Source organism: Mesorhizobium sp. L48C026A00 (assembly GCF_000502375.1).
GTDB lineage: Bacteria > Pseudomonadota > Alphaproteobacteria > Rhizobiales > Rhizobiaceae > Mesorhizobium > Mesorhizobium muleiense.
Map to the genome: position 1 here is coordinate 57672 of NZ_AYWU01000021.1, position 56150 is coordinate 113821.

A 56150-nucleotide genomic window follows, 5' to 3' on the forward strand; every position below is an offset into this window, starting at 1 on the left:
CTCGGCGGATTCGCGCCGCTCCGCGCCTTTTTCATGCGCGAGGGGCTGCGGCCCGGCAGTGGTTTTGCGGCGCTCGCCGGCGGCTTAAGGAAACAGATCCGGCGCTAGTACCGGGCGGGCTGGCCCGTAGCTTGGCGGGGCGTCAAGCGTTCGGCATTGAATTCATGCGGCGTCTGCGCCAAATAGGTCAGGTATCAGCCATAAGTCGGGCTCGATCTTTTGAAGCGTAACGCGTAAATTCAAGGTCTTAGGGAGTCTTTGCGCATTCCAAGGGCGCGGCACTCTAGGACTTAGTGGTGAGTTCCATGATGAAAACAGCCAAATTCTCGATCGGACAGGTGGTCCGCCACCGGCTGTTTCCGTTCCGCGGCATCATTTTCGATGTCGACCCGCAATTCGCCAATACCGACGAATGGTACGAGGCGATCCCAGCGGATGTGCGGCCGCGCAAGGACCAGCCCTTCTACCACTTGCTCGCCGAGAATTCGGAAACGGAATACATCGCCTATGTGTCTGAGCAGAACCTGCTCGAGGACCGGTCTGGCGAACCGGTGCGGCATCCGGAGATCGGCGAGATGTTCGACAAGAGGCCGGACGGACGCTACGAGCCGAGACGCCAGTCAAGACATTGACCTGACGAAAATTACGGGGACCTGACGAAAATCGCGGAGACCTGACGCGATTGCGGGCCTCATGGGATCAAGAAAAGGCCGGACGGAACAAAAAAGCGGGGCATGACCCCGCTTTTTGTTGGCTTGAGAAATTGTCTTGTTTGCCCCAGGAATCAGTTGGCGGTCTTCGCCTTGTCCTGTTCTTCCTTGAGCTTCTTGGCGAAGTCCTGGTTGTTCTTGGCAACGAAATCCTGAAGCTTCTTCTGCCGATCCTCGATGTCCGACTGCTGCAGCGGCGGCCCGTCGAAGGCGCCGCTGAAGCCGGTCAGAGCGACCTTGATCGGGTTCGGCTGGTTCTGGAAATTGACTGAGGTCAGCGTCAGGTTCGAACCCTTCTTGAAGGAACTGATGAGCTGATCGGTCAGCGGCACTTCCGCCACGCAGCGGTCGGGGAAGCAGATCACATAGTCGAGCTTCTGCGCCTTCGCGGTGTCGATCTGGAGGCCAATGCCGGGAGGAATCAGGCGACCGCTCGGAACCGTCACCTGGAACACCTTGCGGTTTACCTTGCCCTTCAATTCGATCAGGCTGACGCCGGTGACGAGCTGGCCGTTGCCGGCGGTGGTGATGTTCTGGACATTGCAGATGTCGACGTCTTCCTGCTTGGTGCAGGCTTTGAACCAGCCCTGCGGAATCTGCTGTTGCTGCTGCGCAAGAGCAGCGGGAAGCTGTGCGCCCAAAAAGCCGACCACTCCAGCGGCCATGACCGACAGGCGGTACGCGTTGCTGTTCAGGCTCGTCATATCGTGCACTTCCTCTCAAATGATCCCGGGACCGGCTTCTTCGCGCCGTGTGGTCCAGCTAACTGTTGCCGAAATGAGGCAACAGAATGACTTCGAACGGCGTGTTACACTGCAAGCGGTGCCGAATCCAGCCCGATACCCGCAATTCTTGAGCTCGCGATTAGCCGGGAGGCGGTCGGCTCATGTTAGGGTGCGCTCCGAATCATCAAGCCGACCCGGTAAGGAGACGGTCATGGGCCGCGTTCTTGTTTGGCTGATCGCCGCGATTATCACCCTTTCGCCCCAGCCGGCCTTGTCGGAGCCGAAACACGCGATCGCCATGCAGGGCGAGCCGGCGCTGCCGGCCGACTATGCGCATTTCAACTACGTCAATCCCGATCCGCCGAAGGGCGGCAGCATCACCTATTGCGTCGTTGGCAGCTTCGACAATCTCAACCCGTTCATCCTGAAGAGCCTGCGCACGACGGCACGCGGCATGATCGACAGGATTTTCGGCAATCTCGTCTTCGAGCCGTTGATGCAGCGCAACGACGATGAGGCCTTCAGTCTTTACGGCCTGCTTGCCGACACTGCCGACATGGATCCGGAGCGCAAGAGCATCGAATTCCACCTCGATCCGAGGGCCAAATGGTCTGATGGTCAACCGGTGACTGCGGAAGACGTGCTGTTCACCTACGACGTCTTTACCGAGAAAGGCCGGCCACCCTACAGCGCCCGCATGAGCATGGTCGCCAAACTGGAAAAGACCGGCGACCGCAGCGTGCGCTTTACATTCAACGACAAGGCTAATCGCGAGACTCCGTTGGTTATCGCGATGACGCCGATCGTGCCGAAGCACGCTTTCGACAAGGCGACCTTCGACAGGACCACGCTGAAACCGGTGATCGGCAGCGGCCCCTACACCGTGGCGCATGTGGCGCCTGGCCAGCGCATCGTGTTCAAGCGCAACCCGAATTATTGGGGCAAGGACATCCCCGCCAAGCGCGGTTTCGACAATTACGACCAGATCACCATCGAATATTTCCTCAACGCCAACGCCAAGCTGGAAGCTTTCAAGAAAGGCATCTGCGCCATCGCTGACGACAGCGATCCGGTCAAGCGCGAGCGCGATCTCGACTTCCCGGCCTTCCACAAGGGCGACGTGATCGCCGAAACGTTCGACACCGGCATCCCGCCAGTGGTGACGGGGTTCCTGTTCAACACGCGGCTGCAGAAGTTTTCCAATCCGGTGGTTCGACGCGCGCTCGGCATGCTCTACGACTTCGAATGGGCCAACAAGAACTTGTTTGGCGGCAAGTACATGCGCACCATGAGCTATTGGCAGAATTCCGAGTTGTCGGCACTCGGCCATCCGGCCGACGACAGGGAAAAGGCGCTCCTGGCGCCCTACCCGGGTCGTGTGCCAGCCGATGTCATGGACGGCACCTGGCGGCCACCTGTCACCGACGGCTCGGGCCAGGACCGCAAGGTGCTGAAAGCCGCCTTCGACATATTCAAAGGCGCGGGCTATGCCTTGCAGGATGGAGTGATGCTCGATCCCGAGGAGAAACCCTTCGGCTTCGAGATCCTGACCGCCTCCCAGAACGAGGAGCGCCTTGCCGCCATCTACCAGCGCACGCTTGCGAAGATCGGCATCGATGTCACCATCCGCAGCCTTGACGGCGACCAGATCCAGTCACGTAAGCAACGTTTCAATTTCGAGGTGCTGATCGGCGCCAGCGGCTTCGAGAACTCGCTGTCGCCGGGCATCGAGCAGTTCGGGCGCTGGGGATCGGCTGCCGCCAATGCCGAAGGGTCGTTCAACCTTGCCGGCGTCGCCGATCCGGCGATTGATGCAGCACTTGAGGCGATTGTCGACGCCCGCAGCCGCGAAGATTATGTTGCCGCCGTCCGGGTCCTCGACAGGTTGTTGATCTCCGGCCACTACATGGTTCCGATGCAGCACAACACGCAGCAATGGCTCGCCTACTGGAGCTATCTGGAACATCCGCGAAAGACCCCCATATCCGGTTATCGACTGCCGACATGGTGGCGCAAGCCGAAGTGACCTCTTCGGAACAGGAGATCAAGATGAGCGACGCGAAGTCGATTACCGTCGATGTGGTCTCCGACGTCGTCTGCCCCTGGTGCTTCATCGGCCAGAAGCGGCTCGACAAGGCGATCGCCGCGGCAAACGAGGTCGAGGTGCATATTCGCTGGCGGCCGTTCCAGCTCGACCCAACCATCCCGCCCGAAGGCAAGGATCGCCGCGAATACATGATGGCCAAATTCGGCAGTGACGAACGCGTCAGCGAGATCCACGCCCGCATCGAGCCATTGGGCGAAGCCGAGGGCATCAATTTCGCCTTCGCCGCCATAAAGGTTGCGCCCAACACGCTGGACGCGCACCGCCTCATCCGTTGGGCTGGTGCCGCCGGCGAGGTCATGCAGAACCGGCTGGTACGACGTCTGTTCCAGTTGAATTTCGAGGAAGGCGCCAATCTCGGCGACCATGTCGTGCTGATCAACGCCGCCCGCGAGGCCGGCATGGATGCGTCCGTCGTCGAGACGCTTTTGCCGACGGACGCAGATGTCGAGGCGGTGCGCACCGAAATCGCCACCGCATCGAGCATGGGCATCACGGGCGTGCCGTGCTTTCTGCTTGAGGGCAAGTATGCGGTGATGGGCGCGCAAGACGTTGACACGCTCACCGACGCCATTCGCCAGGTTGCGGCGGCGAAGGCGCGGGGCGAGTTGAAGAAAGCGAACTGATAGACGTCCTTCCATAGGCGCGTTTGGCGACATCGCCACAGCAGCCAACGCCCTCCGGGCCAACGCCCTCCGGTCACTTTCCGGCTGCCGCCAGGTCGATATGGCAACAAAGATGACGGCGCGCTTTGCGTCGATTCGTCTTCCGCAGCATAAAAGTCGGCCGATCGATCACGCTCTTCCCATAACAAAACTGTGCAAAAGCTTTCCCTTGGGGAAGATGCTGACGCTTGCACACGTGAATCAGCAACTCATTGATATTAGGCGGATAATCTGCGTCGAGGGCGACCTCGCAAGGCGTTGCCGCTGTTGCTTAATGGCAACGGCCAGGGGTTCAATCCTCGACAGCCCGAGAAAAGATAATGGAAAATGATCAATTGGTGTTACTGTCTGTAACAAAACTAAAAGAGGGTTGGGCGGGATTGTGATTCGGGTCGGTAGACCAGGGCGACATTCAATATCGGAAAAATGGCTCCGCGGTGCCGCAAGGTCGCCGCTCCTGACACCGGTTTCCTCGATGCGCAGCTTCTGGGGACTGATGCGGGCCTACTGGTTCTCGGACCGCTGGGTGGAGGCCTGGACGCTGACGCTGGTCATCGCCCTGTTTACCGCGCTCTCCAGCAAGGCTGGCGTCTGGTTCGCCGAAGCATCCGGGGAACTGGTCAACTCGATCGCCTTCTACCACGACGCCGCGAACACCACGCCGCTCGCATCGCTGCTCACCAATGCCGGCGTGCTCATCCTTCTGGTCGTGCTCAAAGACGCGGGCTTTACCGGCATCCGCACTTTTGTTTCCGCGACGCTGCATCGCAAATGGCGCGCTTGGCTGGACAGCCGCTTCAACGCAGCGCTTCTCGACACCAATCACACGCATTTCCATGCTCAGCACGGTTCCTCCGGCGCTGCTGCCCCCGACAACATCGACCAGCGTGTCCAGGAATCGATCAAGGACATGACCGGCGGAGCCATCGGCCTCGCCATCGGGGTGATGGCTGTCGCCACATCGCTTTATTTCGTCGGCCGGAAACTGCTTGAAACCTCGGCAGAGGTGAAAGGGCTGGAGTTCCTCGGCAGCTATGGCAGCGCGGTCCTGGCTTTCCTGGCGGTCGCCATTTACGTGCCGCTGAACACCTGGATCGCGGTGAAGCTCGGCAGGTTGCTGGAACGGATCAACATCCGGATGCAGCAATCCGAAGGCAGTTATCGCGGCGAGCTGACCACGTTCCTGCGCCGCAGTTTCCATGTCGCCGCCTCCCAGGGCGAGAATGTGCAAAAGACGATGCACGAACGGCTTTATGTCGACATCGACCGCACCTGGGCAAGGCTGAACATCGTCAACACCAGCTATCGTTCTTTCGAGCTGGTCTACACTTTCATCGGCGCCCGCATTGTCGCCTACGCGCCGGGCCTGGTGCCCTATATCCACAACCGTTTCGACCTCAAGGGCTACATAACGGGCTCCGAGATGGTCAACTCACTCATCAATCAATGTTCGTGGTTCATCCATGTCATGCCTTCCATTGCGGCGCTGCGCGCCAACAGCCTACGCGTGACCGAACTCGCCAACGCGATCGAAAACGTCCAACACCCGCAGGAATTCTATAGTCTCACCGGCTGTTCCGATTTCCGCTACGACCGTCAGAACCCGGTTTTCGGCCTGACCATCCAGAAACTCGAGCTGACCCATCAGGGCGAGGACGCCACGCCCTTCCTGAGTGCCGCGAATTTGCGCTTCCGGCGTGGCGAGTGGACGTTCCTGAAGGGCGAATCCGGCTGCGGCAAGACATCGCTGATCAAGGCGATCAACGGCCTGTGGCCCTATGGCCGCGGCTCCATCGTCTTTCCGGAAGGGGTCGAAAGTTTCTATGCCGCCCAGGAGGTCAAGCTGCAGCAGGTCTCGCTGAAGCAACTGGTCTGCCTGCCCGGTTCAGAGCGCGATCACACCGACACGCAGGTTGCATCGGCCCTGCATAAAGCCGGCCTTGGCGATTTCATCGAACACATGGGCGATGAGAGCCGCGACGGAATGAGCTGGGACCAGGTGCTTTCGGGCGGCCAGAAACAGAAGCTGGTTGTCGCTCGTATCGTGCTGCAGCAGCCGGGGCTGCTGTTCCTCGATGAAGCGACCGGAGCGCTCGATCCGGAAGGGAAGATCGCTTTCCATCAAGCGATCAAGGACAATTGTCCAGATGCCACGGTGATCTCGATCATGCACGAGGCCGTGCCGCCAAGGTCGCTTTCAGGCGCCGAATTCTACCACAGCATCGTTGCCATCGCGGACGGCGTCGCGACCAAAAAGCCGCTGGCGCCGAGCCTGCCGGTCGAGCTCACCACCATCCTCGCGCACCCCAGGCCAGTCGAGGAAACAAGGCCGGTCGAGGAAAGATGGCTGCGCTTCCCTCGCCGCATCAGGCAGAAATAGCGGCGAACAGAATATCGTTGCACAGTGTCGCATCGGATTGGTGATCTGTGGTCGGGTGGTGCGGCGCCATTGCTTGCGAGCATCGAGTGCTCCGTTGGCGAGGGTGTGGGAAAAACGTCAGGCGCGCTCGCCGTCCCTCACCCGGTAGGTCGGCTTGTACATGGTGACGAGTTCTTCCGCCGCAGTCGGGTGCACGGCCATCGTGCGATCGAAGTCATCCTTGGTCAGCCCGGCCTTCAGCGGAATGCCGAGAAGCTGCGCCATCTCGCCGGCATCAGGCCCGAGAATATGGGCGCCGAGCACCTTTTTCGAGGCGCCGTCGACCACCAGCTTCATCAGCATCTTTTCGTCGCGGCCCGACAGCGTGTTGCGCATCGGCCGGAAGCTGGCGCGGTAGACCTCAACGTCGGAAAAACGCTTTATGGCCTCGTCTTCCGACAGGCCGACCGTGCCGATCTCGGGCTGCGAGAACACCGCTGTGGCGATCGTTTCATGGTCGGGCGAGGTCGGGTTGCCCTTGAAGGCGGTCTCGACGAAACACATCGCCTCATGGATCGCCACCGGCGTCAGTTGCACGCGGTTGGTGACGTCGCCGATCGCCCAGATGTTGTCGATGCTGGTGCGCGAATATTGGTCCACATGGATAGCGCCGGTCCTGGTCATCTCGATGCCGACGCCCTCAATCCCCATGTTTTCGGTATTGGGCAGACGGCCGATGGCGAGCATGACCTGATCGACCGTCAGCACCTTGCCACCGGTGACGACAGCGTCGAGGCGCCCGTCGGGACGCTTCCTGACCCATTCGGACACGGCATGGCAGAGGATTTTTATCCCCTTCTTTTCCATCGTCTCGTGCAGCATGCGCCTGAGATCCATGTCGAAGCGAGAGAGGATCTCCTTGCCGCGATAGACCAGCGTTGTGTCGACGCCGAGGCCGTGAAAGATGTTGGCGAATTCGACGGCAATATAGCCGCCGCCCTCGATCATGATCGCGTCAGGCAATTCCTTGAGATCGAAGGCCTCGTTGGAAAAGATACAATGCTCATGGCCGGGCAGAGCCGGGTGCGGTGCCGGGCGGCCGCCGGTGGCGATGAGAATCTGGTCGGCGGTGACGGTGCGGTCCTCGCCGAGAAGATGCACCGCATGCGGATCGACCAGCATGGCGCGTGACTGAAACGTCTCGCCGCCGGCGCCTTGGACATTTTTCCTGTAGATAGCTTCCAGCCGGCTGATCTCGCGATCCTTGTTGGCAACCAGTGTCTGCCAGTCGAAGCTCGCCTGCGGCACGGTCCAGCCGTAACCGGCGGCGTCGGCAAAGTGCTCGGAAAATTGCGAGGCATAGACATAGAGCTTTTTCGGCACGCAGCCGCGGATGACGCAGGTGCCGCCATAGCGGTATTCCTCGGCGATGCCGACGCGCTTGCCGAGTGCCGCCGCCACGCGCGCCGCCCTCACCCCGCCGGAGCCGCCGCCGATGACGAAAAGATCGTAGTCATAGACGGCCATGGCGCGGCTCCTTGCCCTTCAAAATGTCTGAGACAGGTAGGCTGCAAACCGCCAAAAGAAAAGCCCGGACGCCGCGCATCCTGTCGGACGCGCAACGGAGGCGGGCTTTCCGGTCCAGCAGCGATGACGCCGCCGGAAACAGGCTCAGTTCTTCGGTGCTTCCGGCTGCGTGCCATCAGCAGGAGCCGCGGCATTTGACGGTGCTGTGGCCTTTGCCGCCGCGGCCAGCGTTTCGCCGACCTGCTGGGCGAGGTCGCGAGCGAGGCCGTTCTGCCATATCTCGGCGGCCTTGAGCAGCTCACGCGTCACGGCCTGGCCGCTGTCGAGCAGTTTCTTGCCGGTATCGGAATTGTAGAAAGCGGCGATTTCGGTAAGCTCTTTTTCGGAAAATACCTTGGCATAGGCCAGGGCCGCTTCCTTCTCGAGATCGGCGCGGCGCGAGGCCAGCGCCAGAGCCTTTTCGCTAACCGTTCTGCCGATCAGCTCCTGCATGTCCGGGTTCTTTTGGATAAGCTGCTGCTGAAGCGCGGCGGCGGCCTGCGGCAGGATGTTGTCGAACGGGTCCGTCGCGTCGATCGCCGCGACTGCGGCGCGGGCTGCCTTAAGATGCCCTTCGCTGACGTCCTGCGAGAACGCCGGCGATGAAAACGCAAAGACGGCTGAAGCTGCCAGAATTGCAGAAAAACGGCGAACCCGGTTATGCAACATCATGATCGATAGAACTCCCTGGTTTTCGGGCGGCATGGACGGTTTGGACGCCGTCGCCGGCTATGATGGCCGCTGATGCCAGCCCGATGAAAAGACCATGCTCGACCACGCCCGGAATGGCATGGAGAGCATTCGAAAGCGCTCTTGTATCCGGAATGCGGCCAAAAGATGCATCGAGGATAAAATGGCCGCCGTCTGTAACAAAAGGCTGGCTTCCCGTCATCCTCAATGTGACGGGGCCGGAAAGGCCGAGCCTTCCGGCTGCCGCGGCGACGGCGATTTCCGTGGCACGCAGGCCGAACGGGTTGACCTCGATCGGCAGTGGAAAACGGCCGAGCGTCTCGACCATCTTCGAACGGTCGGCGATGACGATCATGCGGGCGGAAGCCGCCGCCACGATCTTTTCGCGAAGCAGCGCACCGCCGCCGCCCTTGATCAATGTCAGCTCCGGATCGATCTCGTCGGCGCCGTCGATGGTAAGGTCGAGCTCGGGCGTTTCTTCCAGCGTCGACAGTGGCACGCCAAGCTCGCCGCAGAGGATAGCGGTGCGCTCCGAGGTCGGCACGCCGATAATGGTAAGGCCGGTGGCGACCTTTTCGGCGAGCAGCCGCACGAACTCGTCGGCCGTCGAGCCGGTGCCGATGCCAAGCCGCATGCCATCGCTGACATGGGCAAGTGCCGCCCGCGCGGCCTCGACCTTCAGTTGCCTCGCATCCATGCTTTGCCCCGGATTTCGCTTGTTTCGGCGCTCCTAGCATCTTTGCCCGTCCGGTCAAAGACTTTGCCCTGTGGATTGACGCCCTGTGGATGAGTTGGCACGGCTTGCCTGGATGGGCTGCAGCGGCTATCGCCTGCCGGCAGCGCAATCGTCACAGGACATGCCATGACCCGACCGATCATCGTGTTCGACCTCGACGGGACGCTGGTCGACACAGCGCCGGACCTGCTCGACAGCCTCAACCACAGCCTTGCCGCCAGCGAACTCGCAGCCGTCGACGAGGCCGGCTTCAAGCGCTTCGTCGGCCATGGCGGCCGGGTGATGATCGAGCGCGCGCACGCCGCGCAGCAGAGATCGCTGGTGGTAGAGGAACACGACCGATTGCTAAAGCTGTTCCTCGATCACTACACCGACAACATCCCGGGCAAATCGCTCCCCTACCCCGGCGTCGTCGAGACGATCGCGCGATTCGAGGCGGCTGGCTATCTCCTGGCCGTCTGCACGAACAAATACGAAGCCAACTCGGTGGCGCTGATCGAGGCGCTCGGCCTGGCGAAGCATTTCGCGGCGATTTGCGGTCAGGACACGTTTGCGTTCCGCAAGCCCGACCCGCGCCATCTGACCGAAACCATCGTGCTCGCCGGCGGCGATCCGCACCGCGCGCTGATGGTCGGTGATTCGCAGACCGACATCGATACGGCGAAGGCGGCCGGCATTCCCGTGGTGGCGGTGGATTTCGGCTACACCGACCGCCATGTGCGCGAATTCGAACCGTCGGCGGTGATCTCGCATTTCGATGCGCTGACGCTTGGTCTGGCCGAACGCCTGATTGCCGCTGCCGGGCACTGAGCGCGACGGCGACCGGACCGTTCCCGGCGTGGTTGCATTCGGTCTTCGTCGGAACGCCAGCACATCGCCTTGACTTCCCCGGCCGGCCTCCCTTATATCGCGGCGCGCTTGGCCTTCGGGCAACGAGCGGGCGATTAGCTCAGCGGGAGAGCACACCCTTCACACGGGTGGGGTCGCAGGTTCAATCCCTGCATCGCCCACCAATACCCGCTTCCGGTACAAAGCTACCATCCGCTTCGGAGCCGCCTACGCTTCGAACTTCCGCCTCATCGCCAGGTTTGCCATGACTTGGTCATACGACTCGCCAGGCAGCCGGGGACACATCACAAGGCGCTCGTTACCCTTGGAATCGCACAAGCTGCACATTGAACGCGGCCGGGAGAAAGTTGACGGACGATAAAATCGTCCTAGGTGAACTGCTATCTCAGTGGCCCGGGAACTGACGAGGGGAAATCGCCGTCGACCTGCTGCTCCGACCAGGTGAAACTGCGCAATTGCAAATGCGTCCGGCTTCCGCGAACATTGCTGGACCCCATCAAGGGCCCGTAGCGGCCGACCCGAAACTGAGCGCTGGCTTCCCGGCCCGCTGTCCTGGCGGCCTCGCCTTGGATCCAGCCAGCGTCCTTAAAGTCAAAAGGGAGGAATATCAGATGAAACTGACAAAACACCTTGCCGGTGTGGTGATCGCGTCGACCTGTCTGTGTGCGCCCGCGCTGGCGCAGACCAAGTTGACCATGTGGTATCACGGCGCCGGCAATGAGGTGGAGTCGCGAATCCTCAACCAGATTATTTCCGACTTCAACACCAGCCAGTCCGACTGGACGGTGACCATCGAGAGCTTCCCCGAGAAGAGCTACAATGATTCCGTCGCGGCGGCGGCCCTGGCGGGCAACCTGCCCGACATTCTGGATGTGGACGGGCCCGTCATGCCCAATTGGGCCTGGGCCGGCTATCTGCAGCCGCTGCCGATCGACGAGAGCGAGTTCGCCGACTTCCTGCCCGGCGCCAAAGGCGTGTGGGATGGCAAGCTCTATTCGGTCGGTCTGTGGGAGGCGGCGGTGGCGCTTTTTGCACGCCAATCGACGCTGGATGAATTGGGCTTGCGCACCCCGACCCTCGACAAGCCTTGGTCGCGCGAGGAATTCATGGCCGCGCTCGACGCTGCCAAGGCCTCCGGCAAGTATGAATTCGCCCTTGATCTCGGCATGAACGACCAGGCCGAGTGGTATTCCTACGCCTTCTCGCCGTTCCTGCAGAGCTTCGGCGGCGACATTGTCGACCGTTCGACCTACAAGACCGCGGAAGGCGCGCTGAACGGCGAGGCTGCGCAGGCGTTCGGCAAGTGGTGGCAAGCGCTGTTTACCGGAGGCTATGCGCCTGGCACCAGCGAGGACCCGGCCGATCAGCAGACCGGTTTCATCGGCGGCAAGTTCGCCTTCCAGTGGAACGGCAACTGGCGCGCGGTGGCAACGATGGAAGCCGTGGATGACGTTGTCTTCCTTCCAGCCCCCGATTTCGGCGCCGGCAACAAGATCGGCGCGGGATCCTGGCAATTCGGCGTGTCGGCCAAGTCAAAACATCCGGAAGGCGCTGCCGAGTTCATCAAGTTCGCCGCGCAGGACAAGTACCTGGCCGCCTTCTCCGACGGCATCGGCCTGATCCCGCCGACGCCCTCGGCGGCGCAGATGACGGAGAACTACAAGGATGGCGGCCCGCTCGCGGTGTTCTTCGACCTCTCCAAAGCACAAGCCCTGGTGCGCCCGGTCACCCCGGGCTACGTGGTCCAGGCCAAGGTCTTCACCAAGGCACTGGCCGATATCGCCAATGGCGCCGACGTGGCCGACACGCTTGACGCGGCGGTCGACGAGATCGACGCCGACATCGAAAGCAATGGTGGCTACGGTCACCGCTAGTTCTGTCGCGCCGGGGTCCTCGCCAGCCGCGGACTCCACCCTCTGTGGCTTGCTGGGCGGATACCGCAAATGGCGTCGAAACTAACCCTGTCGAACCGGGCGGGCTGGACGTTCGCCCTGCCGGGCTTCGCACTCATCTTTACATTCATCGTCCTGCCGTTTTTCTTCGCGATCGGTCTGTCATTGACAAATCAGCGGCTGCTGTCGCCGAATCCCACCCAGTTCGTCGGGTTGGAAAACTATCAGCAGCTCCTGGGCCTTGCGGTGGTGACCCTCGAGCCAGAGCGCAACGATGCTGGCGAAACGATCCGAAACGAGGCCGGCGAAATCCAGTATCCGCGCCTGCGCGAGATCACCCGTAGCGACGACTATCCTCAGTATCGCGGCATGCGCGAGTGGTTTCGCTGGCAGTCCGGCGAAAACGTCATGATCGTCATCGCCAGCGACGTTGTGTTCATGAAGGCGCTGGTAAACACCTTCCTGTTCGTCCTGGTCGTGGCGCCGGTACAGGGCAGCCTCGCGCTGATGCTTGCTTTGCTGATCAACCACAAGGTCAGGGGCATCAACCTGTTCCGGACGATCTACTTCATGCCGGTGGTGGTCTCCATCGTCGTGGTCTCGCTCCTCTGGCGGTTCATCTATGACGGCCAGAACGGGCTGTTGAACAGCATCCTCCAGGCCCTCACCTTCGGCCTCTTCCAGCCCGTCGATTGGCTGGGCAATCCCTCAACGGCGCTGCCCGCAGTCATGGCCATGTCGATCTGGCAGGCCGTCGGCTTCCATATGGTCATCTGGCTGGCGGGGTTGCAGACGATCAGCCCCACGCTCTACGAGGCCGCCGCCATCGAGGGGGCTTCGAGATGGCAGACCTTCCGCTATGTCACCTGGCCGGGCCTGCGCAACACCGCCGTGCTTGTGCTTGTCGTGATCACCATGCAGGGCTTCGCGCTTTTCGCCCAGATCGACGTGATGACCAATGGCGGTCCGCTCGACAGCACCCAGACCCTCGTCTTCCAGGCGGTCGAGCGCGGCTACGGCAAGCAGGACATCTCCGGCGGCTCGACCATCTCGGTCATCCTGTTCGCGATCGTGCTGGCGATCTCACTCATCCAGCGCTGGCTGACACGGGAGCGTTAGGATGGCCTTCGATCCCGACAATTACGGCCTCAGGCTGTTCGTCCGCTATCTGGTGCTGTGCCTGATCGCGCTGATCTTCATCTTTCCGCTCGTGTTCATGATCAACTCGAGCTTCAAGCCGGACAGTCAACTCCTCGCAGACACCTCCAGCCTGCGTGCCTTCCTGCCCGTCGGGGACATCAGCCTCGACAACTATTTCGGAGCGTTCCGGCGGGCGCCTGTCGGCCTGTTCGTCCTGAACTCGGTTCTGGTCACCGGGGTGACCGTCCTTCTCTCGCTGCTGATCTGTTCGCTGGCCGCATTCTCCTTTGCTTTCCTGCGGTGGAAGGGGCGCGATGTCCTGCTCTCGATCGTCATCGCGACGCTGATCATCCCTTTCGAGACCATCGCTATCCCGCTCCTGCTCCTGGTCTCGAAACTGCCCTGGATCGGGCTTGATGGGCTGCATTGGGGCTGGCTCAATAGTTACCGGGTGCAGATCATCCCGTGGATCGCCGACGGACTGACGATCTTCCTGTTCGTGCAGTATTTCAAAGGGCTGCCGGGCGAACTGATCGAGGCAAGCCGGGTGGAGGGCGCGAATTGGTGGCAGGTCTACTATCGCGTCGTCATGCCGCTTTCAGGGCCGGTACTGGCGACTGCCGCCATCCTGAAATTCCTCGTCATGTACAACCAATATCTGTGGCCGCTCATCGTCGTGCAGCAGGAAGGCTATCGCCCGGTCATGGTCGGCCTCGGCTACTTCTTTCAACTCAACGTCGCCTGGGGCGAAGTCATGGCTTATCTCACCCTTATCACCGTCCCAGTGCTGGTCTTCTACCTGTTGCTGCAGCGCGCCTTCATCGCGTCGATCGCCTCGACCGGCGTGAAGGGCTGACTGCATGGCTCTCGCGCTCAAACGCCAGTGGATCTGGGACGGCCGGTCAGCCCCATTCCTCAAGGCCGACCAATCGGGAGACCCCGAATTGCCGCACATGAATCAGGAAACGGGAGCCATCGCTCATGGCTGAGGTCTCACTCAAGGGCGTCAAGAAATCCTTCGGTCGCGTTGAAATCATCAAAGGCGTCGATATCCACATCAACGACGGCGAGTTCGTCGTCTTTGTTGGACCGTCGGGCTGCGGGAAGTCCACGTTGCTGCGCATGATCGCCGGACTCGAGGACATAACCGAAGGCACCCTCGAGATCGGAGGCCGGGTGGTCAACCAGCTGCAGCCCAAGCAACGCGGTGTTGCGATGGTGTTCCAGAGCTATGCCATCTTTCCGCACATGACCGTGCGCGAGAACATCGCGTTCGGCCTTACGATCGCGGGCGCTTCCAGGCAGGAAAAGCAGCAGAAGGTGGCCGAGGCCGCACGCATCCTGCAAATGGAACATTTGCTCGACCGCCGGCCAAGTCAGCTTTCGGGCGGCCAGCGCCAGCGCGTCGCCATCGGGCGCGCAATCACCCGGAAACCGGCCGTATTCCTGTTTGACGAGCCGCTCTCCAACCTCGACGCCGCACTGCGCATGGACATGCGCATGGAAATCGGCCGGCTGCGCAGGCAACTGGGCACAACGATGATCTATGTCACCCACGACCAGGTCGAGGCGATGACGCTGGCTGACAGGATCGTCGTGCTGAAGGACGGTCAAGTCATGCAGATCGGAGCGCCGATGGAGCTCTATCACGAGCCGGCCAACAGGTTCGTAGCCGGCTTTCTGGGAGCCCCGTCGATGAATTTCCTGAACGTCGACGTCCTCGCCCTCGATGGCGAAGCGGCAATGGTTGGCAACCAATCCCTGGAGCCGATCAGGGTAGCGACCAGAAGGCGCGCCTTCCGGAAAGACGGCAAGGCCATCCTGGGTGTCCGTCCGCAGTACCTGCGGCCGGTGCAATCTGGAAAAGGCTTGCTGCATGGCATCGTGGCACATGCCGAGCGATTGGGCAGCGAGACGGTCGTCGACCTGACCCTTCGCGATAACAGCGAACTCATTGCGGCCTTCAATGAAGACAAGGTCTTTGAACCGGGTGACGCTCTGGAGCTCACGTTCGACACGGCCTTGGCCCACCTCTTCCCCGACGAAGGTGAGTTGCAGACGCATTAGCATGAGCCAACGACAACAAGATGCGTCGGCGCAATTCACGGGTGTCCATTCCGGAACCCGGAACAAACCTGCCCGGAACAAACCTGCATGGCCGCGAGTTTCTACTTTTGCGAGAAGCGAGGGAAAGCCATGTTCAGACTTGTTTTGGCGACAGGCGTCGTAGTTCTCTTTTTCGATGAACCGGCCCTTGCCGCAGACGGAAGTCTGTTGCCGCCGCAGAATGCCAGGAAACTGTCGGAAATAATCGCCAAGGTCGAGCAGCGCGACGACTTCCGCTACGTCGACGAGGTCGCCTGGGACAGCGGCGCCTACACCGTTACTTATTACACGACCGACAAGGCGAAGGTCGAAATCACCTACGATCCGGTAACAGCCGAGCCCAAATAGATCGCCACTCCCGGCAATACGTGCCCAGCTCAGCGACACTCATGGCGGCGCGGCTGGGTTCCGACGCCCGCTCTCGCTGCGTTAGCGTCCTCAGATCGCCGGCGAGCGCACTGCTTCCGTGCTGTCGAGCGCCTGCTGCAACCGCGTGTCGCGGTCGTAGACGTCGCTGAAATATTCGACTTTGCCGGACATATCAGGCCAGGCGGTGAAATAGGCGACATAGACCGGGATCCTGCGCACTACCTTCTCCGTCGCATGTCCGTGCTTCAGCTTCTCCGCGATGTCATCGACCGAGGTGCCGAGCACGGCCGCCGCCATGCCGCGCGGATCCTGCAGGCGAACGCAGCCATGGCTGAGCGCGCGCATGTCACGCTGGAAAAACGTCTTTTGCGGCGTGTCGTGCATGTAGATGGCGTGCTTGTTGGGGAACAGGATCTTCAGTTCGCCCAGCGCATTGGCCTCGCTCGGCAGCTGGCGCACGCCATAAGGTATCTTCGCCCCATAGGCGCCCCAATTGACCGAGGAGGAGGGAATGCGTTTGCCGCGCGCGTTGACCACTTCGTAGCCGGCGCGGTCGAGATAGCCGGGATCTCTGCGCAGCCGGGGCAGCATCTCGTTGACGAGGATCGACTGCGGCACGCCCCAATAGGGGTGGAAGTCGACCTGCTCGAGCTGGTCGTAGAAGAAGGAAGTCTGGTTGGTGGTCTTGCCGATGACGACGCGGGTCTTTAGCTTCTCCTCGCCATTCTCGATGTAGCTCGCCGTAAATGCCGGCTGGTTGATGAAGACACGCGGGCTGCCGAGATCGGATGGCAGCCAGCGCAACTCTTCCAGCGCGACATGCACCTTTTGAATCTTGTCGGCCTTGGACGTCCCGACCAGCGCCGCGACGGTGCGCGGACCGATGACGCCGTCGCCCTTCATGCCAGCCTTTTTCTGCACCGCCTTGATGACCGGCACCAGTTCCGGGGCATAGACCTCGCTGGTGGCGAGCCTGGCCAATATCTCGCCATAGGCGCCGCCCGTCTCGTCGTCGAGATTGCGCGCTATCTTCGTCAGAAGCTTCGGTAGTTCGGGGCTGGTCTCCCCCGGCTTCAGCAACAGCTTGGGATCGACGACGATCTCGTCGTCGGCGCTGGCCTGGAGTGATTCCAGTTCGACGCGCAGCGCCTGATATTCGGCGTTCTGCGGATGCCGCGATTCGAGATAGGTGCGCACTTGCTGGGTGCGTGTCAGCGTTTTCAGCACGCCTTCCATGTCGAGCGGCTTGACCGGGAAATCATAGTAGCCGGTGATGCGATTGGGATCGACGCGGCCGCTTTGCGCGTCGTGGACATAGCGCAAGACGCGCGCTGACAGCGCCATCTCGAAGCGGACAAGTTCCTTCAACCGCGCATCGGCGCTGCCGGTCGATGCGCCGGCGGCAGGCACTTCAACCGTATAGTCGGCCGGCGTGAGGCCATAGCTCGTCGCCTCGCCAAGCACCCGCACCGCATCTTGCGCGCGGCTGTTGGCATTGGCTGCCGTCACCCAGATGAAATCCGGATTGGCCGCGTAATAGGCGACGAGCGCCTTGGCGATGTCTTTCTCGGCGTAGAGCTCGTAATCGTTCAGTCCGGCAATCGCTTCGCGGAAGGCCGCGCCGGTGGCGGAAGAAGGCTGGAATGCGGCGTCTTGTGGCATTGCCGGCTCCGGCGCTGCCGTCAGCGTCGAGAAGTCGACGCGCACGAGCGGATCGCTCTTGTAGGTGTAATAGGACGGGCCGCGGATCCGAGAGGCAGCGGGCGCTGCTGCATATGGCTTGTATTTCGGCCTCTGCCTTGATGGCGGCAGGGGGAAATCAGCTCGCGGCGAATGCCTGACACCACCGCCGAAGAGCCTCTCGAAAAACCCTTGCGCGTCTGCCTGCGGCACGCCGAAGGCCAGCATTGCCGCGACCGCCGCAAGCGGCATCACGGTTGCTTTGTTTCCGAGGAATTTCATGGGATCACCCGCTCCGGCTGCAACCGGCTCCGTTCCGCATCGCTTGACGGTCTCGCCCACCGCATCATGGATGTAGGGCGCGACTACACCGATTCATACTGATTTCGTTAAGCTTTCATAAATTTCAGGAGGTCTGTTGCAGAACAGTTTCACAACGGTGGCAACCGAAGCGAATTGGGCCCGCTCCGGTTCCAGCAAATAGCGCTCAGGTTCGGGCGATGGCGCCGCGGCGATGGGAGCCAGCTCAACCAGCCTCTAAGCAGCATTCGGCTGCAAGGAAGCGCTCTTCCTCGAAGCGGTCGATCTCTACACGCAGGTCGAAGCCGTCGCTGTTTAATGCAGCGATACCGGCTCCCGGTGTTCGGCAACGAAGCCGACCGCACGCTCGACCACGCCCTTGTCGGCGAGGATGCGGCGGTGGCCGAGCCCGTCGGCCCAGTAAAGCCGCACATGGTCGCCGGCGCCGGCATAGAGCCTTGCATGGTCGGCGGACACTTCGCGGTCGTCCGGTGCATGGATGACCAGCGTTGGCACCGGCGTGCCGGCAAGCTGGCGGTCGCCGGTGAATTCGTGCAGCGGCCGGCCGGCGATGCGTTCGACCCGGTCGGCCATGGCGGCCTGCGAGCGTGGGCCGACACTGAGCATGCGGCTGAAATCGTTGAAGATCTCCGGCAGCGAGCTCGGTGCCGCGATCAGCACCAGCCGCTCGGCCGCCAGCGGCGGAACGTCCTTGACCGAACCGACGACGGCATTGGCGGCCACGGCACCGCCGAAGGAATGGCCGACGACCGCCACGAACGGGCCGAACCATTCGCCAGCGAGTCGGGCGGCCTCTACAGCGCTGACCAATGTGAGCCGGCGGCCCTGCGACTGGCCGTGCCCCGGCAGGTCGAGCGAGACAACCTTGTAGCCGGCGTCTCGATAGGCTTCGATCAGCGTGCGCATATATTCGGTGCGCGAACGCCAGCCATGGATGACGAGCACCGTGCCGGCGGCCCGCCTGCCCGGCTCTGGCCTGAATTCATGCACCATGACGCAGCCGTTTTTGGTCTTCAGCCGATGATGGCGCGCCTCGGCCATGAAGCCGGCGGCGCGGTCGACGGCGCGCCGCTCGCCGTCGCTGAGGATTTTGGCGTTCGGCGTGCGGCAGAACAGTTCGAATGCCGCGCGACCGGTCAGGCGGGGAGCCACATGTTCGGCGGCGGCAAACACGCCCCGGATGACCTTCAATCCAAATGATGCCATAGTGGCGATCCATCCATTCGTTCAAGCATGAACATAATAGTTCAAACATGAACATTAAACAAGAGCTGCCCTGGGACAACCCGCGTTTTCGCAACTGGGTCGCGGTGGCGCGCGCCTGCCATGCGCTGGAACGCACGCTGGCAGTGAAGCTAGCGCCGCTGGACCTGAAGCCGGCGCAGCTCGACGTGCTGATGAACCTTTACCGCCATCCCGGCATGTCGCAGCACGATCTCGCCCGCCGGCTGCTGGTCGGCCGTTCCAACATCACTATGCTTTTGCCGCAACTCGAGACACGCGGCCTGCTGCGCCGCGAAGGGGATCAGAAGGACAAGCGCGTGCTGCGCCTGACCCTGACCGAAGCCGGCACGGAACTGCTGATGCAGGCGCTGAAGGTCCACATGGCGCTGATCGAGAAAGCGATGAGCCAGTCGACGCCGGAGCAATGCGACATGATCGGCGAGCAGATGCAAAAGATTGCCGACGTGCTCAAGGAAGCATGACTGGAGCATCGGACCCAAAAGCCCGCCCTCGAGCCCGCCCCGGGGTGGATATCGGTTTTGGGAAAATCCGATGCTCAAACAAAGGATGGCGCTCGCGGAGCGACCCGCTCACCACATCGACTTTTTCGCGCGCTCCGGCCATTCCCTGTCGTAAGCCTTGCCGTCGATGCCTTTCCGGCTGGTTATTTCCAGGATTTTTCCGGGTGTCGGCAGCGACTTCGGGTCGACATGCCTCGCCGGGTTCCACAGTTCCGATCGGACAATGGCGCGGGCGCACTGGAAATAGACCGAATCGACATGGATGACCGTGACCGAACGCGCCGGTCGGCCGTCGACGCTGAACGAGGCGCACAGCGCCGCATCCGTGGTGATGTGGGCGCGGCCGTTGACGCGCAGCGTCGTGCCGCAGCCTGGGACCAGGAACAACAGGCCGACGCGCGGATCGCGAATGATGTTTTTTAGCGAATCGGCACGGTTGTTGCCGCGCCGGTCCGGCATCATCAGGGTTTTCGGATCATGGATGCGGACGAAGCCGGCGAGATCGCCGCGCGGCGAGCAATCCAGGCCTTCCGGCCCGCTGGTCGCGAGCGCGGCAAAAGCCGAGGCCTCGATGAAGGCGGCGTATTCGGGGATCACATGGTCGAGTTCCTTGACCATCGAGGTCTCGCCGGGCCGGCCATAGAGCGCTTCGAGCTGCTCGACGGTGGTGATGACGGACATGTTTTCGCCTCCGAGTATCCGCAGCCGCTACTCCAATTCCGTGACGTCTTGACGACACGTGCTGCACCTCATTTCGACCGTCTGGAAACGGGTGTCGATCCCCCAATATTAAGGGGTAAGCCACGTTGATAGCACGATCCTGAAACGGAGACGGAAAATGGATAAACCCTTCGATCGGCGACGTACCGCCTTGGAACTTCTCGAAAATATGTTCGAGGCTGAGATGCGCTTCCTGCAATCAGGGTCGGAGAGCCTCGATATCCTTGCCAGCGCGTTTCACGCGGAAGTTGTCGTGCATGAGCCGCAGTCCCTGCCCTATGCCGGCGACTGGAATGGCCTCGACGGCGTTGGCGCCCTTTTTCGCAAGATGCGGGAAATCTGGAGCGACGTGACCGTGGAAAGCCTTCAGGCCGCCCAAAACGATAACATGGTATTCATGAGCTGCACACTTGCGCTGACATCGCGGGCCAATGGTGCAACCATCAAACAGCCATTTGCCGAAGTCTTGCGCTTCAAGGATGACCGGCTGATCGAAGGCACGCCGTTTTATTACGACACCAGCGAAATACTGGCGATCCTGCGTTGACCGGAGCGTCCCGCCCGAACCATTCAACGATCGCGGCTTAGCCCCTTCTCTTCCAGCTCGGCGAGATAGGCGGCCCAGCGTGCGTCCTTCTCATGACCCAGCGTATGCAGGTAATTCCAGGTGAAGATGCCGGTATCGTGGAAATCGTCGAAGGTGATGCGGACGGCATAGTTGCCGACCGGTTCGATCTTCAGGATCGCAACGTTGCGCTTGCCGGGAACGGTCACGCGCTGTTCGGGCGAATGGCCCTGCACTTCGGCCGATGGCGAGGCAACCCGCAGCAGCTCCGCCGGCAGCTCGAACGGCTGATGGCCAGGGAACGTTACGGTAAGCAGCCTGCGGTCCTTCGAGACCCTGAGTTCCTTCGGCGCCGTCATGGTGATAGGTTCCACATCATCTGTCCCTTCCCTACGCCGCTTCGCGCAGCGGGAAAAGGCCGCTTCGAAACTTCCGACACGATCTGTCGGCGGTGTGATGTTGCCTAATGCATGTCGCGCAAAATTGTGCAGCGGTTTTTGCGATAACGACATGCATAAAAAAACAACCTAAAGCGCGTCGTATGAGGCCGGTCGAACGCGACGCGCTTTAGGAATCGGAACTTCTTGACTTGAATGGTTGGTTGGATCGTATCACATAGCCATATATAACGAAGCCGTTCGCAGCCACGGGAAACGCACCAGCATGGACATGATCGATCCTTTTGGTCGCACGATCAGCTATCTGCGCGTTTCGGTCACCGACCGCTGCGACTTCCGCTGCACCTATTGCATGGCCGAGGACATGGCTTTCCTTCCCAAGAAGGATTTGCTGTCGCTGGAAGAGCTCGACCGGCTATGCACGGTTTTCATTGAAAAGGGAGTCAGGAAACTGCGTCTTACCGGCGGCGAGCCGCTGGTGCGCAAGAACATCATGCATCTGGTGCGTCAGATTTCGCGTCATCTCGAAAGCGGCGCTCTGGAAGAACTGACGCTGACCACCAACGGCTCGCAGCTTTCGCGCTTTGCCGCTGAACTCGCCGATTGCGGGGTCAAGCGCATCAACGTCTCGCTGGACACGCTGGACCCGGAAAGATTCCGCCAGATTACCCGCTGGGGCAATCTCGACAAGGTCATGGACGGCATCGACGCCGCGCAGGCAGCGGGGCTGAAGGTGAAGCTCAATGCGGTGGCGCTGAAGGATTTCAACGACGCCGAGCTGCCCGAGATGCTGCGCTGGGCGCACGGCCGCGGCATGGAGTTGACGGTCATCGAAACCATGCCGATGGGCGAGATCGACGCCGACCGCACCGACCAGTATCTGCCGCTGTCGCTGCTGCGCGCAGCACTCGAGCGGCAGTTCACGCTGACCGACATCCCCTACAAGACCGGTGGCCCGGCCCGCTACGTCCACGTCGCCGAGACCGGTGGCAGGCTCGGCTTCATCACGCCGATGACGCATAATTTCTGCGAAAGCTGCAACCGCGTCCGGCTGACCTGCACCGGCACGCTCTATATGTGCCTCGGCCAGGAAGATGCCGCCGACCTGCGCGCACCGTTGCGTGCATCCGAAGGCAACGAACTGGTCGCCGACGCCATCGACGAAGCCATTGGCCGCAAGCCGAAGGGCCATGATTTCATCATCGACCGCCGCACCAACCGTCCGTCGGTATCGCGGCACATGAGCGTGACCGGCGGCTGATCTTCCTGGTCGCACCGCCGAAATAAATCCTGCCGCTCTTGCGAGGAGGTTGTAACGAGCCTCCGAGGCCGTGGACCAGCCCTTTGACGTTGCTGTCTTGCCGCCGGCTGGTAGAGGCTTGATGCACCACAGTGGTAACGCCTTTGCTTTTTTCCCCAAATCTTCGCGGTGCACTGTTCATGGTGGTGGCGATGAGTGGTTTCACCCTCAACGACGCGATCACCAAAGTCGCGTCGGAATCCATGAACATGGCGCAGGTCATGCTGATCCGCGGCGCCTTCGCTTCGCTTTTCGTAGGCCTGCTTGCCTGGCAACGCGGTGCGCTTGCCCTGCCCGGCTCGATGCTGCAGCCGATGGTGGCGATACGCGTGATCGGCGAAGCCGGCGCTACCGCGTCGTTTCTCATCGCCCTTGCCCATCTGCCGATTGCCAATGTCTCGGCCGTGCTGCAGGCGCTGCCGCTGGCGGTGACGATGGGCGCAGCACTTGTGTTCAAGGAAGGCGTCGGCTGGCGGCGCTGGCTGGCCATCGCCATCGGCTTTGCCGGCGTGCTGATCATCGTGCGGCCCGGCTTCGAGGGGTTCAGCATCTATTCGCTGCTGGCACTGGCCTGTGTCGCCTGTTGTGCGGTGCGTGACCTCGCCACCAAGCGGATACCGCAAGCCATTCCGACATTGCTGGTGTCGACCACCACGGCAGTCGCCATGACCGTGCTCGGCGCGGCGCTGCTTTTGCCGATGGGCGGATGGACACCGATGACGGGGGAAAGCACGGCGTTCCTGGCATTGGCGGCAGTGCTCGTGGTCATCGGTTACCAGTTCATCATCATGGCGATGCGGGTGGGCGACATCTCGTTCATCGCGCCGTTCCGCTACACGGCCCTGCTCTGGTCGATCCTGCTTGGCCTGTTCATCTTCGGCGACGTTCCTGACCTGCCGATGATCCTCGGCGCCAGCATCATCGTCTCCTCCGGCCTCTACGCACTTTACCGCGAACGGATCGTCGGCCGGCGCAAGACAGCCGCCGAAAGCGCTGGACCTGATATGGCGCCGGACGGCATATAGGCTTGCCATTCGCCACGAGTGACCTTGTCCGTGTCGAGGGTCTGTTGCAGAGCATGAAGCCATGATGAGACGCGTCTTCGGTATCACCGGCTGGAAGAATTCCGGCAAGACGACACTGACCGAAAAGCTGGTCGCCGAACTCGTCCGGCGTGGCTGGAAAGTCTCGACGGTAAAACACGCCCATCATGCCTTCGACATCGACAAACCGGGGGCGGACAGTTTTCGCCATAGGCAGGCCGGGGCCACTGAAGTCGCCATCGTGTCGGACAGGCGCTGGGCGCTGATGCACGAATTACGCAGCGAGGACGAGCCGACGCTGGATGCGATCCTGTCGCGGCTCGGCACCGCCGACATCGTGCTGGTCGAAGGCTACAAGCGCGAGGCGCACAGCAAGATCGAGACGCGGCGGCTGGAGGCCAAGGACCAGGCACCGCTTTCGGCAAATGATCCCCACATCGTCGCCATCGCCGCCGACTTCACCATAGCCGACGAAAGCCTGCCCGTCTTCGATCTCGACGACACCAGATCGATAGCCGACTTCATCGAGCGCGCGACAGGTTTGACGCGCTGAGGGTATACTGCCGAAGAAGGATCAGCCGCCCCCTGTTTCCCCGTTGCTATACCTGCCGCAACGTCAGCATTGTCCGGCAATGCGAAACCCGCAAGCAACGGTTTTACAGTTGCTTTTTCTTGGGAAAGAATGGGAGTATCGCGCCAGCGGGCGGTCAACAGAACCGCCCACAGAGCCGCTCGGAACGACGGCCGGGGACATACAGAGAGGACTATCATGCGTACTGCACTGCGTATAGCGCTCGCCGCATCGGCGGCGCTGCTGACATTGGGCGTTGCCCAGGCTCAAGAGAAAACCTTGAGGATCGGCTCGGAGGGAGCCTATCCGCCGTTCAACAACCTGACCGCTGATGGCCAGCTCGTGGGCTTCGACATCGATATCGCCAAGGCGCTTTGCGAGGAGATGAAGGTGACGTGCACTTTCGTCGCGCAGGATTGGGACGGCATCATCCCGGCGCTTCAGGCCGGCAAGTTCGACGCCATCGTCGCCTCGATGTCGATTACGCCGGAGCGTGCCGAGAAGGTCGACTTCACCAACAAATACTACAACACGCCGCCGGCCATCGCCGCGCCCAAGGACAGCGATATCAAAGGCGTGACCAAAGAGGACCTGGCCGGCAAGACGATCGGCGTGCAGGCGTCCACCACCCACTTCAATTATTCAACCAAGACTTATGCCGACAGCACAATCAAGCCGTACCCGACCGCGCAGGAATACCAGCTCGATCTCGCCAATGGCCGCGTCGATGCGGTCAACGACGACATCACCGTCATCGAAGGCTGGCTTGCCACGCCGGACGGCGCCTGCTGCAAGCTGATCGGCGCGATCACGCCCGACATCGAGATCCATGGTCCGGGCGCCGGCATCGCGGTACGCAAGGGCGATACCGCGTTGGTCAATCAGTTCAATAAGGCGATCGACGCCATCCGCGCCAACGGAAAGTACAAGGAAATCAACGACAAGTACTTCAAGTACGACGTCTACGGCGGCGAGTCCTGATCCTTCCGGGTTGACGGCGAACGGCGGGACATCCCCGCCGTTTGCGCAAGGCGCGCCAGGGCTGACGCCGCGCTCTCAAAAAAAGCATAGAGGAGAACAGGCAGGCGGATGCAAAGCGTTTGGACGCTGCTCAGTTGGGGACCCGAAGGCTGGCTCGACGACATCGCCTATGGTGTCTTCATCACCGTTTTGCTTGCAGCCGCGACCCTGCCTGTCGGTCTGATGATCGGCTTTCTGGTCGCCCTGGCCAAGCAATCCAACGAACCGTCGCTGCGGCTGGCCGGCAATATCTACACCACGATCTTTCGTGGATTGCCTGAGCTGCTGACCCTGTTCATGATCTTTTACGGCGCGCAAATCGGCATCCAGCAATTGATGCGCCTGTATGACCCGACCGCCGCGGTCGAAGTGAATGCTTTTGTTTCCGGCATGATCGCGCTCGGCGTCGTCTTCTCGTCCTACGCCAGCGAGGTCTTCCTCTCGGCATTCCGCGCCATCCCGAAGGGACAGTATGAGGGCGGCTATTCGGTTGGCCTGTCGGGCGGGCAGACGATGCGACTGGTGGTGCTGCCGCAGCTTATCCGCATCGCCCTGCCGGGTCTTGCCAATCTGTGGCTTATCTTGCTCAAGGACACTGCGTTAGTTTCGGCGATTGGCCTTGCCGATATTCTGCGGCAGACCGGTGTTGCTGCCCGCGTGACCAAGCACGCCTTCCTTTTCTATGGATTTGCGGCCCTTATCTATCTGCTCCTCGCCATCATATCGTCTTTCGGCATCAATGCCATTGAACGCAGGGTTGGCCGACAACAGGTGCAACGATGAGTGCGGCAGCGGCCGACGTGGCGACCAAGGTCGAAAAACCGCCGGCAATCCCGCGCGGCTGGTCCCGGCAACGTGTATTGGGATATGCGTTGGTCGGTCTCTNGGTCTCTGGATCGTGCTCGGCATCGGCATGATTGTATACTTGGTCGAGGCTTGGAATTCCGAACTCTTCCAAAAATACGCCCCGGGCTACATCTCTGGCCTGGGAGTGACCCTCACGCTTGTCACTGTGTCGATCGTATTGGGAGCCGTTCTTTCAGTTCCTGTCGCGTACGCGCGGATGTCCAGGAACCGGACCCTGTCCAGCTTTGCCTACGCTTACGTCTACTTCTTCCGCGGCACTCCGCTTTTGACCCAAGTCTTTCTTATCTACTATGGAGTGGGTTCGTTTCGACCGGCACTTGAAGCTGTCGGCCTGTGGGGCTTTTTTCGCGAAGCTTGGTACTGCGCCATTTTCTCGTTCACACTCAATACAGCAGCCTATCAGGCTGAGATCCTGCGCGGCGCAATCGAGAGCGTGCCCAGGGGCCAGTGGGAAGGCGCTGCCTCGCTTGGCCTGCACAAATTGCAAACACTGCGCAAGATCATCCTGCCACAGGCATTGATCGTGGCGCTGCGCCCCTACGGCAACGAGATCATCCTGATGATCAAGGGCTCGGCCATCGTAGCCCTCATCACCGTCTATGATCTGATGGGCATCACGAAGCTCACCTATTCGCGGACTTTCGACTTCCAGTCCTATGTCTGGGCGGCGATCATCTATCTGATCATTGTCGAAACGCTGCGCCACGTAGTCGAATGGATCGAACGGCGCATTACGATCCATCTGCAACGCTGACTCCCATCGCTTTGCCTGATCCGCTAAGAAGGCCGGAAAACAGGATTGAAGGGATTCGAAAACATGGCATCGGTGGCATTTCTCGGTCTTGGCGTCATGGGCTATCCAATGGCCGGACATCTCAGGAAGAAGGGCGGCCACGACGTTACCGTCTACAACCGCACCAAAGCAAAGTCCGAGCAATGGGTTGCCCAGTATGGCGGCAGTGTTGCCAACACGCCGGCTGAGGCCGCCGACGGCAAGGACTTTGTCTTTTGCTGCGTTGGCAATGACGATGATTTGCGCGCGGTGACGATTGGAGCCGAGGGTGCGTTCCAGTCGATGAAGAAGGGAGCCATCTTCATCGACAACACCACGGCCTCGGCTGAAGTCGCGCGCGAACTGGCGGAGAAGGCGCAAGTTCGCGGTTTTTCGTTCCTCGACGCACCGGTCTCCGGCGGTCAGGCCGGCGCCGAAAACGGCATCCTGACCGTCATGGTCGGCGGCGAACAGAAAGCCTTCGAGCAGGCGAAGCCTGTCATCGATGCCTATGCCCGCATGGTCGGGCTGATGGGCCCGGCCGGCTCGGGCCAACTCACCAAGATGATCAACCAGATCTGCATCGCCGGCCTTGTCCAAGGGCTGGCCGAAGGTATTCATTTCGGAAAGAAGGCTGGGCTCGACATCGAAAAGGTCATCGAGGTGATCTCCAAGGGCGCGGCCGGCTCATGGCAGATGGAGAACCGCCACAAGACGATGAATGCCGGCAAATATGAGGCTTCGCCGTCGACTGGATGCGCAAGGATCTCGGCATCTGCCTGGCGGAGGCCGACCGCAACGGCGCCAAGCTGCCGGTGACGGCACTTGTCGACCAGTTCTACAAGGATGTGCAGGGCATGGGCGGCAAACGCTGGGACACGTCTTCGCTGCTGGCGCGATTGGAGAAGTAGGTTTTGTCGTGGCCGAGCTTTCGCCTCAATCCAGCGCCGAGGAGATTGTCGCCCATCTGCGCTCGATCGGCTCGCAGGAGAACCGCCTTGGCATGCTGCGCTACGGCATCAAGATCGAACGTGCGCTCGGAATCTCGCATGGCGTGCAGAGGCAGATTGCCAAGAAAATCAAGCGCAACCATGAGCGTGCCTTCGAACTATGGGAGTCGGGCATCATGGAAGCGCAGTTCATCGCTTCCGTCACAGCCGATCCGAAGCGGTTTTCTGCTGCGGATGCAAGACGATGGGCGGCGACTTTCGACTCGTGGGATATCGTCGACGGCGTCTCCGATCTCTTTGTCGATACGGATTGCTGGAAGGAGCTGATAGAAGAGTTCGCGGCCGACGAACGCGAGTTCGTTCGACGCACGGCCTTTGCCATGATGGCCTGGTCGGTCGTCCACCGGAAGAAGGAGCCAGAGACGACCTTCCTCGACTTCCTGCCGATCATCGAAGCGCACGCCAGCGATGCCCGTAATTTTGTGAAGAAGGCAGTGAACTGGGCGCTTCGCTCTATCGGCAAGCGGTCGATGAATTTGCACGGCGCTGCCCTTGCCCTGGCACAGAAGCTTGCCGGATCGACCGACAAGACGGCGCGCTGGATCGGCAAGGACGCTGCACGGGAGCTTTCCGATGCCAAGACGCTCGAGCGGCTCGCCAGGAAAGGCTGACCGGAGCCAAATCCGCTTTACTGAGGTGACGCGATCCACGCGCGCCGATTTCGAAAACCTGTTCGAGCAGGCGGGCGGCCCGAAATATTGCTGGTGCATGGCCTGGCGCCACCTCGAAAACCGCGAGCACGCGTCCAACGATGAGCGGAGACGGGCCATGATGGCGCTCATCGAAGCCGGCACGCCGGTCGGTATCGTTGCCCATGCCGAAGGCAACACCGTCGGCTGGTGCTCCGTGGCGCCACGCGAGACCTATCGCAAGCTGTCGCAGGCGCAGGACGACAGCGAGGCGGGTGTATGGTCGATCGTCTGCTTCTATGTGCCGAGGGCGTCGCGCGGCCTTGGACTGGCAAGCGCCCTGCTCGACGCGGCCATCGATCACGCCTTCGCCAAAGGCGCCAGGACCATCGAGGCCTATCCGGTCGATCAGGCATCACCGAGTTACCGTTTCATGGGCTTTCGAGAGATGTTCGTGGCCCGCGGATCTCACGAGATCGGCATGGCCGGCTCGCGCCGGCATGTGATGCGGCTCGAACGTTGACGCTGTCGGCGACGACAGCTTTACTCCTGTCAAATGGAGAGCACACGGTGAGCAATCGTTTCAAATCGACAGCGGCGCTGGCGGCCGTGCTGAGTTCCATAGTGGCGGGCAGCGCTTCCGCCGAAACCGCGCGCATATTCTGGAAGGACCTGCGCCCGGCGACCCAGCCCGCTGCCGAAAGTGTCGGATTGCCGATGGTCGCGGCAAAAATGCCTGACCGTGGCGAGACGCTGTCCCTCAATTTGCGAGACAAGGCCGTCCAACTGGCGGGATATGCGCTGCCGCTCGATCGGGACGGCGATCTCGTCTATCAGTTCCTGCTGGTGCCGTGGACAGGGGCGTGCAGCCACATGCCGACGCCGCCGCCCAATCAGATCGTCCTCGTCACGCCCGCCCGCCCCTACAGGATGTCGCAAGCCTATCAGCCGGTTGCCGTGACCGGCGCGCTGGAGCCGGGCATGGAGAAAAGTCAGCTGTTCATCCTCGACGGTGTCAGCGTGATCCAGTCGGGTTACACCGTGCGCAAGGCGGAGGTGACGGATGTCGATCTCGTGCCGGACACGATCACGCTGCCGGCAAACTCGCCGTGGAGTTTCCTCAACAAAAAGAAGAATTAAGCAACAACTCCTCAGGCAGCGTTGGCGCCCGATTCCTTGTCCAGGACCATGTAGTCGAGCGGCATTTCGGTCGTGTATTTGATCTGCTCCATGGCAAACGACGACGAGACGTCGCGGATCTCGATCTTGGCGATCAGCCGCTTGTAGAAGGCGTCGTAAGCAGCGATGTCGGGCACCACCACGCGCAAGAGATAGTCGACGTCGCCGCTCATCCGGTAGAACTCGACCACTTCCGGAAATTCCTGGATGACCTCCGAAAAGCGGCGCAGCCACTCATGGCTGTGTGAATTGGTGCGGATCGACACGAACACGGTGACGCGCACATTGACCTTTTCATGATCGAGGATGGCGACGCGCCGCTTGATGACGCCTTCCTCCTCGAGCTTCTGGATGCGCCGCCAGCAGGGCGTGGTCGACAGTCCGACTTTCTTGGCGACATCGGCGACCGCGAGCGTCGCGTCCTCCTGCAAGAGGCGGAGGATTTTTCTGTCAAGGCGGTCCATTTGGGTGCTCCCACGGGGATAGATCAGGAATAGATTGGCTATAGTCCTTCTTATTTGGGCCATTCACAAGAAAGAAATTCTGTCAGATGGCGCAAAAGCGAGTGATTTCTTGCTTACGCGTCAGCCGAGGCGATAGCGGATTTCCGATCTCAGAAACGGCAGCAAATCCATTTCAAACCACGGATTGCGCTTCAGCCAGCCGGTGTTGCGCCACGACGGATGCGGTAGCGGCAGCACTTTCGGGATGGTGGGCGCATCCCAGATGGTGCGCCAATCCATCACCGTCTCCGTCAGCGAGGGCCGGCGCGCGGCGCCCATGTGCCAGGATTGCGCATAGAGGCCGATCGTCAGCACCAGGTCGATATGCGGCATCAGCGCCATCAGCGGCGCACGCCAGGCCGCTGCACATTCGCGGCGCGGCGGCAGGTCGCCGCCCTTGGCATCTTGGCCGGGAAAGCAAAAGCCCATCGGCACGATGGCGAATTTTGTCGTGTCGTAGAATTCTTCGCTGCTGACGCCCAGCCAGTCCCGCAACCGATCGCCGGAGGCGTCGGTGAACGGCGTGCCTGACATATGCACCTTGGTGCCCGGTGCCTGGCTGGCAATCAGGATACGGGCGCTCGACGACGGCCTGAGCACAGGGCGCGGCTCATGCGGCAGCGGCTGGCCGACCGGGTTTTCGACGCAGATTCGGCAGGCGCGCACCCTCGCCGCGAAGTTTTCCAGGTCTCGATCATGCCTGGGGCTCATCCTCAGGCCGCGGCGCTCGGCCGGCTGGAGATCGCCTGATGCCAGCGCAGCACGTTGACACAGTCTTCCGGCACCTTGATGCGCGCCGGCTTCATGAACTGGATGGCAATCAGCCCGGTGATGTCGGCGATCGAATAGGCGTCGCCGGCGACGAATTCGCGGTTCGCCAGTTCGTCGTCGAGGAATTTCAGGAATTCAACGGTTTTCAGCTTGTTGGCCTCGCCCCATTCGGGGATTTGCGGAATTTCCCATTCCTTCATCGCCGGATGGACGTGGCGGAACGCGGCGCTGACGCAGTTGAGCAAGTTGAGCTCCATCCGTCTTTGCCACATCTCGACCAGCGCCTTGCCGAGCGCGCCGCGGCCGAACAACGCCGGTTCCGGGTGCAGTTCCTCGAAATAGCGGCAGATGGCGACGGATTCGGTGATGACGGTGCCGTCGTCGAGTTCGAGCACCGGCAGGCGCTGCAGCGGGTTGCGCGAACTGACCGGCTGCTCTCTGTGCTCCAGTGCGCCCATGTCGACGGGCACCAGCGGAACCTCAAGCCCCTTTTCAGTGAGGAAGACGCGAACCCGCCGTGGATTGGGCGCCCGGCCGCCGTCGAAGAGTTTCATCCCATCCTCCTTTCGCACCGGCGAAAACCGGAATCGATTGCCGGAAAGCACGACGCGAAGATCCAAAAATCTCAGCGCATGGCTTGCGCGTCCGACCGGACGCACGTCGCTCTGTTGCAACACTATAGGATTGACCATCACCAGAAGCGAAAAATTTCTCGTAAGCCATCGCCGATCGAAGCCAAGCGACCGTGCTTTCTTTCGACCACTTCGTGATCGCGGCTCTCGCGCCAATCATGCGGCTCGTCGAAAGTGCCGGCCCAGATGCCGGCCTTGCCTGATCGGGCAGCGGCCTCCTCGGTTTCGAAATCGCCATAGGCAACTGCCCAGCCGGCCTCGACCTGGGCGCGGTTGAGATCCTTGCCGCCGGCGTTGCAATCGCCGAGCAGCCGGCGGTATCGATCGCGCTGCCAGCCGGTGCAGGAGACGGGTTTGCCTGATATCAGACGTACCAGCGACTGCCGCGCCAGCTTCCCGCAGGGATAGTCGGCGCCGTCCTTGCGGCAGATCTGCGAATATTCTGGCGCATCAATGCCGCGCATGCGGATGCGCTCGGTACCGAGCGTGATCGTATCGCCGTCATTGACGACGGCGGCACCCTCAGCCTTGCGCGTCTCGATCCGATCAAGGCGCGCCGCCAGAAGGATCAGCAGACCGAGGACAAGCACGGCCAGTGCATAGTCCACCAGCCGGCGCCAAAGGCTTCGCGGCTGCGGCGGGACGTATTGCAGTCCCGGCCGCCGCGACCACGAACGGCTCATATGGCAAACCGTTGGTTAATCATTCGAACGTAGCTTAACAATTTGAAAGCGCTGCCCGCATAAATTGAAGTCTCCATGCCCTCGCAACGTTCGACCACAGCGGACAAGTTTATTGTGGACCGCCGGAAACCCCATCGCAACAGCGATGTGGCGCGCGCGGTGCGCAAGACGCGCGACCGTCTTTCGCAGCAGGCCGGAAATCCTGATTTCGACCGCGAGCTGTTGAAACTGCACGCCCGTGCGATGATAGGCGGCGCGATCATAGTTCCGCTTCTCGTCCTGGCGACCGCCGCGACCGGTCTGTTCGCTGGCGTCGGAAAGGCAATTGGCGTCTGGGCGCTTCTTATACTCATCTGCTACGCCATCGTCGTGTTCATGGCGAGGCGCGTCGACCGAACGGAAGCTGCCGAACTCAACCCGCTGCAAACGCACCGTGATTTCCTGATAGGCCATTTCCTTTGCGGCCTGGGCTGGGCCTGGTTTGCCTGGCTCGGTTGCGACGCTTGCCAGGTCGACCAGTTCCAGTTGATCAAGGCGGTGGTGCTGCTGCTTGCCATGGCGGCGACGGCGATCACAGCGTCATCGTTGCGCGGTGCGTTGCTGGCGACTTTCGCCGTTCCGGTGGCCGCCTATGCCTATGCCGGCGCCAGGCAGTGGATGCCGGTCGAGTTGATCATGGCCGGGTTGCTGATTGTCTCGCTGCCCTTCTTCGCCTATGTGGCGCGCCGCCTCAATCGCTCGTCCTTGATGCTGCTCTCGTTCCGCTCCGAAAAGGACGCGCTGATTGCCGAATTGGACACGGCGAAATCGATGTCGGACGAAGCGCGCCGACGGGCGGAGGACGCCAACCTGGCAAAGTCGCGGTTTTTGGCCTCGATGAGTCATGAGTTGCGGACGCCGCTCAACGCCATTCTCGGTTTCTCCGAGGTGATGGCGAACGAAGTGCTCGGACCGATGAGCAATCCGACCTATCGCGACTATGCTCGCGACGTCCATGACTCTGGCCAGCACCTGCTCGACCTGATCAACGAAATCCTCGACCTGTCGCGCATCGAAGCGGGCCGCTACCAGCTCAACGAAGAGCCGATGATGCTGCTTTCCGTCGTCGAGGATTGCTGTCACATGATGGAGCTGAAGGCGCGCAACAAGGACATCCGCATCGTCCAGGATTTCGAAAACGCCTTGCCGCGCCTGTTCGCTGACGAACGCGCGGTGCGCCAGATCGCGCTCAATCTTTTGTCGAACGCCATCAAGTTCACCGGAACTGGCGGCGAGATCCGCGTGCGCGTCGGCTGGACGGCGGGCGGCGGCCAATACCTCTCCGTCAAAGACAATGGGCCCGGCATTCCGGAAGACGAGATTCCGGTCGTGCTGTCCGCCTTCGGCCAGGGCTCCATCGCCATCAAGAGCGCCGAGCAAGGCACCGGGCTAGGCCTGCCGATCGTCCAAAGCCTGCTCGCCATGCATGGCGGCGAGTTCGAACTCCATTCCAAACTGCGCGAAGGCACCGAGGCGATCGCCATCTTTCCGTTGAGCCGGGTGATGGAGGAATTGCCGGCGCTGCCGACCAGGGCCGTTGCTGCGCGCCGGCGATAGACGCTTAATGCATGTCGCCGCAAAACAACAACCTGAAGCGCGTCGCATGAGGCGGGTCGAACGCGACGCGCTTTAATGCAGCGCCGCTGCCATGCCCGAGGCGGTGAGCGCAGCGGCTTTGACCAGGCCGGCCGCAAGTGCCGCCCCTGCCCCCTCGCCGTGGCTGACGCCGAGATCAAGCAGCGGGCGCAAGCCGAGCCGCTCGGCCGCCCGAGCATGCGCAGGCTCTGGCGACAGGCTGGCAAGCAGGCAATGATCGAGCGCAGTGGCGTCGGCGGCATGCAGCGCCGCCGCAGCGGCTGTCGCCACCAACCCATCGAGCAGGACGGGGATCTTCTGCGTCCGGGCGGCGAGGATGGCGCCGGCAATCGCTGCGAACTCACGGCCGCCAACCCGGCGCAACGCTTCCAGCGGGTCCCTGAGACCTGTGCCGTGGAAGGCTAGCGCGGCATCGACCACTTCCGCCTTGCGCACCCGTATCGATGCATCGGCGCCCGATCCGGATCCGACCCAATCTGCGCCACTGCCGCCGAACAGTGCGGCAAGCAAGGCCGCGGCGACGGTGGAATTGCCGACGCCGAGGTCGCCAAGGCAAAGCAGATCGGCGCCGCCGGCGATCGCCTCCATGCCGAAGGCCATGGTGGCGGCACAGCCGCGTTCGTCAAGTGCCGCCTCCTCGGTGATGTCGGCGGTTGGAATGTGCAGCGCAAGATCGAACACTTTCAGCCCGAGATTATTGGCGATGCAGATCTGGTTGATCGCCGCACCCCCGGCCGCGCAAAGCTCGACGGCGTTCGCCGTGGCAGCGACGGGCCGTGGCGAAATGCCGTGGCGAGCGACGCCGTGATTGCCGGCGAAGATCGCCACCAGAGGCCGGTTCACTGCCGGCGGCGCGCGGCCGCTCCAGGCGGCCAGCCAGGCCGCGATGTCCTCGATGCGGCCGAGCGAACCCTTGGGTTTGTCGGCCGTGGCAAACAGCGCACGGACGCGGGCTTCGGCTGCCGCGTCGGCCTGCGGCAGGGTCGCCAGAAGATTGCGAAAATCGTCGAAGGGCAGCGCGCTGGTCATGTCGTCGATGATCGTTCCCGGAGTTGGTGAGCGGCATAGCCGCCTTGCTCGGCCAGCACAACTGCCTGCATTGACGCGAACGCGGCTGCCGGCGGCGCATTCCGGAGGTCTTGCATTGGCCTTGCCGTTACACCATGTGGAAGCGAGACAAGGGATTCCTTGGGAATCCTGAGAGATAAACATGACGGCCATCGAATCCCCATGCGTCCTGGTCTGTTCGATCGATATGAAAACCGGCTTCTGCTTCGGCTGCGGCCGTACGCGCGAGGAAATCGGCGCCTGGATCGAGATGACCCCTGAAATCCGCCGCAGCGTCATGGCCGAGCTGCCGGCCCGGCTGGAAACGGTTGAACGCAGACCGCGCCGCGAAACCCGCCGCACCCGCCTCGCGCGCGAACGCGACGCTCTTTCGTGAGCCACATATGAACCGGGTTTTCTGGGTTTTGATGATCCTGATCGGGGTAGGCGTTGTCCTGCTCATGCTCAATGATCCCGCCGGCAGCACATTCGGCGTCGAGAATTACGATTTCAGCCGGCTGATCTGGCTTGCCGCACTGGTTGCAATCATCGCCGCCGGCCTGCTCAGATCAGGCAGACCCTTGGGCACGATGGCCCGCAGCATGGGCGCCTGGGCCGCCATCGTGCTCGCACTGATCGCCGGCTACCAGTATCGTTATGAATTGCAGGATTTCGCCAGCCGGATAACGGCCGGCCTTGTTCCCGGCAGTCCGCTGGCGTTGGGCCTTGAGGACGGCCACGCCACGGTGACCCTGGACAAGGCCGGCAATGGCCATTTCGAAGCACGAATCATGGTCAACGGCACGCCGGTCCGGGCCGTGGTCGATACCGGCGCAACCAGCACCGTGCTGACCGCGCAGGACGCGCAAGCGGCCGGCTTCAATCCAGCCGCTCTCAATTTCACCATCCCGGTTTCGACCGCCAACGGCATGGCGCGCGCCGCCGTCGTGAGAACCGACGAAATGGCGATCGGCGGGATCGTGCGCAAGGACATGCCGGTCATGATCGCCGCGCCCGGCATGCTCGGCCAGAGCCTGCTCGGCATGAACTTCATCGGCTCATTGTCCGGATTCGACGTGCGCGGCGACCGCATGATCTTGCGCGATTGAACAGTCAGGCCACTGCGCCGCTCAGTGAGCGTTAAGCATCTCGACCGCTTGATCAAACCGGCCGTCCCGCTCTGCCCAGCGCAGGAAGCCCACGCACTCCACCAGGATCTCCTTCGGCGTCGGCTCCCGGCTGAACAACGCCATCGCTTCGTCGACAAACGCATCGAGCGGCATGTAGTCGTCGCGCCTCGACTGGCCGGGCGTGAGTTCAGTGCGAACCGCTGGCAGCGCAAGCTCGATCACTTCGACCTTGCCCCTGAGTTGCTCGCGCAACGACACCGTATAGGAATGGATCGCCGCCTTGGTGGCATTGTAGGTCGGCGTGCCACTCGGCGGCACGCGATCTGGGAACTTCACGGGCAAATCGTGACCCAAAGCCGACGAGAGCAGGACTAGGCTCCGAAGCGATACTCTTTTATCATGGTACAGTTGCCCAGCGCCGGAAACTACCATGGAGCGCAGGCTTGCGGCGATACTTGCCGCTGACATCGTTGGCTACAGCCGCCTTATGGAAGCCGATGAGGCGGATACCCTCGCGCGCCTGAAGAGCACCCGCGAGAACCTGATCGATCCGAAGATCGCCGCTCATAAGGGGCGCATCGTGAAGCTCATGGGCGACGGCGCGCTGATAGAATTCTCCAGCGTGGTCGACGCGGTCGGTTGCGCCGTCGAAATCCAGCGGACTATGGCGGAGTGCAACGCCGAACTGCCGAAGGAAAAACAACTCGAATTCCGCATTGGCGTAAACCTTGGCGATGTGATTGTCGAAGGGCAGGATATCTATGGCGACGGCGTGAATGTCGCAGCGAGACTGGAAGGATTGGCCGAACCCGGGGGCGTCCTTATTTCAGGATCGGCATTCGATCAGGTCGAGAGAAAGCTGGATTTTGAGTTCGAATTCTTGGGTGAACAAAAGCTCAAGAACATCGAAAAACCTATTCGTCTGTATCGGATAGGCCCGCGGGAACGCGCCGCATCCGGAACAGTTCCAGCAAAACGCAAGCGCTATATCGAATGGCGCCGGCCGGCGGTCGCGGCGACGGCGCTGATCCTGATCGCCGGAGGTGTAGCACTTTGGAAGGTCGTCGGCGACGGTTCAGGACCGCCGGTCGAGGTGGCCTCCAGGGAAAGAATGGCGCTCCCGCTACCTGACAAGCCATCGATCGCTGTATTGCCATTCACCAACATCTCGAGCGACGCCGGCCAGGAGCACTTCGCCGACGGCATGACCGATGACTTGATCACCGACCTTTCCAAGCTTTCCGGCCTTTTCGTGATCGCGCGAAACTCGACATTCGTTTACCGCGGCAAGCCGGTAAAAATCAGCCAGGTCGCCGAAGAACTTGGCGTGCGTTACGTTCTCGAGGGAAGCGTACGGCGAGCCGGCGAGCAGGTGCGAGTAAACGCCCAGCTCATCGATGCCCTCACCGGCGGGCATGTGTGGGCGGACAGGTTCGATGGAAACGTCGCCGATATTTTTGCGGTCCAGGACATTTTTGTCGCAAAGATCGTCGAAGCGTTGAAGGTCAATCTCACCACCACCGAAAAAACGGAAATTGCCCGCGCCAAGCCGGACAATATCGCAGCCAAGGAAGCTTTCGAAGAGGGTTGGAGCCTTTATCTCCGTTACAACGCAAAGGACACAGCTGCCGCCATCACTTCCTTGAAAAAAGCAACCGAACTTGATCCCGAATATGGGCGAGCTTATGCCGCCCTGGCGCTGGCCTACTTCCGCGTCGTTGACTCACTTTGGGGTAAAGAACTCGGTAGGGACGAACCATATTTCTGGTGGGGAGCTCACGATTACGTAGAGCTGGCCAAGAAATATCCAACGTCACTGTCTTATACGGTCGAGGCATTGCGGAACGTTTATCAAGGTCTGGCCAAAGATGCACGCAGGAATGCCGGTCGAGCGATTGCATTGGATCCCAACGACCCCGAAGCACACATCGCAATGGCTTGGGCGCTGACGATCTCAGGCGAACCTGCCGAGGCGCTGAATTTCGTCGCGACCGCCATGCGGCTCAACCCGACCTATCCAAGCCACTACGTTCTCGCTCGTGGATTGGCGCTTTTTGCAATGGGCGATCTGAAACAAGCGGCTGAGGTGTTCGGAGACGGCGTCAGGCGAAACCCAGACGCAACTGCGCTCTTTCTACCACTCAGTTCCGTGCTGGCGCAGCTCGGGCGCCGGGAAGAAGCCAGGCAAATGCTCCTGAAGTTCCGACCGGGTGCAGACCAGAAAGGGCTCGAAAATCTTCCCGACACCTATATCTTCTCGTTCCAATGGGATTATGAACACGCAGGCGTGCGGGAGCGCCTGTATGATGGTCTCCGTATCGCTGCGCTGCCGCTGGCCATCACCGTTACGAGCCTGGAAACAGAGCTTGAGACCGGCAATCCCTTTTCCCAGCAATATGCGGCAGAGCGACTGGGCTGGTTTGGACCAGCGGCAGCACAAGCCGTTCCGGCTCTGGTTGAAGCGCTTAAGGTTGAATATCTCCGCCGGGATGCCATCGAGGCGCTGGGAAAGATCGGGCCTCCGGCACGAGCTGCGATACCTGCGCTCGTGGCACTCCAGAATGAAGCTCTAATTGGCATTCACGCAAAGGACGCACTGTCCAAAATCAGAGGCAATTGATCGACCCTGGACGCGCGCCCGGGATTTCCGCTTGTGGTCCAACGCGGACCTGCTGCGATGTCCGCTCGGGACCCGCTGGTGGGGGCAAGGAGACATTAGACGCGTCCAGTCCGCCATCCCAGTTTATGAGTAGACGGCCTAGGCGAACCACCAGCGTTCGGCGATCTTAAGCCCGTCCATCGGCCAGTTCGACGCCACCTCGCCATGGGCGAGAGCCTTGGTGTGGGCATCGACATAGGAGTTGAAGACGACATTAATGAGCCCGCCGTCGTCATGCAGCAATTGCTGCATTTCGGCATACATGCCGGCACGCTTGGTATCGTCGGTCTCCGAGCGGGCGGCGACGAGCAGCTCATTAAAGCGCGGATTTTTCCAAGACGTTTCGTTCCACACCGCTTCCGCCGCATAGGCGGTGGTGAACATCCAGTCGCACGTCGGCCGGCCGGCCCAGTAAGAGGCGTAGAACGGCTTCTTGAACCAGACATTGTCCCAGTAGCCTTCATTGGGCTCCCTGATCACATTCAGGTTGAGCCCGGCCGCCCGGGCATGCTCCTGCCACAGGAGAGCCGAGTCGGTCGCACCCGTGAACCCGGCATCCGCGACCGACAGGTCGAACTGGGTGTTCTCGGCCCCCGCCTTCTTGAGAAGGCTCTTGACTATATCGGGGTCGTAGACATGCTTCGGCTGCGGATCGATCGCGAACTTGACGGTCGGTGCGATCGGATTGTCGTTGCCGACGGCGCCGTGGCCGAGAAACACCTTCCGCACGATCTCGTCGCGATTGAGCGAGTACTTGATCGCATTGCGCACATCGGGATTGTCGAAGGGCGCCTTCTGGACGTTCATGACATAAACGTAGTGGCCGTAGCCCGTCGTCTCCGAGATCACGAGATCGGGGTTCTGCCTCAGGATGTCGAGCGTCTTCAGATCGCAGCGATCCATGTAGTGGACCTCGCCGGTGTTGAGCGCGTTGGTGCGCGCCTTCACATCGTTGATCGCCAGGCATTCGACACGGTCGAACCAGCCCTTGTCGGATTTGAAGTAGCTCGGGTTCTTGTTGAAGGTGGCGATGACGCCGGGCTCGAATTTCTCGAGCATGTAGGGGCCGGTGCGGATGCCCGACTCCCAGTCGACGCCGCCCTCTTTCGCCGGCATGACCGGGATGTCCGACATGATGTAGGGGAAGTCGGCATTGCCGCCGTCGAGTTCGAACACCACCGTCTCGGCACCGTCGGCGACGACATTCTTGACCGAAGCCAAGAGCGATTTCATCACCGATTTCGTGCCCTTGACGTTATGGTGCCTGACAGAGGCCACGACATCGTCGGCGGTAACCGTCTTGCCATTGTGAAAGGTGGCTCCTTTCCTCAGTTTGAACACCCACTTCTTGGCGCCGTCTGACGGCTCAAAGCTCTCGGCGAGGTCGGGGACCACGTTGCCCTTGGAATCGATCTCGGTTAGGCCATTCGACAAGGTTCCGAATAGCGCGGTGCCGGTGAACGGGTTGACGCTGGTACTACCCGGGTCCAGTGAATCGGTGGCGGCGGCATCGCCGATGCCGATCTTCAAGGTGCCGCCCTTCTTGGGCTCGGCGCGCACCGCCTGGACGAACATCGCATTGGCGGCCGTGGCGGTAAGGCCGGCGGCGAACGCCAGCTGAACAAAGTCGCGACGCGAAACGCTGCCTTTCGCGGCAAGCTTGGCGGCCAACTTCAGTTTCGTTGCAAATTCCGTCACAGATGCTCTCTCCCTCGAACGGGAAGATCATGCGAGACCCTCGGCGGCCCGAGAGACTTTAGGACGATAGCACAACAGGCATTCCCGAGCTAACGAGGAACCTCCGGCAGCGCCCGGTCGGACTCGTGTCCTCTCGCTTGCTCCCGCGTGGACTTGGGCCTCACCCGGGGCGGGTGGATCGGTCGATATCCAGTTCGTTGGCTGCGACGGAAAGATTGCCAACTGTATTTCGAATACACATGGCTGGAGTTGCTGGGTCCGCCTCTATCACCCCGCACGCAAATTTTAGATCGCACATGGGTATTCTCGGAGCCGAAGCTGATGAATGGACATGAGGACGTCCAATGTCCGCTCTTCCAAAGCTGCCCTGGAATCGCTTTCGCTAATGTCCGTTTCTGGCGCTACTTGCCCGTTCAGGTGGCCGCTACAGTTGATTGCGAGCGACCTTGGGCAGTCTTTCGAAACGAACGCCCAACAGAATCGTCATTTGTTCTCGCTCAGCGTTGTTTGGCGTACCTTCAACGCGACGCCCTCCACATGATCTTGCGCGACTGGACAGTCAGGCTGCTTCGGCGTCCGTCCCGCTAAAATCGACTGCAGCGAAAGCCGCCTTCAGCACATCCGGTCCGGCGCCGGGCCTTGTCGCATCGGTCGAAAGGATCTGCCGGTAGCGGCGCGCGCCAGGCAGGCCGTGGAACAGGCCGACCATGTGACGGGTGACATGGCCAAGCCGCCCGCCCCGCTCGATATGGCGTGCCGCATAATCCGCCATCGCATCGATCAGCGCGGCAAAATCGAACGCTTTTGGTTCGTCGCCGTAAAACGCCGCGTCGACGCCTGCCAGAATGCCCGGCGTATGATAGGCGGCGCGGCCGAGCATGGCGCCGTCGACATGATCAATGTGGTCAAGCGCCTCTTCAAGAGATTGAATTCCGCCGTTGATGCCGATGAATTTGTTTTGTTTTTTGGCCTTAAGCCGATACACCCTGTTGTAGTCGAGCGGCGGGATGTCGCGGTTTTCCTTCGGGCTCAGCCCTTCCAGCCACGCCTTGCGGGCATGCACCCACAGCGCGTCGGCGCCGGCCGCGAAAACCCCGTCCGCCAAGGTATCGAGCGCCGGCTCAGGATCCTGCTCGTCGACGCCGATGCGGCATTTGACGGTAACCGGAATGCTGACAGAAGCCTTCATCGCCGCGACGCAATCGGCGACCAGGTCCGGTGCTTTCATCAGGCAGGCGCCGAACGTGCCTGACTGGACGCGGTCGGACGGGCAGCCGACATTGAGGTTGATCTCGTCATAGCCGAAGGCTTTGCCGATGCGGGCCGCCTCGGCAAGCTTCTGCGGATCGGAGCCGCCGAGCTGCAACGCGACCGGATGTTCCGTATCATCGAAGCCCAGCAAGCGCTCGCGCTCGCCGTGGATGACCGCGTCGGCCACCACCATCTCGGTGTAGAGCAAGGCCCGGCGCGTCAACTGGCGATGCAGGAACCGGCAATGCCGGTCCGTCCAGTCCATCATGGGCGCTATGGCGAATTTTCTATATTTTTCAATCATTTACACACAGATTTTAAACCACGAGATTGGACTGACACTGCCGGCCTCTATGATATGTGACTCATTTCATTCTTTTTTTCAAAGCGTAACCATCAATGTCACTTCACACCGCTTTTCTGCTCATGGCACAATATAATGGTAGGGCCACCATTCCGCTCGATGAGGTCCGTCGCGATTGCCGAGCCAGACTAACTGTGCGTCGCGAGCAGACGTGCAGCTGACTTCAGATCAGCAGTATCCAAACCCTCAACGAAGCGCTCGAACCGCGGCTGGAGATGCGCCCGGGCGGTTTCGTGTTGTCTGCGATCGATCAGAAGGGTAGCCAGGTCGACCGCGGCGCGCAGCTCCCACCCCCACGCGCCCCAACCCTGGCTCATTTCGAGTGACCGGCTGAAGTAGGTTTCAGCCTCGTCGCCAGACTGCACTGACTCCAAAACAAGGCAGCCCTTCACGCGCAGCAACTCCGGCATATAGCAGAGATCTCCGTTTGCCTCGACCGACAGGATCGTGTCGTCGAGCAGTGCGAGGGCCTCCGCGAGCCGGCCCGTGGCGGCAAGGCCTTGAACGAGCGCGACGTTGAGCGGAGTGGTGAGCAGTTCGTAGGGTGCTGCGTGGAGCTCCGCGAGACTGCCTTGCAGGCTCTCGATTCCCTTTTCCGCATCGCCTCGACGAATGGCCAGTTCTCCCTTGAAGCCTCGTCCTAGCGCCAGATACGGTCCGAGCGAGTGGGGTTCCGCACGCAAGCAGAGACGGTCTATATGCTCGTCCGCGCGGTCGAGATCGCCGACCCAAAGGAACACGGAAACGGCCCAGACAAGAGCGATCGAAAGCGTCAGCGGATGGTTCAGGATCTCGGCGTCCTTGATCGTCAGCAGCGCGCGTTCCACCGCCCGATCCGGATGGCCTTGCAGCCAAAGCGTTCTTGCCAGGATCGCGCCGGCCAGGATTCTCCCGTCGAAGCCGAGATAGTTGGTCGTGGTCCGACCGGAACGCGGCCCGTATCGCAATGCTGCCGCAAGCGAGGTCTGGGCGCGAGCTAGTTCTCCATTGAGGTGAAGCGATATTCCCATCAACGAATGCGCAAATGTCGTGGAGACGGAGTCTTCCAGCGCGTCGGCAATGACAGTGCAACGCTCCGCGTAGCGGAGCGCGGTCCTGAAATCTCCCGTACGCAAATGGAACATCTGCAGCGGCCCGAGAACCTGAATCTGGTCGAGCGCCTCGCTGCGCTGCTCGGCAATGGAGAAGCTTCTGTTCAGCGCCACGCGCGCTGCGTCCCTTCCCCCGTGCGTGAACATCAGGGAAACTCCAAGGGCCGCCTGAAGGTGCATCTCCTCGCGTCCGCTGCGCATGGAGTCGTCGAGAGCGAAAATTGCCCGGGAGCTCCAGCGATGGCACTCGGTGAGCAAGGACATCGACAGGAAAAGCGGAGCAGCGGCGGCGGCAAGACGAATGCCGAGCCTGGCATTCCCGTTGGATCCGAAACACCAATCCAGAGCCCCACGCACATTGGCAAGGCCCGCGAGGTGCAGTGATCGTTGCGACGCGCTCGACAACGTAGGCCACTCATTCCCCGTATCCTCCAGCCATCGCAGACAGTAGGTCGCGTGCCGGGCGGCCAGTTCCGTGAGTTCCGCATCCTGGACCTCGAACTGAAGGGCATAAGCCCGCGTCGTATCGAGCAGTCGATAGCGCATCGTTGCACCGGCTGGCCTCGCCGCGACCATCGACTTCGCCACGAGGCTATCGATGGCGCTGAATACGAGCGCATCGTCCACGGTCGGGCTCGTTACTATTGTCAGCGCGGCATCGATCGAAAAATGACCGACGAAAACGGCAAGCCGGCGAAGCACCAGGCGCTCGAATTCGGACAGAAGCCCGAAGCTCCAGTCCAGAGTAGCCTGAAGTGTCTTCTGGCGCGGCGGTGCGCTGCGCTGCCCCGGCCACATGAGGGCCAGGCGTTCGTCGAGAAGCATCGCGGTCTTCTGCAGGCCGTAGCTCGCAACCCGTCCTGCTGCCAGTTCGATGGCAAGTGGTACGCCATCAAGCTTCCGGCAGATGTGCGCCACGACCCCCGCATCCGAATCGTCGAGGTCAAGACGAGCACCGCTCGCTGCTGCGCGCTCCAAGAACAGCTCGGTCGCAGGGAACGCCTGCGCGACTGCCGCGGTGGGTTCCAGATCGTCCGGCGGGTAAGCAAGCGGCGCCAGCTTGTAGACGTGCTCGCCTTCGACCTGGAGAGCCTCCCGGCTCGTCGCCAGGATGTGGGCCTGCGGCGCGGAAGCGAAGATACGGGCGGCCAGGTCTGCCGCCGCGTCTATGACATGCTCGCAGGTATCCAGGATCAGGAGGATTCTCTTGTCAGCCAGGTATGTGATGAGAGCGGACGTGGCGTCGTCAGACTGAAGCGACAGGCCCAGCATCGAGGCTACAGTCGGCGCAACCAGGTTGGGATCATTCAGCGCGCCAAGATCGACGAAATGCACAGCGCCGGCAAACGCATCGACGACGTGATGCCCGGCCGCCACTGCAACGGTGGTCTTGCCGACCCCACCCGTGCCGACGATCGTGACGAAGCGCGCGGCCGCCAGCTCCGCGGAAAGCGCGGCCGTGTCGTCGGTTCGCCCAACCATGCGAGCTAGTCGGCTCGGGAGGTTGGCCTGCGGGTAGCTGGCGGCAGCCTCGCTTCGCGCATCGTTGCGACCACCCGATCGCGAGACCGGCGCCACGAAGCAATAGCCCCGGCCCTTCAAGGTAGCGATGTAGCGCGCGCCGTCCTTGCCGTCGCCCAACGCCTTTCTGAGATTGGCCATGTGAAACCGCAGACTACCCTCCTCGACGGTGACGTCGGGCCAGACGTTCGCCAATAAATCCCTCTTGCTGATCACCTCGTTGGAGCGGGCAGCCAAAGTAGCCAGGATATCGAAAGCGCGCCCGCCCAGATCGACGGTGGTGCCTTGCCGCAAGAGCAGCCGTTCGCGGACGGCAAGCGTAAAGGGACCAAATGATATCGTGTCGGTTGCAGGCCCTGTCATGACACTCCCTTCGCAGCCTGCTCATGCAGGCGACCACTCACCTATGAGAACAACAAAAGTGGGGGCTTCGCTGCAAGCCTGCATTCGCCGACGAGCGCTAACGTTGCATCATAATGCATAACGGGCGCTTCGGGCGATCTCCTTCTATGTGTCGAAAGCAGCAAGAACCTCTCTGCCGACGGACCCAAGAAAAACGACCATGCCCGCATCATCGCCATCGCTCACGCGACGAAGCCTGCTTGCCGCATCAGCGGCCACAGGCGCCTTGAGCCTGCTTCCAGCAATGGCGCGCGCGAGCGTCGATAGTGAAGCCGTCCGTCCCTTCCGCGCCGGCATTCCGGAGGAGGCAATCGTCGATCTCCGCCGACGTCTGGCAACGACGCGCTGGCCCTTGCGGGAAACAGTTACGGATCAGTCCCAAGGCGTGCAGCTCGCAAAGCTCCAGGATCTCCTTCGATACTGGATGACCGATTACAACTGGCGGAAGGTCGAGGCGAAGCTCAACGCTCTGCCTATGTTCGTCACCGAAATCGACGGCCTCGCTATCCACTTCATCCACGTCCGGTCCCGCCATGAGAATGCTATGCCGATGATCATGACGCATGGCTGGCCCGGCTCGATCTTGGAATTCATGAAGGTCGTCGGTCCGCTGACAGATCCCACGGCCCATGGCGGCGCGGCGGAAGACGCATTCCATCTCGTCGTGCCGTCGATACCTGGCTTCGGCTTCTCCGGGAAACCGACGGAGGCTGGCTGGGGCTCAGACCATATCGGCCGTGCCTGGGGCGTGCTGATGAGGCGGCTGGGTTACGACCGCTACGTCTCGCAGGGTGGCGACTGCGGTTCGGTCATCTCCCATCGCATGGCGCTGCAGAAGGTGCCTGGGCTCATTGGCATACACGTCAACATGCCGGGGACCGTGCCGCCGGAAATTGCATCGGTGCTGGCGGCCGGCGGGCCGACGCCGAGCGGACTGACCGAGAAGGAAAGTGCGGCATTCGATGCGCTCGACACCTTCTACAAGGACAGTTCCGGCTATGCCGCCATGATGGTGACGCGGCCACAGACCATCGGCTACTCCCTGGTGGATTCACCTGTGGGTCTTGCCGCCTGGATCTACGAAAAGTTCGCGCAGTGGACCTATAGCGGTGGCGACCCCGAGCGGGTTCTGACCAAGGACGAGATGCTCGACGACATCTCGCTCTACTGGCTCACTGAATCCGGAACCTCCGCGGCGCAGATCTACTGGGAAGACCACTCCAACAATTTCAATGCCGTGGACATTGCCGATCTTCCGGTCGCCGTGACGGTATTCCCCGGCGAAATCTACTGCGCGCCGCGAAGCTGGGCCGAGCGCTGCTACCACAACCTCATCTATTTCCATGAGGCCAAGGCCGGCGGGCATTTCGCTGCCTGGGAACAGCCGGAAATCTTCACGCAGGAGGTCCGTGCAGCTTTCAAATCGCTGCGCTGATCGAAGATCCGATGTCATACAGGATGCATGCCATGACTACCCAAGCAAAACGACTCTACACAGCGAAGGTGCACACAACGGGCGGCCGGGAGGGCGGCTCACGCAGTTCCGACGGCAGGCTGGACATCAGGCTCTCGACGCCCGGCGGCGCGGGCAGCGGCACCAATCCCGAACAGCTTTTTGCTGCCGGTTGGTCGGCATGTTTCGAGGGCGCGATGGCGATCGCCGCGCGCAAAATGAACGTCGTGCTGCCAGCAGACCTTTCGATCGATGCGGAGGTTGATCTCAACAGCGGCGACGGCGCCTTCTTTCTCAGCGCCCGGCTCAATGTGAGCCTGCCAGGGATGGATCGCAACGACGCCCGGGCCGTTGTCGATGCTGCTCATCAGACCTGTCCCTACTCGAAGGCCACGCGCGGCAACATCGAAGTCGAAATTAACCTGATCTAGTCCCTCGGTTTCGGCACTGCCGCGACTGCCCTGGAAACATGAACAAAGGTAGTAGTCCCATGAACGCAATCAAAATTCCGGAAGTCGTCGACCATCATCGCCGACGCCTGTTCGGCATCGCGGCCGCGACCGTGGCGTTGGCTCAGTTAGGAGCGGTCCGAACCTCCACTGCTCAGGGCGGGACGCAGACGACATTAGCCGGCGGGACAGGATCGCGAAACTCATTCGCATCGCTGAAGCAGATCGAGGCTGGTCTGCTCACCGTCGGGTATGCCGAGGACGGCCCGGCGGATGGGCCACCCGTCATACTGCTGCACGGCTGGCCCTACGACATCTACAGCTATGTCGATGTCGCGCCGCTGCTTGCAGGAGCCGGCTATCGGGTCATCATGCCCTATCTGCGCGGCTACGGCACGACGCGGTTCCTGTCGGATGCCACTCTTCGCAACGGCCAGCAGGCTGCGCTGGCGGTCGATATCATCGACCTGATGGATGCCCTGGGCGTCGAAAAAGCGATCGTCGCCGGCTACGACTGGGGCGCGAGGACGGCAAATATCCTTGCCGCGCTCTGGCCGGAGCGCTGCAAGGCCATGGTTTCGGTCAGCGGCTATCTAATCGGCAGCCAGGCGGCCAACAAGGCGCCGCTACCGCCACAGGCCGAACTGCAATGGTGGTATCAGTTCTATTTCGCGACCGATCGTGGCCGTGCCGGCTATGCGCAATACACGGACGACTTCGCCAAACTGATCTGGCGGCTCGCCTCGCCGCGCTGGAACTTCGACGATGCGACCTTCGCCAGAAGCGCCGCTGCGTTCAAAAACCCCGACCACGTCGACATCGTCGTCCACAACTACCGTTGGCGGCTCGGCCTTGCTGAAGGCGAGCGCCGCTATGACGAACTGGAGGAAAAGCTTGCCAAGCGCCCGGAGATCGACGTGCCAACGATCACGCTGGAGGGCGACGCGAATGGTGCGCCACATCCCGATCCCGACGCCTATGCGAAGAAATTCTCCGGCAAGTACGAGCATCGGCTGATCACCGGCGGCATCGGGCATGACCTGCCGCAGGAGGCGCCTGATGCCTTCGCCACGGCCATCATCGATGTCGACAAGTTCTGAACGCGGACGGAGCGAGCGCATGAGACGCAATCTTGCAATTGCAGCCGTCATCGCCGTGTCGATCGCTTTCGCTATCGGCTGCGTTGAGATCGACAGCGTTCGAGCTAAGAACGCGGAAGCCTCGCCGATCTATGCGTGACGATCCCGGTCGGTTACCGCAGCTGGGAACCAGGACCTGGCCACCTGGTCGCAGGCATGCGGTCTAGCCTGCGACCTTGATGAGCGCCCGCTCCATGGCTGCAAGGAAGATGTCGACATGCTCGGCCTGGCAAACGAGCGGCGGGCGCACTTTGAGCGAATCCTCGTTGGCCCCTGTCGTGCTGACAAGGACGCCGTCGTCGCGCAGTGCGTTCACGACATCCAGCGCCATTGCCCGCCGGCTTGCCGCCGGGGCACCCTCACGCCCGATGTCGATGCCAAAGAACAGACCGGCGTTTCGGATAGCGCGAACTCCATATGGCTGCTGTGCGATTTTCTCCAGCCCGGCTCGGAGGCGCTGGCTCATGGCAAGCGCTTTCTGGGGGATCTGGTCGCGCTGCAGGATCGCCAGCACGGCGTCGGCGGTCGCTATGCCAACCGTATTTCCGGCGAACGTGTTGGAGTAGCGAGCGGTTGCGCCAAATTGCTCCATCGGTGCTTTGCGACCAACGACCGCGCCAATTGGAAATCCGTTGCCCATCGGCTTGCCGAGGGTAGCGAGATCCGGAACGATCCGGTGCCGTTCAAAGCCCCACATATGAGCGCCGGTTCGTCCAAAACCCGGCTGAACTTCGTCGGCGATGACGAGACCACCTGCCTCCCGCACCGCCGCCACTCCGCCGGCGATGAAGCCGGGGGGATCGACCCATACGCCATCGCTGGAAAAAATACTGTCGATGAGCAGGGCCGCAACGCCGATGCCGCGACGGTTCAGATCTACGATGGCCGCGCGTACTTGCGCCTCGAAAAAGTCCGCAGCCTGGGCTTCCGGCACACCCTCCGGCCCCGGCAGGGAGACCATGCGCACGAATGGGCTGAGCTTGACGGCGTCGCCCAGGTTCGGGGAAACCGCGGCGACAGCCGCGCTGGTGCCGTGATAGGCGTAGCTCGAGACGATCACGCCTTCATTGCCGCTCGCAAATCGCGCGATACGCAGGGCCAGATCGTTGGATTCACTTCCCGTGCAGGTAAAAACCACCCGGTCGAGCTCGCTTGGGAAAGTGTCGACCAGTCGCTCGGCATAGTCGACAAGTTTTGGCTCGAGATAGCGCGTGTTGGCGCTTATCCGGCCCGCCTGCTCAGCCATTGCGGCGTTTACTTCAGGGTGGCAATGGCCGAGCGACGGCACGTTGTTGTAGAAATCAAGATAGGCATGCCCGTCAGGGTCGTAGAGCCACATGCCTTCGCCGCGAACGAAGTGCACAGGCCGGCGGTACTGGAGCCGATAGGAGGCCCCAAGTACTTCGTCACGGCGAGCAATTAGCTCGGACTCGCGCCTCGGAAGGTCGGATTCGCCGGGCCTGTAGCGATTAGGCATGAGATCTGTGGACATGTGCTGCTGCCTATCTGAAAGAGTTACCTTGATCATTTCGCGGTTCGTCTTTGGGTTAGCGTGCCGGTCGAGGCAAACCGAAATGCGTTAGGGCTGAAACGACGACATTGCCGCCAGGACGGCCGCCTCGCCCGATGCGACACCAAGAGGCGCCAGGATGGACAGTCCGTGCTCGGCACGCGCGACATTCTTTTTGATGTACTGGGCATCGGCCGGAAAAAGGTGGGACCGCCAGTAGTTGACCAGGATCAATGCGCTTTGTCGTGCCCGCATCAGTCCGACGAGCAGTTTTGCTTCCAGTGCCGAAAGTGCAATGACAGAGGCATAGCCGGCAATAAGATGCTCGGCTCCACCCAAAGGAAGTGTCGAATCCCCTACGACGTGACTTGCTGCGATCGCCAGGTCCTGGATCCTGGGGCTCCAGCAGCCGTCGCCGAAATCGATGAAACCCATTCCCTGGCCGGTCACCATCATGTTGAATGGGCTGGGATCATTATGCGTTACCTGCCACGCCACATCAGAGAGTTGCGGCTCAACGAACTCCGCATACTCCGCCATCGCGACGCGTACGCTATCGGCAATGCTCCCGGATGGCAGGTAATGCTCCAGTTCCATCAACCTCGACCAGCAACCGACATGCCAAAGAACGGGACGGTGAGCCGCCGGCACACTGACCAGCTCAAGAGCCAGGTCTAGCCGGGCGAGAGCACTGCCGGTTCGAAAAAGCAGGTCGGGAGTTGGTGTCGCCTGGTGCAGCGGCATACCCTCGATCCGGGTCTGCAAGTACCCGCATGTCCCCTCTTGCTCAAACATCAATGCGCCGCTGGTCGTGCGGAGCACTTCGGGTGCAACGAAGCCCGTGAACCCTTGCAATCCGGCCATGGCGGCGGTTTGAAAACGAAAGCTGTCGACCGCCTCCGCTGTTGCCGACGTCTTCAGGATCAACCGGCGGCCGTCCGACAGGTTGACCTCAATGGTGCGCTCAACCTCGGAGGACAATGTCGCGATCGATCCCGTCAATCCATAGTGGCGCTTCAGCAGTGCCGCCGACGTGTCTGGTTCGGAGGCGCCCGGCCGCATCGCCAGGATTGCAGCGGCAGCGCGAAAATAGGCTTCGGTTGAAGCTGCCGCGTTAGGCAGATGGTCGCATCCTGCCGTCATAGAGCCATTGAGCTGACCAGCTTCTTCATCGGGGACCAGATCACCATAAGCACCCAATCGAAAGATCCTCGCCTGTTGGGGACGGTTGTTCTTCATGCTTCGACAGATGGAGCGCTCCAGCGATGACGCCCCGCAGGTCTATTTCTCGCGGTATTCAGACGGCGCCGCTGGCCGCCCTCGCAAAATGGGCGCAGTGCTCCGCGGGTCTCCGGCCTATCCTCGCCCTCAGAGTCCGAAAAGGCCCGGTAGCTGCGTCACGTCACGGATTTCCGTATACTCGTAGTAGGGGTTGGCCGGCTCATGGCCGCGATTGACCCAGACCTTGCTCTTGATCCCCAGATCATAGGCAGACATCAGGTCGTGGCGGAAAGACGAGGACACATGCGTGATATCCTCCGGGCCGCAACCCAGCGTGTCGAACATGTACTCGAACGCCTTGAAATGCGGCTTGTAGGCACCCGCCTCTTCAGCGGTCAAGACGGCATGAAAGGGCGCACCGAGCTTTGCCACGTTCGACGGAATCTGGGCCACCATGGAGTTCGTCAGGGTGACCAACGGAATTTCCTTGGCCAGCTTGGCCAATCCCTCGGGAACGTCCGGATGCGGCCCCCAAGTCGGGATGCGGTTGTAGATCGTTTCGGCGTCTTCGCCACGGAATGCGACGCTGTTGCGGCGGCAGGTGCGTTCCAGTGCGTTGTGAACGACATCTGCATAAGGCTTCCAGTCCTGCAGCACCTCGTCGAGGCGGTAGCCCTGGAAGTTTCTGATGAATTCGTCCATGCGCGGCTCATCCAGAAGATGACCGAACAGGTCCCTGGCGGCTTCCGCCATTTGGAAATTGATGAGCGTGCCGTGGCAATCAAACGTCACGTATTTCGGCCGGAAGCGATCCATGTACTTGGTTCCTGTCAATCTGCCCTATCAGCCGAGCATAATCGCAGGCGTCTGGCAGAAAGTGCGGCAATGCATGGTCATTCAGCAGAATGCCCTCCGGTCGACCGCCAAACCAGCACGCCCTTTCGCAGTGCTGTCTCTTTCGCCCTGCCTGAGCCGCTACGGGCGCAAAGGCGACGTTATTTTCCTAATAGCTGTTCTCAAGCACCTGCCGCTTGAACGATGTCTCGGACTCGGCGGTCAGCCAATCGCGCAATGCGGCGAGGCCGGTTGAAACAATGACCGACTTCGGATGGATCAGGCCGTAGTCCGTCCCGTCGCGATCAAAGCCGAGTGGTGCTTCCAATCGCCCATTCGCGACGTCGTCCGCTGCAATCGCCTGGGGGGCAAGAGCAACGCCAAGACCACCCAGGGCGGCTTCTGCCATCAGGAAATGATGGTCCAGCAATCGGGTCGCTCGAGGACGCGGCGCAGCCATGTGCGCGTCGAGCCACGCTTCCCAGGCATCCGGTCGCGTCCGTGATCCGAGCGCCACATAGTCGCCACTCTCGAACCGCTTGCGCAGGGATGGCAGCATGACCGGACCAACCCGCTCCGGCATCAGCCTGATGATGGTCCATTCCGGGTCCACCGGAAAATCGAGACGGCGGATCGCAAGCGTCACCCGGTCACGCGCGAAGTCGAGCCCTCCGCCGCCGGTCGACAGATGCACCTCGACATCCGGGTATCGATCCTGAAACCCAGACAGGCGCGGGATCAGCCAGCGCATCGCCAGCGAGCGCTCGCAGGACAAGATGATCGGAATGGGCGTCGAGCTGGATCTGATCTCTGCCAAGGCATCAGTGATTAAATGGAACGCCTTGCCGGTCGCCTCCGCCAGCTTCGCGCCATCGGAGGTCAGACGCACCCCGCGCCCGTCCGCTTCGAGCAAGCGCAAGCCAAGATCGGCGGAGAGTTTGGAGACGCGACGGCTGACTGCACCATGCGTCAGAGCGAGTTCGGCCGCCGCAGCACGCAGAGACCCCAGACGCGCCACTGTTTGGAAGGCACGCAGATCGTCGAGTGAAGGTAGGTCAGATCGTTTCATTGGTGATTTCATATCACCATAAATCGTCAGATCATATCGATATTCGGTTCCGACCGTTCTGCTATTCTCACCAACATGAAGCACACCACATCTCTCCTCGTCGGGATAGTCGCCGACGATCTGACCAGTGCTACCGACGGCGCGGCGGCCTTTCTCGCGAGTGGCTATGCACCTGTGATCAAGCGACACGTCGACGGCGCGGAGAATGGAGCTATCACTTCTATCGATACCAACAGCCGCGCCTCCGACATCTGGCAGGCGACAAGGGCTATCGCCGACGCCGTGTCGGCCCTCTCGCATGCCCGCCTTCTGTTCAAAACGATCGATTCGACCCTGCGCGGCCATATCCGCGAGGAAGTCGCCGCCGCCTTTCGCGCCAGCGGCCGGAGCAGGCTTGTCATCGCTCCAGCCTTTCCCGAAGCGGGGCGGTTCACCGTCGGCGGGATCCAGACGGTGAACGGCATCCCTGTGAGTCAAAGCGTCTACGGCCGTGATCCAGTCCATCCCGCAGGCACATCGCACATTGCGATCTGGTCGACCCGTCCCTGGGGATACCGATCATTCTCGCCGCAGACAGTTCCGGCGATGCGGCGACGAAAGGGTCCATTCTGATCGTCGACGCCGACAGCCAGGGCGTACTGAACCGGCAAGTCGCCAGCATTCCCGATCCTGAGACTGTTCTTTGGGTGGGCTCGCCTGGTCTCGCCATCGCGCTGGCATCGCTGGTCCCTGCCGTGCCGGATGGACGCGTGGTAACGGGCAATGCCGCCGGGCGGGTGGTGATCGTCGCAGGAAGCGCCAATCCGGTGACGCGCGCCCAATGCGAGACCTTGCGGGTACAAGGCGTTCCCGTCGTCGGCGACCTGGCCGACGCTCCCGGCGACGCCCGTGTGATTTGTCTTCGGGCACCGCTGCAACGGCAGGAGAATGCCAGCGCCGTGATGACGAACCTCGCCGGACAGGCAGCCGCAGCGGTCGCCCGGCATGACGCGGTGATCGCCACCGGCGGCGAGACGATGGCCGCGATCCTCGACCGCCTCGGCATCAGCCGTTTCTGTCTCACCCGCGAGTTCGAGCCCGGCTTTCCGGTCGGCCGCGCCGAACGGGCGGACGGAACGTCGCTCACCATCGCCATGAAGGCGGGAGGCTTCGGCTCACCCTCGGCACTCCTTGATGCCGCCCGCGACCTGCTGGCAAACCGCTTTCACGAAAGGCTCTGATCGATGACCGCCCATGACGCTCCTCTAGCCGTGACCATGGGTGATCCCTCCGGCATCGGCCCCGAGATCATCGCAAGAATGTTTCTCCGTCGGCCGGACAAGCGGCACTGGATCGTCGTCGGTGATCCGCTGGTGATGACCCACGCCCTTTGCGCGCTCGATGCTGATGTGCGGATCCGGCCGATCGCTTCCGTCGATGAGACCGTACTCGATGACGGAACCCTCAACGTGCTTTGCTCCTCGCAGCTTTCCGCCCTGCCACCGGTCAGCCAGGTTTCGGCCGTCAGTGGACGCGCGGCGTTCGACGCCATCGTTGTCGCGATCGGACTGGCGCGGGACGGTTGGGTGGGCGGCATCGTAACGGCGCCGATTCACAAGGAAGCACTCGCAGCAGCCGGTTTGCACTATCCCGGCCACACCGAAATCCTGGCCGATCATGGCGGGGCTCCCAAGGTCGCCATGATGCTGGCGAACGAGGACATTCGCACGGTCCTCGTCACCATCCATTGTTCGCTGTCCGAGGCGATCCGCAAAGGCGATTTCGCGGCGCAGATGGATGCCATCCGGTTGGCCGATGGCGGTGCGAAGGCGCTCGGCATCTCCCATCCGCGCGTCGCCGTCGCCGGCCTCAATCCGCATGCCGGCGAAGGCGGTCTCTTCGGAGACGAGGAAATCCGCATCATCCGGCCGGCAATCGAGGCGGCCCGTGCCGAAGGCATCGACGCCTCCGGCCCATGGCCAGGCGACACCGTGTTCATGCAGGCCCGCAAGGGCCGTTTCGACATCGTGGTCGCCCAGTATCACGACCAGGGTCTCATCCCGGTCAAATATATGGGCCTCGACCATGGCGTGAACGTCACGCTGGGCCTGCCATTCGTGCGCACCAGCCCCGATCACGGCACCGCCTTCGATATCGCAGGGTCTGGCGTTGCCGACCCCTCCAGCCTGGAGGCCGCATTCGACTACGCCCTTAGGCTCAAGGCCTCCCTCCCGAACCAGAAAGCCGACACCCCATGACCCAATTCGACTTCATCTTCATGCTGACACGTAACGACCGCACCGTGACCGACGCCGCCGTCCACGCCAAAACGGCGCTCCGGGCCGGAATCCGCCACATCGGCTTCAAGGACATCGGCCTGCCGCTCGACGCGCTCGCCGCCCTCGCCGGCCAGATCCGCGGGGGCGGAGCCAGCACTTATCTTGAAGTTGTATCGCTCGACCGCGACAGCGAGATCGCCTCGGTCAAGGCGGCGATCGACCTCGGCGTCGACTATCTTCTCGGTGGCACCCATCCCGAAGACGTGCTGCCGCTGCTGGAAGGGACGCCCATCCGCTACTATCCGTTTCCGGGTCGCATCGTCGGGCATCCGAGCATTTTGGAAGGATCTCAGGCCGAGATCGTCAAAAGCGCGGTCGCGCTCGCCTGCCATCCCGGTGTCGCCGGTCTCGACCTTCTCGCCTACCGTTCGGCAGGCAATGTGCCGTCTCTGATCGACGCTGTGTGCCGGGCCGTGCCCAAGCCCGTTATCGTCGCGGGATCGGTGGACCGGCCGGATCAGATCAACACCATTCGCAACAGTGGCGCAGCGGGGTTTACCGTCGGCACCTCGGCGCTGGACGGCCGGTTCCCTGCAGAGGGCCCCGCACTGGAATTCCAGCTGCAGGCGATCTCGGCGTGCCTCGAAGGACATCAAGAAAGCGTGGGAGGTTAGTCCTGGTCAAAATAGGCACAAATTGAACTCAGCACGGCGGCGCTTCGAACGATCGAGGAAGCTCCAGGCCAGAGTTCTCTGCCACTACATTCGATCGCATAGACAGCAAGACAAATGCCCTGCGACGCACCCGCCCGCGCGACGCCGCAACATCGAGGCCATTGATGCCACGCCCGATCGTCGAACGGGTCAGACCGGTGATCTCAGACACCACCGCAAGCCCACCCCCAACCCGCAGCACGAGCCTCACTCGCAGCGAATACCCGGCGCCCACGCTCGTCCCGATTCGAGCCCGTCCGCCTTCCACCGCTGCTCGATTCCGCGTCAGTCAATCATGCCCCGATCGGCAACCCACAAAGCGACCGAATAGAATCGCAACCCGAGTCAAACCGACGCAGACGCAGCTGGCGCCGTCCATGCCTGCA

53 protein-coding genes, 1 tRNA gene and 4 pseudogenes (1 of these 58 only partly in view) are annotated in these 56150 nt (G+C 61.6%); 36 read left to right on the top strand and 22 right to left on the bottom strand.

Translation table 11 applies throughout. The annotated features are described in order from the left end of the window. Both X738_RS70025 and hspQ read left to right on the top strand, forming a co-directional pair. Nucleotides 1-108 carry the end of a UbiH/UbiF family hydroxylase gene (locus tag X738_RS70025; protein WP_023801842.1) on the top strand. Its footprint begins 1104 nt before the window's first position, so only the last 108 of its 1212 coding nucleotides appear in the window; the start codon falls outside the window, past its left edge; the stop codon is at nucleotides 106-108. A 200-nt stretch (nucleotides 109-308) separates the two neighbouring features. Continuing rightward, the gene (hspQ, locus tag X738_RS70030; RefSeq protein WP_023801843.1) at nucleotides 309-632 is read left to right on the top strand and encodes a heat shock protein HspQ; all 324 of its coding nucleotides are present in this window, start codon (nucleotides 309-311) and stop codon (nucleotides 630-632) included. Between the two features lie 152 nt (nucleotides 633-784). Here hspQ and X738_RS70035 read toward each other — a convergent pair whose 3' ends face one another. Continuing rightward, nucleotides 785-1414, bottom strand: a complete 630-nt coding sequence (locus X738_RS70035; RefSeq protein WP_023801844.1) for an invasion associated locus B family protein — start codon at nucleotides 1412-1414, stop codon at nucleotides 785-787. Between the two features lie 232 nt (nucleotides 1415-1646). Here X738_RS70035 and X738_RS70040 point away from each other — a divergent pair, with 232 nt between their 5' ends. The 3 genes from X738_RS70040 to X738_RS70050 all read left to right on the top strand — a co-directional run bounded on the left by X738_RS70040 (nucleotide 1647) and on the right by X738_RS70050 (nucleotide 6584). Continuing rightward, nucleotides 1647-3461, top strand: a complete 1815-nt coding sequence (locus X738_RS70040; protein WP_023801845.1) for an extracellular solute-binding protein — start codon at nucleotides 1647-1649, stop codon at nucleotides 3459-3461. Between the two features lie 23 nt (nucleotides 3462-3484). Further along, nucleotides 3485-4165, top strand: coding sequence for a DsbA family oxidoreductase (locus X738_RS70045; RefSeq protein WP_023801846.1), 681 nt, complete (start codon nucleotides 3485-3487; stop codon nucleotides 4163-4165). Between the two features lie 514 nt (nucleotides 4166-4679). Continuing rightward, a complete protein-coding gene (locus X738_RS70050) occupies nucleotides 4680-6584 on the top strand; it encodes an ABC transporter ATP-binding protein/permease (RefSeq protein ID WP_023801847.1) in 1905 nt (634 codons plus the stop codon). A gap of 117 nt (nucleotides 6585-6701) precedes the next feature. On the opposite strand, the gene gor is transcribed toward X738_RS70050, so the two are convergent. The 3 genes from gor to rpiA form a co-directional block, all read right to left on the bottom strand. After that, on the bottom strand, nucleotides 6702-8090 hold the full coding sequence (gene gor, locus X738_RS70055) for a glutathione-disulfide reductase (protein ID WP_023801848.1): 1389 nt from the start codon (nucleotides 8088-8090) through the stop codon (nucleotides 6702-6704). Nucleotides 8091-8234: 144 nt separating this feature from the next. After that, nucleotides 8235-8801: a DUF2059 domain-containing protein gene (locus X738_RS70060; RefSeq protein WP_023801849.1), complete on the bottom strand. Its 567-nt coding sequence runs from the start codon at nucleotides 8799-8801 to the stop codon at nucleotides 8235-8237. Continuing rightward, the gene (gene rpiA, locus X738_RS70065) at nucleotides 8788-9516 is read right to left on the bottom strand and encodes a ribose-5-phosphate isomerase RpiA (RefSeq protein WP_023801850.1); all 729 of its coding nucleotides are present in this window, start codon (nucleotides 9514-9516) and stop codon (nucleotides 8788-8790) included. Before rpiA ends, X738_RS70060 begins: the two co-directional genes overlap by 14 nt. 165 nt (nucleotides 9517-9681) lie before the next feature. Between rpiA and X738_RS70070 the strand changes: the two genes are divergently transcribed. From X738_RS70070 to X738_RS70100, 7 genes are all read left to right on the top strand, one after another. Beyond that, a complete protein-coding gene (locus X738_RS70070; protein ID WP_023801851.1) occupies nucleotides 9682-10365 on the top strand; it encodes a phosphoglycolate phosphatase in 684 nt (227 codons plus the stop codon). A gap of 128 nt (nucleotides 10366-10493) precedes the next feature. Beyond that, nucleotides 10494-10568 (top strand) — tRNA-Val (locus X738_RS70075). 447 nt (nucleotides 10569-11015) lie between these two features. Next, nucleotides 11016-12278 (top strand): ABC transporter substrate-binding protein, encoded by a 1263-nt coding sequence (locus X738_RS70080; protein WP_023801852.1) that lies wholly within the window; start codon nucleotides 11016-11018, stop codon nucleotides 12276-12278. A 69-nt stretch (nucleotides 12279-12347) separates the two neighbouring features. Further along, nucleotides 12348-13415: a carbohydrate ABC transporter permease gene (locus X738_RS70085; protein WP_023801853.1), complete on the top strand. Its 1068-nt coding sequence runs from the start codon at nucleotides 12348-12350 to the stop codon at nucleotides 13413-13415. A gap of 1 nt (nucleotide 13416) precedes the next feature. Further along, nucleotides 13417-14292 (top strand): carbohydrate ABC transporter permease, encoded by an 876-nt coding sequence (locus X738_RS70090; RefSeq protein WP_031255993.1) that lies wholly within the window; start codon nucleotides 13417-13419, stop codon nucleotides 14290-14292. A 125-nt stretch (nucleotides 14293-14417) separates the two neighbouring features. Beyond that, nucleotides 14418-15503: an ABC transporter ATP-binding protein gene (locus X738_RS70095; RefSeq protein WP_023801855.1), complete on the top strand. Its 1086-nt coding sequence runs from the start codon at nucleotides 14418-14420 to the stop codon at nucleotides 15501-15503. Between the two features lie 129 nt (nucleotides 15504-15632). Beyond that, on the top strand, nucleotides 15633-15890 hold the full coding sequence (locus tag X738_RS70100; protein WP_023801856.1) for a PepSY domain-containing protein: 258 nt from the start codon (nucleotides 15633-15635) through the stop codon (nucleotides 15888-15890). A gap of 90 nt (nucleotides 15891-15980) precedes the next feature. Here X738_RS70100 and X738_RS70105 read toward each other — a convergent pair whose 3' ends face one another. Together X738_RS70105 and X738_RS70110 are read right to left on the bottom strand one after the other, a co-directional pair. Next, nucleotides 15981-17873: a L,D-transpeptidase family protein gene (locus tag X738_RS70105; protein ID WP_023801857.1), complete on the bottom strand. Its 1893-nt coding sequence runs from the start codon at nucleotides 17871-17873 to the stop codon at nucleotides 15981-15983. A 333-nt stretch (nucleotides 17874-18206) separates the two neighbouring features. After that, nucleotides 18207-19118 carry an alpha/beta hydrolase gene (locus X738_RS70110; RefSeq protein ID WP_023801858.1) on the bottom strand — a complete coding sequence of 304 codons (912 nt, stop codon included), beginning with the start codon at nucleotides 19116-19118 and terminating at the stop codon, nucleotides 18207-18209. 47 nt (nucleotides 19119-19165) lie between these two features. On the opposite strand from X738_RS70110, the gene X738_RS70115 reads away from it, so the two are divergent. Further along, nucleotides 19166-19618 carry a MarR family winged helix-turn-helix transcriptional regulator gene (locus X738_RS70115; protein WP_023801859.1) on the top strand — a complete coding sequence of 151 codons (453 nt, stop codon included), beginning with the start codon at nucleotides 19166-19168 and terminating at the stop codon, nucleotides 19616-19618. A 108-nt stretch (nucleotides 19619-19726) separates the two neighbouring features. Here the strand turns inward: X738_RS70115 and X738_RS70120 are convergent, their stop codons facing one another. Further along, nucleotides 19727-20338 carry a pyridoxamine 5'-phosphate oxidase family protein gene (locus X738_RS70120; RefSeq protein ID WP_023801860.1) on the bottom strand — a complete coding sequence of 204 codons (612 nt, stop codon included), beginning with the start codon at nucleotides 20336-20338 and terminating at the stop codon, nucleotides 19727-19729. Nucleotides 20339-20561: 223 nt separating this feature from the next. Here X738_RS70120 and X738_RS70125 point away from each other — a divergent pair, with 223 nt between their 5' ends. Next, complete coding sequence (locus tag X738_RS70125) at nucleotides 20562-20924, top strand: nuclear transport factor 2 family protein (protein ID WP_245277770.1); 363 nt, start codon at nucleotides 20562-20564, stop codon at nucleotides 20922-20924. 23 nt (nucleotides 20925-20947) lie between these two features. On the opposite strand, the gene X738_RS70130 is transcribed toward X738_RS70125, so the two are convergent. Continuing rightward, nucleotides 20948-21301: a gamma-butyrobetaine hydroxylase-like domain-containing protein gene (locus tag X738_RS70130; RefSeq protein WP_023801862.1), complete on the bottom strand. Its 354-nt coding sequence runs from the start codon at nucleotides 21299-21301 to the stop codon at nucleotides 20948-20950. A 304-nt stretch (nucleotides 21302-21605) separates the two neighbouring features. Between X738_RS70130 and moaA the strand changes: the two genes are divergently transcribed. From moaA to X738_RS70180, 10 genes and pseudogenes are all read left to right on the top strand, one after another. Further along, on the top strand, nucleotides 21606-22601 hold the full coding sequence (gene moaA, locus X738_RS70135; RefSeq protein ID WP_031256000.1) for a GTP 3',8-cyclase MoaA: 996 nt from the start codon (nucleotides 21606-21608) through the stop codon (nucleotides 22599-22601). Nucleotides 22602-22744: 143 nt separating this feature from the next. Next, nucleotides 22745-23665: a DMT family transporter gene (locus tag X738_RS70140; protein ID WP_023801864.1), complete on the top strand. Its 921-nt coding sequence runs from the start codon at nucleotides 22745-22747 to the stop codon at nucleotides 23663-23665. A 61-nt stretch (nucleotides 23666-23726) separates the two neighbouring features. Then, nucleotides 23727-24236, top strand: a complete 510-nt coding sequence (gene mobB / locus X738_RS70145; RefSeq protein ID WP_023801865.1) for a molybdopterin-guanine dinucleotide biosynthesis protein B — start codon at nucleotides 23727-23729, stop codon at nucleotides 24234-24236. A 216-nt stretch (nucleotides 24237-24452) separates the two neighbouring features. Beyond that, the gene (locus tag X738_RS70150; protein ID WP_023801866.1) at nucleotides 24453-25235 is read left to right on the top strand and encodes an ABC transporter substrate-binding protein; all 783 of its coding nucleotides are present in this window, start codon (nucleotides 24453-24455) and stop codon (nucleotides 25233-25235) included. Nucleotides 25236-25343: 108 nt separating this feature from the next. Beyond that, nucleotides 25344-26057: an ABC transporter permease gene (locus tag X738_RS70155; protein WP_023801867.1), complete on the top strand. Its 714-nt coding sequence runs from the start codon at nucleotides 25344-25346 to the stop codon at nucleotides 26055-26057. Continuing rightward, nucleotides 26054-26895 (top strand): annotated as a pseudogene (locus tag X738_RS70160) (ABC transporter permease). The gene X738_RS70155 and the pseudogene X738_RS70160 overlap by 4 nt, the downstream one beginning before the upstream one ends. 63 nt (nucleotides 26896-26958) lie before the next feature. Then, nucleotides 26959-27824 (top strand): annotated as a pseudogene (locus tag X738_RS70165) (NAD(P)-dependent oxidoreductase). An 8-nt stretch (nucleotides 27825-27832) separates the two neighbouring features. Then, complete coding sequence (locus X738_RS70170; protein WP_023801868.1) at nucleotides 27833-28534, top strand: DNA alkylation repair protein; 702 nt, start codon at nucleotides 27833-27835, stop codon at nucleotides 28532-28534. Between the two features lie 97 nt (nucleotides 28535-28631). Further along, nucleotides 28632-29075, top strand: a complete 444-nt coding sequence (locus tag X738_RS70175; protein WP_280810946.1) for a GNAT family N-acetyltransferase — start codon at nucleotides 28632-28634, stop codon at nucleotides 29073-29075. Between the two features lie 47 nt (nucleotides 29076-29122). Next, nucleotides 29123-29692: a DUF3299 domain-containing protein gene (locus X738_RS70180; protein WP_023801870.1), complete on the top strand. Its 570-nt coding sequence runs from the start codon at nucleotides 29123-29125 to the stop codon at nucleotides 29690-29692. A gap of 11 nt (nucleotides 29693-29703) precedes the next feature. On the opposite strand, the gene X738_RS70185 is transcribed toward X738_RS70180, so the two are convergent. The 4 genes from X738_RS70185 to X738_RS70200 form a co-directional block, all read right to left on the bottom strand. Then, nucleotides 29704-30195, bottom strand: a complete 492-nt coding sequence (locus X738_RS70185) for an Lrp/AsnC family transcriptional regulator (protein WP_006333679.1) — start codon at nucleotides 30193-30195, stop codon at nucleotides 29704-29706. 120 nt (nucleotides 30196-30315) lie between these two features. Then, nucleotides 30316-31008 carry a uracil-DNA glycosylase family protein gene (locus X738_RS70190; protein WP_031256005.1) on the bottom strand — a complete coding sequence of 231 codons (693 nt, stop codon included), beginning with the start codon at nucleotides 31006-31008 and terminating at the stop codon, nucleotides 30316-30318. After that, the gene (locus tag X738_RS70195) at nucleotides 30948-31559 is read right to left on the bottom strand and encodes a glutathione S-transferase (protein WP_023801872.1); all 612 of its coding nucleotides are present in this window, start codon (nucleotides 31557-31559) and stop codon (nucleotides 30948-30950) included. The genes X738_RS70190 and X738_RS70195 overlap by 61 nt, the downstream gene beginning before the upstream one ends. 137 nt (nucleotides 31560-31696) lie before the next feature. After that, nucleotides 31697-32320 (bottom strand): thermonuclease family protein, encoded by a 624-nt coding sequence (locus tag X738_RS70200; RefSeq protein WP_023801873.1) that lies wholly within the window; start codon nucleotides 32318-32320, stop codon nucleotides 31697-31699. Nucleotides 32321-32395: 75 nt separating this feature from the next. Here X738_RS70200 and X738_RS70205 point away from each other — a divergent pair, with 75 nt between their 5' ends. Continuing rightward, nucleotides 32396-33916, top strand: coding sequence for a sensor histidine kinase (locus X738_RS70205; protein ID WP_023801874.1), 1521 nt, complete (start codon nucleotides 32396-32398; stop codon nucleotides 33914-33916). A 72-nt stretch (nucleotides 33917-33988) separates the two neighbouring features. On the opposite strand, the gene X738_RS70210 is transcribed toward X738_RS70205, so the two are convergent. Continuing rightward, nucleotides 33989-34984, bottom strand: coding sequence for a nicotinate-nucleotide--dimethylbenzimidazole phosphoribosyltransferase (locus X738_RS70210; RefSeq protein WP_023801875.1), 996 nt, complete (start codon nucleotides 34982-34984; stop codon nucleotides 33989-33991). 181 nt (nucleotides 34985-35165) lie between these two features. On the opposite strand from X738_RS70210, the gene X738_RS70215 reads away from it, so the two are divergent. Both X738_RS70215 and X738_RS70220 read left to right on the top strand, forming a co-directional pair. After that, nucleotides 35166-35399, top strand: a complete 234-nt coding sequence (locus X738_RS70215; protein ID WP_027151770.1) for a DUF1289 domain-containing protein — start codon at nucleotides 35166-35168, stop codon at nucleotides 35397-35399. 7 nt (nucleotides 35400-35406) lie between these two features. After that, nucleotides 35407-36111, top strand: coding sequence for a TIGR02281 family clan AA aspartic protease (locus X738_RS70220; protein WP_023801877.1), 705 nt, complete (start codon nucleotides 35407-35409; stop codon nucleotides 36109-36111). 21 nt (nucleotides 36112-36132) lie between these two features. On the opposite strand, the pseudogene X738_RS70225 reads toward X738_RS70220, so the two are convergent. Then, nucleotides 36133-36450, bottom strand: a pseudogene (locus tag X738_RS70225) (oxidoreductase); the annotation flags it as partial. Nucleotides 36451-36562: 112 nt separating this feature from the next. On the opposite strand from X738_RS70225, the gene X738_RS70230 reads away from it, so the two are divergent. Next, nucleotides 36563-38752, top strand: a complete 2190-nt coding sequence (locus X738_RS70230; RefSeq protein WP_023801879.1) for an adenylate/guanylate cyclase domain-containing protein — start codon at nucleotides 36563-36565, stop codon at nucleotides 38750-38752. A gap of 138 nt (nucleotides 38753-38890) precedes the next feature. On the opposite strand, the gene X738_RS70235 is transcribed toward X738_RS70230, so the two are convergent. Beyond that, nucleotides 38891-40489 carry an ABC transporter substrate-binding protein gene (locus X738_RS70235; RefSeq protein ID WP_023801880.1) on the bottom strand — a complete coding sequence of 533 codons (1599 nt, stop codon included), beginning with the start codon at nucleotides 40487-40489 and terminating at the stop codon, nucleotides 38891-38893. 559 nt (nucleotides 40490-41048) lie between these two features. After that, on the bottom strand, nucleotides 41049-42044 hold the full coding sequence (gene dusA / locus X738_RS70240; RefSeq protein ID WP_031256011.1) for a tRNA dihydrouridine(20/20a) synthase DusA: 996 nt from the start codon (nucleotides 42042-42044) through the stop codon (nucleotides 41049-41051). Nucleotides 42045-42166: 122 nt separating this feature from the next. Here dusA and X738_RS83220 point away from each other — a divergent pair, with 122 nt between their 5' ends. Then, nucleotides 42167-42265 (top strand): hypothetical protein, encoded by a 99-nt coding sequence (locus X738_RS83220; protein ID WP_245277776.1) that lies wholly within the window; start codon nucleotides 42167-42169, stop codon nucleotides 42263-42265. Here X738_RS83220 and X738_RS70245 read toward each other — a convergent pair. Next, nucleotides 42233-45079, bottom strand: a complete 2847-nt coding sequence (locus X738_RS70245; protein WP_023801882.1) for an ATP-binding protein — start codon at nucleotides 45077-45079, stop codon at nucleotides 42233-42235. The two genes, X738_RS83220 and X738_RS70245, sit on opposite strands and share 33 nt — an antisense overlap. Nucleotides 45080-45278: 199 nt before the next feature. On the opposite strand from X738_RS70245, the gene X738_RS70250 reads away from it, so the two are divergent. From X738_RS70250 to X738_RS70260, 3 genes are read left to right on the top strand one after another with little or no spacing between them, the layout of a single operon-like run. Continuing rightward, entirely contained in the window at nucleotides 45279-46553 is a 1275-nt protein-coding gene (locus X738_RS70250; RefSeq protein WP_023801883.1) for an epoxide hydrolase family protein, read from the top strand. Nucleotides 46554-46585: 32 nt separating this feature from the next. After that, nucleotides 46586-47002: an organic hydroperoxide resistance protein gene (locus tag X738_RS70255; RefSeq protein WP_023801884.1), complete on the top strand. Its 417-nt coding sequence runs from the start codon at nucleotides 46586-46588 to the stop codon at nucleotides 47000-47002. Between the two features lie 59 nt (nucleotides 47003-47061). Further along, the gene (locus X738_RS70260) at nucleotides 47062-48120 is read left to right on the top strand and encodes an alpha/beta fold hydrolase (RefSeq protein WP_373420457.1); all 1059 of its coding nucleotides are present in this window, start codon (nucleotides 47062-47064) and stop codon (nucleotides 48118-48120) included. 202 nt (nucleotides 48121-48322) lie between these two features. Here the strand turns inward: X738_RS70260 and X738_RS70265 are convergent, their stop codons facing one another. From X738_RS70265 to X738_RS70280, 4 genes are all read right to left on the bottom strand, one after another. Next, nucleotides 48323-49651 (bottom strand): aspartate aminotransferase family protein, encoded by a 1329-nt coding sequence (locus X738_RS70265; protein WP_023801887.1) that lies wholly within the window; start codon nucleotides 49649-49651, stop codon nucleotides 48323-48325. Nucleotides 49652-49738: 87 nt separating this feature from the next. Beyond that, nucleotides 49739-50869 carry a phosphotransferase enzyme family protein gene (locus X738_RS70270; RefSeq protein ID WP_051407913.1) on the bottom strand — a complete coding sequence of 377 codons (1131 nt, stop codon included), beginning with the start codon at nucleotides 50867-50869 and terminating at the stop codon, nucleotides 49739-49741. Nucleotides 50870-51037: 168 nt separating this feature from the next. After that, a complete protein-coding gene (locus X738_RS70275; protein ID WP_023801889.1) occupies nucleotides 51038-51706 on the bottom strand; it encodes a haloacid dehalogenase type II in 669 nt (222 codons plus the stop codon). Nucleotides 51707-51893: 187 nt separating this feature from the next. Beyond that, nucleotides 51894-52805 (bottom strand): LysR family transcriptional regulator, encoded by a 912-nt coding sequence (locus X738_RS70280; protein ID WP_373420458.1) that lies wholly within the window; start codon nucleotides 52803-52805, stop codon nucleotides 51894-51896. Between the two features lie 63 nt (nucleotides 52806-52868). Here X738_RS70280 and X738_RS87455 point away from each other — a divergent pair, with 63 nt between their 5' ends. The 4 genes from X738_RS87455 (at nucleotide 52869) to X738_RS70295 (ending at nucleotide 55725) form a co-directional block, all read left to right on the top strand. Next, nucleotides 52869-53405 (top strand): four-carbon acid sugar kinase family protein, encoded by a 537-nt coding sequence (locus X738_RS87455; RefSeq protein ID WP_051407911.1) that lies wholly within the window; start codon nucleotides 52869-52871, stop codon nucleotides 53403-53405. Nucleotides 53406-53479: 74 nt separating this feature from the next. Then, nucleotides 53480-54013: a nucleotide-binding domain containing protein gene (locus tag X738_RS87460; RefSeq protein ID WP_051407912.1), complete on the top strand. Its 534-nt coding sequence runs from the start codon at nucleotides 53480-53482 to the stop codon at nucleotides 54011-54013. Nucleotides 54014-54016: 3 nt separating this feature from the next. Further along, nucleotides 54017-55030, top strand: a complete 1014-nt coding sequence (pdxA, locus tag X738_RS70290) for a 4-hydroxythreonine-4-phosphate dehydrogenase PdxA (RefSeq protein WP_023801891.1) — start codon at nucleotides 54017-54019, stop codon at nucleotides 55028-55030. Beyond that, nucleotides 55027-55725, top strand: a complete 699-nt coding sequence (locus X738_RS70295; RefSeq protein ID WP_023801892.1) for a 4-hydroxythreonine-4-phosphate dehydrogenase — start codon at nucleotides 55027-55029, stop codon at nucleotides 55723-55725. The genes pdxA and X738_RS70295 overlap by 4 nt, the downstream gene beginning before the upstream one ends. A gap of 118 nt (nucleotides 55726-55843) precedes the next feature. On the opposite strand, the pseudogene X738_RS89775 reads toward X738_RS70295, so the two are convergent. Then, a pseudogene (locus X738_RS89775) lies at nucleotides 55844-56043 on the bottom strand (ISAzo13 family transposase); the annotation flags it as partial. Nucleotides 56044-56150 lie beyond the last annotated feature (107 nt).

Excerpts from the sequence above, each read along its gene's own strand:
- hspQ (WP_023801843.1), top strand. The coding sequence starts at position 309 with ATGAAAACAGCCAAATTCTCGATCGGACAGGTGGTCCGCCACCGGCTG.
- X738_RS70035 (WP_023801844.1), bottom strand. The coding sequence starts at position 1,414 with ATGACGAGCCTGAACAGCAACGCGTACCGCCTGTCGGTCATGGCCGCT.
- X738_RS70040 (WP_023801845.1), top strand. The coding sequence starts at position 1,647 with ATGGGCCGCGTTCTTGTTTGGCTGATCGCCGCGATTATCACCCTTTCG.
- X738_RS70045 (WP_023801846.1), top strand. The coding sequence starts at position 3,485 with ATGAGCGACGCGAAGTCGATTACCGTCGATGTGGTCTCCGACGTCGTC.
- X738_RS70050 (WP_023801847.1), top strand. The coding sequence starts at position 4,680 with ATGCGCAGCTTCTGGGGACTGATGCGGGCCTACTGGTTCTCGGACCGC.
- gor (WP_023801848.1), bottom strand. The coding sequence starts at position 8,090 with ATGGCCGTCTATGACTACGATCTTTTCGTCATCGGCGGCGGCTCCGGC.
- X738_RS70060 (WP_023801849.1), bottom strand. The coding sequence starts at position 8,801 with ATGATGTTGCATAACCGGGTTCGCCGTTTTTCTGCAATTCTGGCAGCT.
- rpiA (WP_023801850.1), bottom strand. The coding sequence starts at position 9,516 with ATGGATGCGAGGCAACTGAAGGTCGAGGCCGCGCGGGCGGCACTTGCC.
- X738_RS70070 (WP_023801851.1), top strand. The coding sequence starts at position 9,682 with ATGACCCGACCGATCATCGTGTTCGACCTCGACGGGACGCTGGTCGAC.
- X738_RS70080 (WP_023801852.1), top strand. The coding sequence starts at position 11,016 with ATGAAACTGACAAAACACCTTGCCGGTGTGGTGATCGCGTCGACCTGT.
- X738_RS70085 (WP_023801853.1), top strand. The coding sequence starts at position 12,348 with ATGGCGTCGAAACTAACCCTGTCGAACCGGGCGGGCTGGACGTTCGCC.
- X738_RS70090 (WP_031255993.1), top strand. The coding sequence starts at position 13,417 with ATGGCCTTCGATCCCGACAATTACGGCCTCAGGCTGTTCGTCCGCTAT.
- X738_RS70095 (WP_023801855.1), top strand. The coding sequence starts at position 14,418 with ATGGCTGAGGTCTCACTCAAGGGCGTCAAGAAATCCTTCGGTCGCGTT.
- X738_RS70100 (WP_023801856.1), top strand. The coding sequence starts at position 15,633 with ATGTTCAGACTTGTTTTGGCGACAGGCGTCGTAGTTCTCTTTTTCGAT.
- X738_RS70105 (WP_023801857.1), bottom strand. The coding sequence starts at position 17,873 with ATGAAATTCCTCGGAAACAAAGCAACCGTGATGCCGCTTGCGGCGGTC.
- X738_RS70110 (WP_023801858.1), bottom strand. The coding sequence starts at position 19,118 with ATGGCATCATTTGGATTGAAGGTCATCCGGGGCGTGTTTGCCGCCGCC.
- X738_RS70115 (WP_023801859.1), top strand. The coding sequence starts at position 19,166 with ATGAACATTAAACAAGAGCTGCCCTGGGACAACCCGCGTTTTCGCAAC.
- X738_RS70120 (WP_023801860.1), bottom strand. The coding sequence starts at position 20,338 with ATGTCCGTCATCACCACCGTCGAGCAGCTCGAAGCGCTCTATGGCCGG.
- X738_RS70125 (WP_245277770.1), top strand. The coding sequence starts at position 20,562 with ATGCGCTTCCTGCAATCAGGGTCGGAGAGCCTCGATATCCTTGCCAGC.
- X738_RS70130 (WP_023801862.1), bottom strand. The coding sequence starts at position 21,301 with ATGACGGCGCCGAAGGAACTCAGGGTCTCGAAGGACCGCAGGCTGCTT.
- moaA (WP_031256000.1), top strand. The coding sequence starts at position 21,606 with ATGGACATGATCGATCCTTTTGGTCGCACGATCAGCTATCTGCGCGTT.
- mobB (WP_023801865.1), top strand. The coding sequence starts at position 23,727 with ATGATGAGACGCGTCTTCGGTATCACCGGCTGGAAGAATTCCGGCAAG.
- X738_RS70150 (WP_023801866.1), top strand. The coding sequence starts at position 24,453 with ATGCGTACTGCACTGCGTATAGCGCTCGCCGCATCGGCGGCGCTGCTG.
- X738_RS70155 (WP_023801867.1), top strand. The coding sequence starts at position 25,344 with ATGCAAAGCGTTTGGACGCTGCTCAGTTGGGGACCCGAAGGCTGGCTC.
- X738_RS70175 (WP_280810946.1), top strand. The coding sequence starts at position 28,632 with ATGGCCTGGCGCCACCTCGAAAACCGCGAGCACGCGTCCAACGATGAG.
- X738_RS70185 (WP_006333679.1), bottom strand. The coding sequence starts at position 30,195 with ATGGACCGCCTTGACAGAAAAATCCTCCGCCTCTTGCAGGAGGACGCG.
- X738_RS70195 (WP_023801872.1), bottom strand. The coding sequence starts at position 31,559 with ATGAAACTCTTCGACGGCGGCCGGGCGCCCAATCCACGGCGGGTTCGC.
- X738_RS70200 (WP_023801873.1), bottom strand. The coding sequence starts at position 32,320 with ATGAGCCGTTCGTGGTCGCGGCGGCCGGGACTGCAATACGTCCCGCCG.
- X738_RS70205 (WP_023801874.1), top strand. The coding sequence starts at position 32,396 with ATGCCCTCGCAACGTTCGACCACAGCGGACAAGTTTATTGTGGACCGC.
- X738_RS70210 (WP_023801875.1), bottom strand. The coding sequence starts at position 34,984 with ATGACCAGCGCGCTGCCCTTCGACGATTTTCGCAATCTTCTGGCGACC.
- X738_RS70215 (WP_027151770.1), top strand. The coding sequence starts at position 35,166 with ATGACGGCCATCGAATCCCCATGCGTCCTGGTCTGTTCGATCGATATG.
- X738_RS70220 (WP_023801877.1), top strand. The coding sequence starts at position 35,407 with ATGAACCGGGTTTTCTGGGTTTTGATGATCCTGATCGGGGTAGGCGTT.
- X738_RS70230 (WP_023801879.1), top strand. The coding sequence starts at position 36,563 with ATGGAGCGCAGGCTTGCGGCGATACTTGCCGCTGACATCGTTGGCTAC.
- dusA (WP_031256011.1), bottom strand. The coding sequence starts at position 42,044 with ATGATTGAAAAATATAGAAAATTCGCCATAGCGCCCATGATGGACTGG.
- X738_RS83220 (WP_245277776.1), top strand. The coding sequence starts at position 42,167 with ATGGCACAATATAATGGTAGGGCCACCATTCCGCTCGATGAGGTCCGT.
- X738_RS70245 (WP_023801882.1), bottom strand. The coding sequence starts at position 45,079 with ATGACAGGGCCTGCAACCGACACGATATCATTTGGTCCCTTTACGCTT.
- X738_RS70250 (WP_023801883.1), top strand. The coding sequence starts at position 45,279 with ATGCCCGCATCATCGCCATCGCTCACGCGACGAAGCCTGCTTGCCGCA.
- X738_RS70255 (WP_023801884.1), top strand. The coding sequence starts at position 46,586 with ATGACTACCCAAGCAAAACGACTCTACACAGCGAAGGTGCACACAACG.
- X738_RS70260 (WP_373420457.1), top strand. The coding sequence starts at position 47,062 with ATGAACGCAATCAAAATTCCGGAAGTCGTCGACCATCATCGCCGACGC.
- X738_RS70265 (WP_023801887.1), bottom strand. The coding sequence starts at position 49,651 with ATGTCCACAGATCTCATGCCTAATCGCTACAGGCCCGGCGAATCCGAC.
- X738_RS70275 (WP_023801889.1), bottom strand. The coding sequence starts at position 51,706 with ATGGATCGCTTCCGGCCGAAATACGTGACGTTTGATTGCCACGGCACG.
- X738_RS70280 (WP_373420458.1), bottom strand. The coding sequence starts at position 52,805 with ATGAAATCACCAATGAAACGATCTGACCTACCTTCACTCGACGATCTG.
- X738_RS87455 (WP_051407911.1), top strand. The coding sequence starts at position 52,869 with ATGAAGCACACCACATCTCTCCTCGTCGGGATAGTCGCCGACGATCTG.
- pdxA (WP_023801891.1), top strand. The coding sequence starts at position 54,017 with ATGACCGCCCATGACGCTCCTCTAGCCGTGACCATGGGTGATCCCTCC.
- X738_RS70295 (WP_023801892.1), top strand. The coding sequence starts at position 55,027 with ATGACCCAATTCGACTTCATCTTCATGCTGACACGTAACGACCGCACC.